Raw genomic sequence first — 57671 nt, 5'->3', positions numbered from 1 at the left:
ATCCCAGTCCAGCTCCTTGCCGCGATACAGGTTGGGTACCGGAGCGAGAACGGTGAAAAGGTCCTGCCCGTGCGGGGCGAGGGCAGGGTCGGTCGCGGTGGGCCGGGTGACCAGCAGCGACGGGTCCGTCATCAACTCTCCCCCATCGATCAGTTCGTCGAAGGTCTGTTTCCAGGCGGCACCGAAGACGAGGTTGTGATGCGCGGTCGGCACGCCGACGGGAAAGCCGACATGCATGACGACCGCGGACGGTGCCGGACGCCAGCTGATCGGACGCCGCGGAGAGCGATCGAGCAATTCGTACGCTGTGGCCAATTCGGTTGCCAAAACGACTGCGTCGCAGGGGATTCTGCGTCCCTTCTCGGTGAATACAGCAGTGATGCGTGAACCGTTCCGTTCCAGATCGTGCACGGTTTCGTCGTAGCAGAACCGCACGCCGGCATCCACGGCAGCGGCAGCCAGGGCATCCGGTAGCGCACGCATTCCGCCGCGCGGGAAGTACACACCGCCGACGGTGTCCATGTAGGAGATCACCGCGTACAGCGCCAGCGCCCGCTGTGGCGACACACCCGCGTAGAGGGACTGGAAGGTGAACACCCGCCGCAGCCGTTCGTCGGTCAGGAAGGACCCGACCGCCCGGTCGAGGCGACGAAAGCCGCCCAACGCGATCAACCGCGCGAACGCCGGTGTGAGCAGTGAGAACGGAGAATCAGCGTTAGTGGCGATGAACCGATCGAATTCGACGCGGTACAGCTCGCTCAACCACGCCCGCAGTCGACGATACCCTTCGACTTCCTCGGGCCCGGCGAAAGCCGCGACCGATTCCTCCATCGCCGCGGCGTCGCTGTGAATATCCAGCCCGCTGCCGTCGGCGAAGTGCGCGCGGTAGGCCGGGGTGACCGGCAGCAAGTCCAGCCGGGAGTCGAGACTCTCCCCCACCGCGGCGAGGGTGTCGGCGACGATGTCGGGCATGGTGAGTACCGACGGCCCGGTGTCGAGCATAAGACCGTCGATATCGCGCCGCCCGGCTCGACCGCCTGCGACCGAGTCGCGCTCCACCACCGTGACACCGCGGCCGCGTCCCGCCAAGTGCAGCGCGGCGGCCAGACCAGCCAGACCGGCCCCGACGACGACAACCTCATCGGTTCTTCCCGGTATCGTTCGCATCTCTACCTTCCAGTCGGACTTCTCGATGGCACGCGGTCGGGTCAGGACGTACGGTCGGTGCACAACAGCGCCATTCGGTGCAGCGCGTCGGCCACCGACGGTTCGAGATCGGCGCGATCGAGAAGCCCACGCGCGTGTTCGACTCGGTCGCGGATCATCCGCTCTGCACACTGCCGCGCGCCGCTGTCGACGATCACCGCCTGTGCGAAGGCGACGCCCTGCTCGTCGATCAACTCTTCCCGCCAGAGATCTCGCAGCCGCGCGCGGTCCGACGGCCCGGCGAGCTGATCGGCCAGTGCGATCAGCGTGGTCGCCTTGCGTTCTCGGACATCGTCACCGGAAGGCTTTCCGGTGGTCGGCGGGTCGCCGAAGACGCCGAGCAGGTCGTCGCGAAGCTGGAATGCTTCTCCGACCAGAACGCCGTAGGCACCGAGAACATCCATCACGGTGTCGTCGCAGTCGGCCATCGCCGCACCGAGTTCCAGGGTTCGGCGCACGGTGTAGTTGCCGGACTTACGGCGTGCGATGTCCATCACCGCGGTCAAGGACGGAAAGCGGTTCGCGTCGTTGGACAGGTCCGCGAGCTGACCTACTGCCAGTTCGCTGCGCATCGAGTCGTAGCGTGGCCATGCCCGGCCCAACGCGGCGGTGCCGACGCCACTTTCGCGCAACATGCGCTCGGCCCACACCAAGTACAGGTCGGCGAGGAGGATCGCTGCGGATTCGCCGAATCGGGCCGCCGATCCCGACAACCCCTGCTCGGTATGCCACGCGGCCAGCCGCAGATGGGTCGACTGTCGTCCCCGTCTGACACGGGACTCGTCCATCACGTCGTCTTGCACGAGCGCGAACGCGTGTAGCAGTTCCACACTTGCGGCCGCGCGCAGCGCTGGTTCGGACTCACCGCCGCCACCACACAGCCAACCGAGATAGACGAAAGCCGACCGCACGCACTTGCCACCCGACGCGAAGTCGACCATCAGCCGACCTGGCAGTGAGAACCCCACCGGGTCCAATTCCGCCGCGCAACGCGCCCGGACGAACTCATCGACGTGATCGCGGACCGATCTCTGTGTCTGCGCGAGCCACCGTTCGAACTGTGTCGAGCCGTCGTCGGTGGAGAGTCCGCGAGGTCCGGCTGCGGTCGCAGCTCGCTCTGCATTCACGCCACGATTGTGACACCGTTTTTCCAAAAACGCATCGTTTGTGCGTCGATTGATGCCGCGTCGGCTCTCCCTCGCCGCCACAAGTTGTTCCGCACCGCGCCCGGGTGTCAGAGGGATCCGGTTGGATGAGCGCGTGACTGTCTATGACGTAGCCCGCCGGCTTCCTGCCATCGCCGACCTGCGGGACCTGTGCCGCTCGCTCGCGATGCTCGACGCGATCCTGAGCCCGGACTGGGAAAGCCGTTACTACTCCTTCGACGGCGCTTGGGCCGAAGGCCAGGAGATGGCTTCGATGCGCAACGGGTCGGGAGACGAATACTCCATCGTGTTCTCGGTGGCCGGGGTATATATCCGGGGCTTTGGCCACGAGTCGCCGATGAGCCCGTATGGCCATGACCGCCGGCCCTGGCCGGGAGTGATCGACGATGTTCCCGATGTCTTCATGCCCTTGGTCGAGGAGCCGGCGTTCACCGACGAGGACGGCGTGCTTGCTGTGACGGCCTGCTTGTGGCGGGAGGCGACGGATGATCAGTGGCACCACGGCACGATCGACTTCCCCCCGGACCATGCCGACCCTGATGGGGCGAACTATCTGTTCCAACTACTGGTCGACCGCTCACCTGAAGCGTTCCAGCGCTTCGCCGAGGACTATTACGAGATCTCTGTGGACCTGGAAGCGGTGCGTGACGTGTATGCCTTGCGGCCGCTGGACCAGGAACTCGTGTCGTCGTTGAACTGAGAGGCCACGCTGGTGGACCTGGCCCGAGACATCTCCGAAATCGGATATCCGCATGCCTCGTGATCGAGTGAACGGAATTCGATCGTTCAGTCGGGGAAACCCGCGGGATCGACGAGCAGGCGCTTGAGTACTTTGCCGGTTTCCCCGCGGGGCAGCGAGTTGAGAAAAGTGACATCGCGTGGGACCGAAAAGCGGCTGAGCCGGTTGCGGATGTAGGTGCGCACCATGCCCGAATCCAGGCTGGAGCCTTCCTGTTTGACGAGGAATGCGGCCAATCGCTGACCGAATTCACGGTCGGGTACCCCGACCACCGCGACATCGCTGACCTGCGGCAGATACGACAGAGCCTCTTCGACCGGACGTGGGAAGACGTTCTCGCCACCGGAGATGATCATTTCGTCGTCGCGACCCGCCACGAACAGTCTGCCCTCCGCGTCGAGATAGCCCAGATCGCCGGTGTTCAGCATGCCGTCGGCCTCCTCGGGCGGAGTGTCGTTGACGTAGCCGTCGAACAGCATGTGGTTGCCGACGAAGATCCGGCCGGTCACCCCTATCGGCACCGGCTGGTTGTCGGCACCGAGGATCGCGATCCGGGTCCCCAGCGGCGGGCGGCCTGCCGTGGTCGGGGCGGCACGAAGGTCCTCGGGCGCTGCGACGCTCGCCCAGGAGACCTCGGTGGAACCGTAGAGGTTGTAGAGCACATCACCGTAGTCGTCGAGGAAGCGATCGACGGTCGCCGCGACGAGTGGAGCACCGCAACTGACGACATGACGCAGACTGCTCAGGTCGTGGCGAGCGCGCACCGTGGCGGGCAGGTCGACCATGCGCTGGATCATGGTCGGCACCGCGATGAGTGTGTTCACCCGGTGTTCGGCGACCTGACGAAGGCATTCCTCGGCATCGAATCCTTGCGCGAGCACCACGGTGGCCCGTACGGCGGTGCTCAATTGCAGTGCCGAGAGCCCCCACGTGTGGAACAGCGGCGCGGGGATCATCATCGTGCTGCCCACGTGGATCGGTATTCGCGACAGGAGCGCGACCAGGGTGTCGAATCCCTTCGGATGCGGTCGCCTTGCGCCCTTCGGCGTGCCGCTGGTTCCCGACGTGAGCACGATCTGGCGCCCGGGCATCGTGGGGACCGGAAAAGTCGTGTTACCCATGGCGATCAGATCCTCGATGGTGATCCGGCCCGGGTCCGCGGGTAGGTCGTCGGTGACGAAGCGCGGCACGCCGTTGTGCAGATATTGCACGAGGTGCTCGAGGTCGGTGTCGACGAACAATGCCGAGAGCCGGTGCCGCTGCACGATCTCCTCGATCCGCCTGCCCGACAGGCCGGCGTTCAGCAGTGCGACGTCCACGCCCAGCTTGCCCGCCGCGACCATCGTCTCGACCATGCCGCAGTGGTTGGCGGCGAGCAATCCGATCGCGTCGCCCGCGCGCAATCCGACCTCGTACATCGCCCCGGCCAGCGCGGTGGTGCGCTTGTCGGTTTCGGCGAATGTGGCCGTGCTGACGGTGTCGATCAGGGCGAGCTGGTCGGGGCTGTGCGCGGCGCCCGCCGCGTAACCGCCCGCCAGGTTGAAACCCCACCGGTACAAGGACCGCAGTTGCCGCGCCGAGGTCACCGGCGGCGCGACCAGCCCGGAATTCACCACCCAGCGCACCAGTTCGGACTTGCGGCGGATCGGCGCCCGGTCGCCGTTTCCCACCACCGATGTCTGCGCCCCACGCACCACATCGACCGCACGCCGCAACCCGGCCCTGATCCACCGGACGGTCTCGGCGTCGCGTGCGTCCGCCAGCGCCGGGTGCAACCGCGGCGCGGCGAAGGCGGTGACGCTCACGCTGGTTCGCTGCTGGTCACCGGCGAGCCGGATCAGCGCGAAACTGCCCGTCTCCGGGTTGTGCAGTTCGAAGCTCTCGTACCAGCGACCGATCCGCAAGGCCAGATCGATGGTTCGTACGCCGACATCCGCGTCGCCGATGCGGACCTGCCACCTCGTGTCCCCCTCGGTACCGGTCAACCGCTGGCATCCCCCGATGCCGGACCACAGCCGCGGATAGCTCTGCGGTTCCAGCAGCACTTCCCACAACGCCTGCCTCGCGACGGCGAAGTCCACGGTCACATCCACGACATCACTCGACATCTCTGCGCCTCTCTCGGCCCGGCCACGCTGCCGGGAAGTGCCCACGCATCCCGGCCACTGTGCCGCGACGGCGCCTTTCGTCAGGCACTGCACCAGAAGTCATGGTCGCGCACGGCGCCGTGGCCGAACGCGAATTCTCCGGATGCTTGACGGATGACCGAAGAACACGCGCACCAGCTGTGAACACTGCCAATCGTCGGCCGATCCGAATGCGGGTAGGGCCCGCGCGCTTCAGTCCACTCGCTGGGCAGGATCGACGGTCGGTGGTGACGGATCAGCGAACAGTCCGCCATGCAGGAGCTGGGCGACCGCATCGTCCCAGCGGTGCAGTTGTGCCGGTGAGGTGAGGGGCTCGGGTAGGTGCCGGTCGATCTGTTTCCGCAACACGGCCGTACCGATGACCAAGATCAATGGATGCAGCGCTGCCCACGTGCGGTCGACGTCGGGTCGTAGCAGGCCCTGTTCATCGAATTGGTTCCACTGGGTGGAGCTGATGGAGACCAGTCCATCGAAGACGGTCGTGCCGATGGTGTCGCCCTCTATGAACGCGTGGGCGATGTAGTCGACGACCTCGGGATGGTCGGTCATGATCGAGGTGACCCGGTGCCCCAACTCGCCGAGCGAATCCTCCGGTGGTGGCGGTAGGGGCCGAGACGCAACCGCTGTCGCGACGACTCGCAGGACGTACTCGTCGACAGCGACAACGAGTCCGGCCTTGGTGCCGAAGTGATGTTGCACCAGCCCGATCGACACCCCCGCCTTCTCCGCCACCGCACGAAGCGAGGTTGCCGAAACCCCGTCGGCGGCGAAGCACTTCAACGCGGCAGCGCGGATCCGGTCCGCGGCCGAGGGGCCGGGGTCTGCCGGTAGGGGAAATGGCGACGTGGGCTGCACGCATCAACCATAGACAATACGAGCATACTGTGTCACGATACGTTCATATTTCAAAACAGTATGGACATATTGCGCCAGGTATCGAGGTAGGTAATGGCCATTCAGGACAATCGACGTCGGACACGAAACCTGCGACTGGCCGCTGTGACGTTCGCGATCGGGTTCGGCGTCCACGGCTTGGATCATCTGCGCCGCGGCATGGACGCTTCGCCGATGTCGATCATGATCGGCGGCAACGTGCAGGCAGTGCTTGTCGCCGTCGCCGTTCTGATGACGATGACGCACCGGTACCGGGCGCCGGAAGCGGCGATCGGCATCGGTTTCGGCAGCGCGGCCGTGTTCACCTACGCCCACCTGCTACCGACATTCTGGGCCGACTATCAAGACAGCTATATCTCGTTGCCGCACACCAACGTCACCTGGTTCTCCTGGCTGAGCGCGATCACCGAGATCGGCGCCGGTCTCGTCTACGGGTGCGTCGGCGTCGGCGTACTACGAGCCAGGAAATCAACCGACCCCTCCGCGTGTCTCGACGCCTCCTCGCCCGGAACAAACCGATGAGGGTCCTGGTGCTCGGCGGCTACGGCGCCGTAGGCGGCCATCTCGTCACCGAGCTCCGCCGCCGAGGAGACGTGGTGGTCGTCGCCGGACGCGATCCGGCCCGCTCGGACACGGTCATCGATCTCCAAGACCCTCGGCTGTCGGCCTATCGTGCGGCGCTGCCCGGCACCGATGTGACAGTCAACGCCTCGGGAGCCGAAAATCCACGATTGGCTGCCCTCGCCGGTGACCACGGGTCCGCGTTCATAGAAATCTCGGCCACCTCCGAATATCTCGACGACCTCGCACGGACAAATGTGGGGTCCCCGGTCGTCGTCGAGGTCGGCCTCGCCCCTGGGCTGACCAACCTACTCGCAGCAGCAGTCCACCGAACATCGCCGGGCTCTATCGACGTCGCCGTGTTCCTCGGCGCGGGTGAACGTCACGGCGCTGCCGCCGTCGAATGGTCATATCGACTGCTGGGCAAGCATTTCTGCGACGGCGACGACTACATCCGCAACTACACACAGCCCGAGACCTTCCGGCTACCCGGGTACCGGAGACCACGGCGGCTCTACCGGCTCGATTTCGCCGACCAGCACACCCTCCAGCACGACTTCAATGTGCCTGTCCGCACGTTCTTCGGCCTCGATTCCCGCCTTGCCACGACCGCGCTAGCCGCGCTCACCTGGCTGCCCGGTGCCTCGAAAGCGCCACGCGGACTTCACCTCCCAGGAACCGACCGATGGATCGTGCTGGCCCGCAGCCAGGACGGGACCACGCGCTGGGCTCGGGGAACAAACCAATCCCGGGCGACCGCGATCATTGCTGCTGCGGCCGCTACTCGCGCGCCGCATCTCTCCCGCGGAATCCACTCCCTGCATCGCGTTCTCACACTGGCCGACCTGCCGCTGGATGAAATCGAACTCGACATCCCGGAGCCGAGCGCCTGACCGACTTCTGCAACAGCGGCGTTCCTCCCTTGATCACCGAAGAGGAATGCTCGATGTGCGACGGTGTCAGCTCGCGCGCGTGCCGGGGTCTTCGGGGACTTCGGCGGTTTTCGTGCTGCGGTGCGCCCGGATCAGCAGGGCCGCGCGGAGGTAGCACAGGCCGGTGATGTCGTTGAGGTCGAATCCGGTCATCTGGGTGATCCGCTTGAGCCGGTAATCGACGGTATTGGTGTGGATGAACATTTTTCGCGCGGTGCGCGCACGTTGCATATTCGTCGCCAAATACACCTCGAGGGTTTGCATCAATTCAGGATGCGGTTCGAGGGAATCGAGGACAGAACTCAGATAGTCGCGGGCGGGTCCCGGTCGGGTGAGCTGATATTCGAATGCCAATTCGTGCGGGCGGTACACCTTGCTCGGCCCGCCGAGGCGGTGCACTATTTCGATGAGTTCGTGGACCTCTTCGGCGGCGCGCGGGATCTCCGTCGGCGCGGCCGTCGTCACCACCGCGCGGAGCGGTACCTGGGCGGCCGCGGACAGGCGTGTCACCAGGTCGTCGAGGTCTGCTCCGGCGAACTCGGAGGCGGGCAGCAGCAGTGTGCCGCCGTCCACGCTGAGCAGCGAGAGTGCCTTGCCGTCGCATCGGTCGGCGAGTTCGGCTTGGACTCGCCGCAGCTTGCGTCGGGCGACTACTTTCGCGTTCAACCCCGGTTCGGATTCTTTTGCATGGGGAGGAAGTTCGAGCGCCATGACGTGATATTCGGTGTCGATCTCGATGCCGCATTCCCGAGCCATCGTCGCGGTGTTCTGGCCGCCGAGCAGCGCGGAGGTGAGCGTGTGCACGGCCGTATGGTGCTCGCTGACGACAGCACGCAGTTCCCGCACATACGCCGCCGACACCGCGGCGGTGATCATGTCCTGGGCGTCCATCAGCCGCCGCACCACGCCCACCATGGTGTCGTAATCATGGTTGGTGACATTGGTGATGATGAGGTCGAAGCCGAGTTTGAAGCCTTCGTACACGGCGTGATGGATGGTGTCGATCGGAATGCCCTCGCGCGCCCAGTCGGCGGCGGCGGCCTGCACGCGCTCCACCCGGCCGGGCAGATCTCGGCCGTCGAGCATGCTCCGGGTGAGTTCCAGGCAAATTCTGGTGACGGTGGTGATATCGCCGTCGAGCGCTTCACCGGGCAGTGTGCCGCAGGGGACGACGTTTTCGATGAAATGGACGACCATCTGCCGCGAGATCGCGCGCACATCGCTCAGGGGTGTCGATACCGGGCGGCCCGCGGCGGTCAAGAACGGTTCGATGGAGGTCGAAACAGCCATGGTGAATCCTTCCCACCCGAGTTCGTAGTTACCGGGCACGGGCAGGTGCGGGCGCCCCGACGCTCGCCCACACCCGCCGCACGGTCTGGCAGATCAGAGGCAGAAGCTCACTTCCAGCGGCCCCAGCGGCAGCGGCAGGCAGACCTCGACCGAACCCGAAACAGGTGCGGGCGCGGCGGCGGTGGCGGTGCCCACGCTCAGCGCGGCGGCCGACATGACGAGCGCGGCAACGGCGAGCGGGCGGCTGATTTTGGCGTTCATATGTACTTCCTCGATTGTGCTCGTGAACATCCCATCCTCGGGACATCTCGATCAGATCACGACGACTCCCGGATCTCATTCGTCCGGCCGAGGTTTTGACGTTCCCATTTCGCTCGCCGCACAATCCTCGGAGGAATCCACAACAAATGGTGACGGCCGTTTCCGCCCCGCATCGGGTATGTATGCGGGCGCCGCCACCACGGCGCTTCAGGCCCTCGGCAACCCCAGCTGCGCACAGGCCAGCAGCGCCACCTCGATGTCGAGCCGGTGCTCGGTGACCGGATGCCCGAGCACCTCCTCGGCTTTGCGCACCCGATAGTGCACGGTGTTCTTGTGGACGTGCAGGCGCGCGGCGGCATCGGTGTAACTGCCTCGCGCGTCGAGGAATACGCGCACCGTCTCCCGGAGCCTGGCCGCCGTCTCGTCGGTGCCCATCAGTCCGCCGAGCACGCGCCCCGCCCAGGCCTGCACCCGCGTCACGTCGTCGGCGAGCAGCCCGGTCAGCGCCACGTCCGCGTAGGCGAGTACACCGCGCGATCGGGCGGCCACCGCCACCGAGCGAGCCCGCTGCGCGTCGTGGAAGCTCTGCCGGAAACCCGCGAGCCCCGGCGCGGGATCCCCCACGGCCATCGACAGAATCGGTGTGGCGCGCAGCTCCCGGGCCAACCGCGCGGTGTCCAGCACGGGCCTGCCGGTCGAAGCCAGCCACACCCAGCGGGTGTGCTCGTCGATGTCGACGGTCATCGGCGAACGGGCCGACACCGCGGCCAGCACCTGGATGCCGGCTCGCAGCACAGGCCCCGGGTCGGCGGTTCCCGGCGGTGTCCACAGCAGCACGAACTGGTGCCAGCCGCGCAGCGACACCGACAGCATCTGCTCCGCGGAGGCCAGGTCCAGTTCCTCGGCGTCGAGCACCGCGCGGACCTGGGCAGCGCGGGCGGCGTCGGTGCGCGCGTCCCAGCGGCGTCGCTCCGTGCCGTAGATATCGATCAGGCCCTCGATCACCTGGTCGATGTAGCTGTTGACGAGCTCGGCGATGCGCGCCGCGGCGGCCAGCGCCACTTCGGTGGGCGGCGCCAACTCGGTCAGTAACCTGATCGTCCGCTGCACGAACATGTGCTCGCCGAGTCGGTAGGCCCGCAGCAGCGCCTCGAGCGACAGATCGTGCTGGGCGAAACGGCGGGCGTACTCGGCGGCGGCGGGCGGCACGGTGATGTCGCCGAGCCCGATGCCGAGGGTGAGCATGTCGATGATGGCGGTGAGGTTCGACTCGGTGCTCGCGACCATGAGTCCGCGGATCTCGTCATCGTGGCGGAACTCCGGGATGGTGTCGGCGAACATCGTGGTCATCGCGGGGGTGAGCCGGTCCAGATCCGCCTTGATCCGGCCCGCCACCTCGCGGACAAGAGCGTCGTAGTCGGGGGCCATGGGCGCCGACACTACCCCGCGCCCACCCGCCGACCAGGCTGTTTGTACCCGTGGCACAACGGGGGCTCGCAACGCTGGTCTCCCGGCCCGTAGCCGCCGCGGAGACCGGTCCTTACGGTGATTGTTGTAACTCAGATCACACTCAGCCTCGTGAGGAATCATGCGACAGATCGTCGAATTGCCCACCACCCGAGCGGTTTCCGCGCCGGACGCGCCGTGCCTGGCCGACGACACCACCGCGCTGACGAACGCGCAGTTCCGGGAGCGGGTGCACGGCGCCGCCTCGGTGCTGCGCCAGGCGGGTGTGCGTGCGGGTGACGTGGTCGCGGTGGTGCTGCCCAACCGCGTCGACCTCGTGGTCGTGCTGTTCGCCGCCTGGCAGCTCGGTGCGGCGGTGACACCGGTGAACCCGGGACTGACCGACGACGACATCAGCTTTCAGATCGCCGATTCGCGAGCACTGGTGGTCGTCGGTGACCCCGGCCGAGCCGGGACCACCCTCGACGTGGCCGAACTGGCGCATTCCGCCGGCCCGGTCGCGGCAGTGGCCCCTCGCGACGGTCTGGCGCTGATCATCTACACCAGCGGTACCACCGGCCGCCCCAAGGGCGTGCTGCTCGGCCACGACAACCTCGCCGCCATGTGTGCGATGGTCATCGGCGCGCTCGGCCTGGACGACACCGACCACAGTCTGCTGATCCTGCCTCTGTTCCACGTCAACGGGATCGTGGTCAGCGTGCTGTCGCCGCTGCTGGCCGGAGGACACACCACGATTGCCGGGAAGTTCTCCGCGACCGGCTTCTTCGACCTGGTCGAGCGGGTCCGCCCGACCTATTTCTCCGGCGTGCCCGCCATCTACGCCATGCTGGTGGCCCAGCCCGCCGAGCTGTGTCCCGACACCTCCTCGCTGCGGCTGGCGATCTGCGGCGCGGCACCCATGCCCGCAGAGCTCATCGCCCGGTTCGAGGACCGCTTCGGTGTCCCGGTCGTGGAGGGCTACGGGCTGTCCGAGGGCACGTGCGCCTCGACACTGAATCCGGCGTCGGGACAACGCAAACCGGGCACGGTCGGCCTGCCGCTGCCCGGTCAGACCGTGCAGGTCGTCGACCTCGACGGCGTCGCGCAGCCCGCCGGGGAACGCGGCGAAGTGGTGATCAGCGGACCGAATGTCATGCGCGGCTACCTCGGCAAGCCCGAGGAGACGGCGAAGACGGTGATCGATGGCCGGCTGCATACCGGTGATATCGGCTATTTCGACCCCGATGGTTATCTGGTCCTCGTAGACCGGATCAAGGACATGATCATCCGCGGTGGGGAGAACCTCTACCCGAAGGAAATCGAGAACGCGCTCTACACCCACCCGTCCGTGCACGAGGCGGCGGTGGTCGGAGCGCCCGATCCGGTGCTCGGGGAGGTGCCGGTCGCGCACGTGGTCACCACCGGCGCGGTGACCGCCGCCGAACTCACCGAGCACTGCCGCGCGCGGCTCGCCGCGTTCAAGGTGCCCGCGGCGATCGTGCTCACCACCGAACTGCCGCGCAATCCCGTCGGCAAGATCGACAAGAACCGGCTCCGCGCAATCGCGGCGACCGCCTGAACACACTCCACCGGAAGGTAATTCGGAATTCGAGGCAATTCCGGTCGCGGTCGCGCGCGCCCGGAACACGACAAGAAAGGCATGAGAACAATGGGGTTCAAAACAGGTGATTTCCCCCCGGTGGATACGGAGACTTTTCTCGATCTGCCACTGCGCGACCGTGTGCGCACCTTGGCCCTGCACTGGGTCGAATACGGCTTCGGCACACCGAAGATGATCCACACCGTCTATGTGCTGAAACTGCTGGTGCTCTACATGTTCGGCGGCGTCCTGGTGTCGACGCTGACCTCGGGAACCGGCCCGTTCTGGGACATCGGCGCCTGGTGGGATCAGCCGATCGTCTACCAGAAGCTGGTGGTGTGGACTGTACTGCTCGAGGCGATCGGCGTGGCCGGGTCCTGGGGTCCGCTGGCGGGCAAATTCAAGCCGATGACCGGTGGCGTGCTGTTCTTCGCCCGGCCGGGAACCATCCGGCTACGACCGTGGCGGCGGGTGCCGTTCACCGCGGGCAACACCCGCACACCCCTTGATGTCGCGCTGTACCTCGGCTTCCTCGCGGCGCTCGGGCTCGCGCTGCTGGCGCCGGGACGTGCATCCCAGTCGCTGCTGGAACGCCTACCCGACAACACTTCCGGGCTGATCAGTCCCGCGCTGCTCATCGTCGCGATCGCGTTGTACATCCTGTGCGGGCTGCGGGACAAGACGATCTTCCTGGCCGCGCGTGGTGAGCAATATCTGCCCGCGCTGGTGTTCTTCGCCCTGCTGCCGTTCACCGACATGATCATCGCCGCCAAGCTGCTGATCGTGATCGTGTGGGTCGGTGCCGGGGCGTCGAAGTTCGGCAAGCACTTCGCCAATGTCGTGCCGCCGATGGTGTCCAACAGCCCTTCCGTGCCGTTCCGGTCGGTCAAGCGAGCCCACTACCGCGACTTCCCGCACGATATCCGCCCCTCCAGGCTCGCGGCGTTCATGGCGCACGTCGGCGGCACAACCGTCGAGGTGGTCACCCCGATCGTGCTGCTGTTCTCCACCAACCACTGGCTCACCCTGGCCGGCGTGGCGATGATGGTCGTGTTCCACCTGTTCATCACCTCCACCTTTCCGCTGGCGGTACCGCTGGAATGGAACATCCTGTTCGCCTACCTGACGGTGTTCCTGTTCCTCGGCTACCCGAACAGCGAGGGGTACGCGGTGTTCGACATGTCCTCGCCGTGGTTGACCCTGGCGATCGTCGTGGGGCTGGCGTTCTTCCCGATCGTCGGGAACCTGCGCCCGGACCTGGTGTCGTTCCTGCCGTCGATGCGTCAGTACGCCGGCAACTGGGCCTCGGCGCTGTGGGCCTTCGCGCCCGGCGCGGAGCAGAAGCTGAACACCATCGAGCATCGGCCCACGCTCAACCAGCTCGAACAGCTCCGGGCCATGGGTTACGAGCCTGCCGTCGCCGAGATCACGATGCAGCAGACCATCGGCTGGCGCTCCATGCACAGTCAGGGCCGCGGCCTGTTCTCCCTGCTGTACAAGCACATTCCCGATATCGACCGCTGGACCGTGCGCGAAGCCGAGTTCGCCTGCAACTCGCTGATCGGCTTCAACTTCGGCGACGGGCACCTGCACAATCTCGACCTGATCGAGGCGGTCCAGCAGCGGGTCGGGTTCGCGCCCGGAGAATGGATCGTGGTCTGGGTCGAATCGCAGCCCATCCACAAACCCACCCAGGAGTACATGGTGATCGACGCCGCCGTCGGCGTGATCGAGCGGGGCACCTGGCGGGTCGCCGACGCGGTCGAGGCGCTGCCGTGGCTGCCCGGTGGTCCCATCCCCCATCAGGTGACCTGGCGGCGCGAAGACGTCGACGCCCCGATCGTGTCCCGCCGCGCGGATACCACGGTCCAGCCCGCCGAATAGCCCGGAAACCGCAGACAGACAGGACGAGTCGATGAAGACGGCGACAGTGGTCGGCAGCGGCCCCAACGGGCTGGCGGCGGCGATCACCCTGGCCCGGGCGGGCCTGGAAGTGACAGTGCTGGAAGCGGCCGACACCGCCGGCGGCGGCACCCGCTCCCACGAGGCGATCGTGCCCGGCCTGCTGCACGACCACTGCTCGGCCATCCATCCGATGGCCGTCGGCTCGTCCTTCCTGCGCGGCATCGACGTGGAACGGTACGGATTGCGTTGGGCGCATGCGGCATTGGATTGCGTGCACCCCCTCGACGACGGCAGCGCGGGGGTGCTGCACCGCTCGGTCTGCGACACCGCCGCCGGACTCGGCGTCGACGAGCGGCTGTGGCGCAAGCTGTTCGAGGGCCCGGTGGCCGGCTACGACCTCACCAGCGCGGACATCATGCGGCCGCTGCTGCACCTGCCCCGGCATCCGATCCGGCTGGCGCGCTTCGGGATTCCCGCGACGCTGCCCGCCACTTTCCTGGCGCGGGCCTTCCGCACCGAGCAGGGTCGGGCGCTGTTCGGCGGTGTCGCCGCGCACGCCTTCCATCCGCTGCACCGGCCGCTGAGTGCCAGTATCGGTCTCGGCATCCTCACCGCGGGCCACCGATACGGGTGGGCGGTGGCGGTCGGCGGCTCTCAGCGCATCGCCGACACTATGGCCGCGGTCCTCGGTGACCACGGCGGCAAGATCGAAACCGGTGTCCGGGTGCGCTCGACGTCGGACCTGCCGCCCTCGGATATCACGATCTGGGATCTCGCGCCGACCGCGGTCGCCGAGATCCTAGGCGACCGGCTACCCGCCCGTGTCGCCCGCGCTTACCGCCGATTCCGTTACGGGCCGGGCGCTTTCAAGGTGGACTTCGCTGTCGAGGGTGGTGTCCCGTGGACCGCGCCCGCCGCGCGACGGGCGGGCACCGTGCACCTGGGTGGCGACTTCGCCGAGATCGCCGCGGCCGAACGCGACATCCACGCGGGCCGGCTGCCACAGCGCCCCTTCGTCCTGGTCGGTCAGCAGTATCTGGCCGACCCCGGCCGCTCGGTCGGTGACATCCACCCCGTGTGGACCTACGCCCACGTGCCCAACGGCTACACCGGTGACGCCACCGAGGCGATCATCGCTCAACTCGAGCGCTTCGCCCCCGGCTTCCGCGAGCGGGTGATCGGCATGTCGGTCCACAGCACGGCCGAATTCGCCGCGAGCAACCCGAATTTCGTCGGCGGCAACATCATGACCGGCGCCAAGGACATCCCGCAGCTGGTCTTCGGCCCGCGAAAGACCCTCCAGCCCTACGACATCGGCCTCCCCGGCCACTATCTGTGCTCTGCGGCGACGCCGCCGGGCCCGGGTGCGCACGGTATGTGTGGCGCGAACGCCGCCGAGCGGGCGCTGCGGAAGACGCATTCCTGAGGCCTCGTCGACCAGCGGGTTACGTCGACCCGAACCACCGGATAGGCGTGACTCAATCCACCGCGCGTCGGGACGAGTCGAGTCGGTGCACGGTGAGGGCGGCCGCGAGCATGCGGGATTCCCGGGGGACGGTGGGGTCGAGGCCGGTGAGTTCCGCGATGCGGTGCAGTCGGTAGGTGAAGGTGTTGGGATGGACGTGGAGGCGACGGGATGCTGTTTTGCGGTCGGCGCCGTAGTGCAGGTGGGCTTCCAGCGCGTCGAGCAGATGGGGGCTGGCCAACAACGGAATCACGCGTTGGGCCAGTCTCGCTCGCGCGGGGCCCGGACGCGTGAGCTGATACTCCAGCAGCAGATCGTCGAGCCGGTAGCAGCCACCCGGTCTGCCGCGCAGGCGCGCCAATTCGGTCAGTTCGATCGCGTCTTCGGCGGCGGTCGGGATATCCGCACGGCTGATGCCGGGGAGTTCGGCCAGATACACGGTGACGCCGAATTGCTCCGACAGTCGCGCGGCGAGTCGGTCGAACTGTTGGGATTCGAGGGTGCCGGTCTCGGCGCTGTCGCTCACCAACGCGATTCCACTCTTCCCGTCGAACGTGGCGGGGGTGGTGGTGCCGGTGAGGTCGTCGAGTGCGTTCTGTAGCACCCGGATTCGGCGCCGGGCCACCAGATTCGCGGCGCTGCCCGTCAGCGGCGGTTCATTCAGGTGTATCGCCAAGACGGTGTAGTGATCGGCGAGAACCGTGTCCGCGCGGGCCGCGAGTTCCTCGGCGGGCAGGCCCCGCACCAGTGCCGAGCACAATTCGCGACGCGCCTCCCGCTCGGCGTGATAGATCGAGCGCTCGACCTCGGTGTATGCCTCCACGACCGTCAGATTGATATCGCGCAGCAGATCGAGAAGTCTGCCGAATGCCATCAGGAATTGGTCCATCTCGTCCGGTTCGACCAAGGCCGATGCCTCGGCCAGCAACGACTTCGCCGATGCGTGGATCGCGGCGATGAGCATGCGTAGCGGCAGCCGGTCCTCGGCGTGCCGTTCGGCGACGGGTCCGACGAAGACCGCCACCTCGGCCTGACTGAAGTCACGACCGGCGGCGATGGCCTCCAAGACCGCACGGCCGCAGGTCAGGATCGTCGGCAGCACCTCCGCGGTGAAGTGGTCGGCGGGTAGGTCGGCGGGCGTGGTCGCACCGAGACCTTCCGCGAGCATGCGTTCGGAGATCTGCGGCCATCGAGCGAGCATGCGGGCAGTCAGAGCGGGTCGCACGGAAACAGGCTTTTCGACGAGCATGCCCCGATTGTGTTCCGAAGACAGGCCTGCAGTGGTAGGTCCGGTCGAATACGGCCAAACCCTGGCGTCCGCACCAATTTCGTCACCGTCATCTCAGCGCACGGTGCAACGAACGTCTCCGACTACAACGTGTTGCTACTCGTAATCGTCGCTCAGTGGAGTGACGATGCGGTCCTGTGCACGCCAAACTGTCGTGACCCTACTTTCGGAGATGCGGCCGACACCAACGATGATCATGTTCGACACCAGTGCCTTACCGACCGCGCCGTCCGCGCAGATCTCGCGGGCGACGCAGCGGATCGTCGACGGAGTTCTGCACGCGATTCGCCCGCACAATGCGCCCAGCAATGTCCTGCACGACGAAATACATGCCGTTGTCAAAGAATGTCTGGAATTGGTGAGCGGCGCGCGCGAACACGATGTACGCGCGGCGCTCCGCCCCGCTGCCGCACGATGGGCGACCACCGGTGTTCCCATCGAAACCGTCCACCGGCTCGTGCAGACAGGGTTTCGTGTTCATCTCAACGACCACACCTCGAATCCGAGATACCAAAAGAACCTCGGCAATGTCGCCAAGATCATGGAGGCGATGCAAACGGTCAACACGACGATCTACCGGGTCTATCTCGAGGTCGATCGGTTCGTCGCCGATCACCATGGTCGGCAGGCAGTCGCCCGTGCCCTGCTCAGCGGGCGAAACGCGTCCGCGGTCGCCCGTGAACACGGAACACCACTCACCGAGCGGTACCTCGTCTTGTCCGTGGCCACCCACTCGTCGGGACAAGGGACTCTTTCACCCGGCAATTTCGTCGAGATGCTGGAAGACCTTTTCACACAACCTATTTCCGCGCTCCACAGCACGCTCGGTGGCACCGTCTTGATTCACGGCACGCCGGATACCGAGACCATTCGGCACATGCTCACGCGGACATCACTGATCGTGATCGCGATCGAGGCAGCGCGTGACGGTATTCCGGCGGCCACCGAAGTCGGCCACGAATTGCTCGACGTCGCGCGCAGACTCCGAAAACGGCCAGGGCTGTACCATTTCGACGATCTCGCAGTCGAATATCAGCTGACGCGTCCCGGCCCCGGCCGCGACCGCTTCGAAGCTGCGCTCGATGGGGTCGCGGTGGATCCCGAGCTGGTGACCACGTTGCGGGTCCATCTGAACAACGGACTGCATCGTCGGCTCACGGCACGTGAGATGCACATCCACGAAAACACCGTCGACTATCGGCTCCGCCGGATCTACCGACTCGCCGGACTCGACCCCCGCCACCCGGAGCTCATCACGAGACTGCGAGCGGCCATGACCGTGCGCGAGTACATGCAGGCCGCACGCTCCCACCGCGCGGACCGAGCTCACGGACCAGGCTTCTGATCTGCACCGAGGGGCGCCCCGGCGTGGCGGTTCCATCGCCGCCGAAGATCTGGTTCGGGAGGAGCTGTCTTGGGTTCAACGCGCCTCGAGAGGCGTGGTCGCACCTATGACGGACAGCAGCTGTAGTTTCTCGTAGCTCTCGCTTCCTGGTACCGCTGTGTAGACGAGCAATAGATTCGATTGGTCTGGGTCCAGAAGGATTTGACAGTTCAGTTCCAGTGGTCCGACGGTCGGGTGTAGGTATCGCTTGACCGCTCGTGGTTTGATGCCGACTTCGTGGTGTTTCCACAGGGTGCGGAACTGCTCGCTTTCGGAGGTGAGCAACTCCGCGAGGTGGGCAGCTTTGGATGTCGGCCCACGAAGGGCGAGCACGCCCCGAAGACCCGAGACATACATTCTCGACAAGAACTCGTGGTCCTCGGCAGGGTGGATGGCACGGGCCGCTGGATCGGTGAACCATCTGTATCCGATGCTGCGCGACGGTCCGGTGTATCGAGTCAGGTCGCCTACGAGCGCGACACCGAGCGGAGTCTGGCGCAACGTTTCACCGAGTTCGGTGACGATCTCGGCCGGAGTGTCGTCGGTCAGTCTGTCGAAAATCCGCATCATGCCCGGACTGATGAACTCGCTGTCGCCATCTCGGCTCGGCGGCTGGTGCCCGGCTAGGCGGAAGAGATGGTCGCGCTCGTCCCGCGACAAGTGCAGGCCCTGCGCGATGGATGCGATCATCTGCTCGGAAGGCTGCGGGCCGCTTGCTCTTTCGAGACGCGCGAAATAGTCCGGGGACATGTGACACAGCGTGGCGACCTCTTCGCGCCGCAACCCACGAGTTCGACGACGTTTGCCACGCGGGAGACCGACATCCTCGGGCTGCAATGCCTGCCGTCGGCCAAGGAGGAACTCCGCGAGTCCCGCTCGATCGATCATCTGTACATCTTCCCCCTTCTCCGTCGGGACGCGGTCTCTCAGCCACTGATCGTCGAGTCCTGGATAAGTTCCGTAGCGAGCGGAAGGCTCGTCCTGAGGTACCGAAACGGTGCAAGCGCAGGTCGACATCAGGAGTAGCCCATGGTGCGCGAAAACTACGACATCGCGATCCCCGACCTTTCCGGTAAACGAGCGGTCGTGACGGGAGGAAGCGATGGCATCGGACTCGGTATCGCGACGATGCTCGCCGGCGCGGGCGCCGAAGTCGTCCTGCCCGTCCGTAATCGCCGCAAAGGCGAAGCGGCCATTGCGAAGATTCGCGAGCAGCACCCTGACGCGATACTTTTTCTGCGCGATCTGGACCTGTCTTCGCTGGCGTCGATCGCGGCGCTCGGTGAGCAGTTGCGTGCCGACGGTTCACCGATCCATTTCCTGCTGAACAACGCGGGCGTCATGACCCCGCCCGAGCGGCAGGCCACCACCGATGGATTCGAGCTGCAGTTCGGCACCAACCACCTCGGTCATTTCGCGTTCACGGGCCACCTCCTACCACTCCTACGCGCCGGTCACGCGCGGGTGACCACGCAATCGAGCGTGGCGGCCCGCAACGCCGAGATCAACTGGGCAGACCTGAACTGGGAACGGAAATACGACGGAATGCGGTCCTACCGGCAATCCAAGCTCGCGTGTGGGCTGTTCGGGCTCGAACTCGGTCGCCTCAGCCGCGCGAAAAATTGGGGAATCACCAGCAATATCTCTCATCCCGGTGTCGCACCGACAAGCCTGCTCGCAGCACGCCCGGAAATCGGACGGAGCGGCGACACCATGCAGGTACGGATCATCCGTTGGCTTTCTGCGCACGGAATCATCGCGGGAACCGTGGACAGCGCGAAACTTCCCGCGCTCATGGCCGCGGTCACTCCTGAATCCAAAGACGGTGGTTTCTACGGTCCACAATGGCCGGGCCGAGTCGGCGGCCCGCCCGGAGAGCAGAAGCTGTGGAAACCACTGCGCGACACCGACAGCGCCTCGCGACTCTGGAAGATCTCGGAGGATCTGACCGGCGTTTCGTACGGGTAGGAGACCACCGGATCTCCATTGCGACGCGTTGGCGAGTCAGTGTATGCGTAGCGGCAAGGTCCGGTGACGGCGCACGAAAATGCTTGGTACCCAGAGTGGTTGGTCGTCCTCTATGAGAGTGAAGTTGTTGCTGCGTTCGAGCAGCGTGGTCATCGCGACCCGGGCCTCCGTTCGAGCCAGTGCCGATCCGAGGCAGAAGTGGGCGCCTTTGCCGAATGCGAGATGACCAGTCAGGCTTTTCCGATCGATGTCCACTTCGTCCGGGGCTGGGAAGCGCGCGGGGTCGCGATTCGCGGCGCCCCAGAGCAGCAGCAGATGGCTGCCCTCTGGCAACTCGATATCGCCGAGGGTCGTCGAGGTGGCGACGTGCCGGTGGTGGCCGCGGAACGGGGACTCGAGCCGCAGAACCTCCTCGAGGAACGGAGCGACGAGGTCGGGCTGCGCTCGTAAGTGCTCCTGGAGATGCGGGCGGGTGGCCAGGATTCTGGCCGCACTGGCGATCAGACCTGCGGTGGACTCTCCCCCGGCTCCGACCAGTTGCACCAAGACCAGGACGGCGACTTCCTCGGAGATCTCGCCGGTGGTGCAGGCGTGGGCCAAGACCCCGAGTAGGTCGTCGCCGGGATCTTGTCGGGCACGTTGCAGTTGGTAGTGCAGGTACTGAGCGAGTTCCGCCGCCGATGCGAACAGCCTGCCCAGCTGCCCTTCGCCGACCACACCGCCCAGCATCTCGGTGCTGTCGTAAGCCCAGACGAGCAGCTGCGGCACGTCCTGTTCGGGCAGTCCGATCAGGTGCGCGACCATTGCCAGCGGCAAACGATCAGCCATCTCGCCGGCCCAGTCGATCCGGTCGTCACGCATTCCGTCGGACCACAAACGATCGACCAGCTCGCCGACGGTGGGGCCGAGAGTTCGGATCCGCTTACCCAGGACCGGCAACACCAGCTTGCGGTGAGCCAGATGGGTCGGGTCGTCGGCGGTCGCCAGGACGTGCACCGCTTGTCCACCGCCGTCCAGGTCGAAAGTCGTCGGCGGGCCGCTGGATTGCTGGACAAGTACCCCGGTCAGATTGGACGAGAAGTCCTCGGTGCGACGCACGACTTCGGTTACCAGCTCCCACGTCGAAACGAGGAAGAAGTCGGTGCCGGGAACCCGATGAACCGGCGCGGTTTCACGCAACGATCGGTACAGGAGGTACGGATTCTCGAGGTGATCCGAATCGAAGATGTCGATCTCGTCCAGCGGCATGACGCCCATCAGCTACTCCAAACCCATCAGTAGAACGTGTTTCAGTAGCATCACCGTCCACGGCCGAAACAGGCGTGTCAAGATCACGTGGAGAATTGCGATTCACCGCTTTTACCTGCGGTTTCATTTGTCTCAATGCCTGCGAAGCTCAGGCCATCGAAGCTGGTCGGCGGACCCATTTGTGGAGGGCCCGATAGACACAATCGCAACTCTGTCTCACTATGAGATCTAACGCAGAGTCCGTTCCAACTGCTGGAGGCACCCCATCACAGGTCATGATCGGGCTGATTGGCTCGCCGGTGGGCGTCGTCGCGACATCGCCGCCGAACGAATCCACGCCGCGGCGACCGCCCTGATTCTCGAACGAGGCATCGAGGCAGTGAATGTCGACGAGGTCGCCGCGCGCGCGGGCTGCTCGAGAGCGACGCTGTACCGGCATGTCGGCGGGAAGTCGGCCATCGTCGAGGGCGTGATCACGCGCGCCGCTTCCGTGGTCGCAGAGGAGGTCGCCGTCGCCATCGAACCGTTCGACGGCTCACGCCGCGTCGTAGAAGCGATCCTCGCATCCGTCGACGCGGTCCGTACGAATCCGGTATCGGCCCAGTGGTACGCGCGGTCCCGCGCCACCCGCGCGGACAGCTATCTCGCGGCCTCACCGCAACTCGGCAGATTCGCGACCGCGCTCACCGGTGTGGTCCCCGACGAAGCGGCGGCGCGATGGATCGTTCGAGTCGTGATGTCTCTGCTCACCTGGCCACTGGACGATCCGGCCGAAGAGCGGTTGCTCGTCGAGCGCTACGTCGAACCCGGCTTCCGCTGAGACCGCGCCGGCGTGCTCCTCCGTGGCAACCACTCATGCCCCTTGTGAGAATTTCCCCGTCATCGTCATACACTGCTGGAACACCCCATTTCCGCAAGCGTGTCCCCCACTAGCTATGGAGGGTTTTCATGCGTGCTGTTTCCGTTCTCGCGACAATGCTCGGGTCCGCCGCCCTATCGCTCGCGCTCGTGGTCACACCGGCCGAAGCAGAATCCATCGTAGGCACCGGCGCTCTGGTGTTCTTCGAATTCGGTCCGGGAAATACTCGCACCGAATGCCATAGCGGTCGGTTTCCTTGTGAACCGACAGAATTCACATGCGACAACGACCGGTGCGTTCAGAAACAATGGTTGTGCGACGGTGACGACGACTGCGGCGACGGGAGCGACGAACGCAACTGCCAGTAGCGCCCGAGTTCGCGGACCGGTCCGGGACCCACTAGCTTCATCCCATGTCGGTTGGTGCGCGCGAGCTCGCGGAGTTCGAGAACTCACGGGCGCGTTTGGAGGCGATCGCGTATCGCCTGTTGGGCTCGGCGAGCGATGCCGAGGACGCGGTGCAGGACACCTTCGTGCGCTGGCACGCCGCCGACCACGATTTCGTCGAGACGCCCGCCGCCTGGCTCACGAAGGTGCTCACCAATATCTGCCTCAACCAGCTCACATCGGCGCGGGTGCGCCGGGAGGCGTATGTGGGCCAGTGGTTGCCCGAGCCGGTCTTCGCCACCGACCCGATCGCGGGCCCGGCCGACACCGTCGAGCAGCGCGAGTCGGTGTCGATGGCCGTACTCACCCTGATGGAACGACTCTCGCCGAGGGAACGCGCCGTGTACGTGTTGCGCGAGGCATTCGGCTACGCGCACAACGAGATCGCCGACATCCTCGATATCACCGAGGCCAACAGCTACCAGATCTACCGGCGCGCCAAACAGCATGTGACCGACGGCCGGACGCGCGTGCACGTCGACGAGGCGGCCGCGCGCAAGGTGGTCGAGGAATTCCTTGCCGCCACACTGAGCGGCAACACCGACTCGCTCATCCGGTTGCTGACCGACGACGTGATCAGCGCGGGCGACGGCGGTGGCGTGGTCCCGTCGCTGGACCGGCCGATCACCGGTTCGCTTCAGGTGGCACGGTTCCTGCGCCGCTTGTTCGTGCCGAACGAGCACAAGTGGGCGATGATCGGCGGCCGCGCCGATCTGCATGCCGCGATCGCCAATGGTGTTCCCGCACTGGTGATCGTGGCCGCCGACCGCATCGTCGCCCTCATCACCTTCGAGGTGACGACCGAAGGGATCGTGGCCGTGCACACCCAGGCCAACCCGGCCAAGCTCGAGCGGGCAACCCGGTACTGGGCGACGGACCAGCACGCCGACCCACTCCTCACGGGATGGTGATCTAGCTCACACTCCAGTCCTGTCAGGTTTCGCATCGCTGTCCGGTTCAGGAAGCGAACACCACCCAGACAGGAGTGAGACCATGAAGCATCGCATCGTCGTTCTCGGCGCCGGTTACGCCGGAGCCAATGCCGCCGGACGTCTGGCCAAGCGGCTGCACCCGGCCGACGTCGACATCACCGTCGTCAATGCCGACCCGGAGTTCGTCGAACGAGTCCGTATGCACCAGCTCGCGGCCGGACAGGACCTGAAGAGCCGCCCGCTGACCGAGGTCTTCGCGGGTACCGGGGTGAGCGTGCGGCTGGGGCGGGTCACCGCCATCGATGTCGACCACAAGACGGTCTCCGTCGATGACAGCGACGAGATCGCTTACGACACATTGGTTTACGCCCTGGGCAGCACCGCCGCTTCCGGTGCGCCGGGTGTGGCCGAGCACGCGTACGACATCGCGGGCAAGCAGTCCGCGCTCCGCACGCGCGCGCGGCTGGCGAGCCTGGGCGCCGGCGCGTCCGTGCTGGTCGTCGGCGGTGGTCTCACCGGCATCGAAGCGGCCACCGAGATCGCCGAAGCCCGACCGGATCTCGGGGTCGTGCTCGTCGCGCGCGGCGGCCTGGGCGACTGGCTGAGCGACAAAGCGCGCCGACACCTGCGCGCCGCGTTCGACCGGCTCGGCATCACGGTGCGCGAGCACACCGATATCGCCCGCGTGCAGGAGAGCGGTGCCGTCACCGGTGACGGTGATGTCATCCAGGCCGAGATGACGGTGTGGACAGCAGGTTTCGCGGTCCATCCGATCCCCACGACCACCACCTTGACCGTGTCGGACACCGGTCGGATCGTCGTCGACGAGACGATGCGCTCGATCTCGCATCCCGATGTCTATGCCGTCGGTGATGCCGCACTCGCCCCCGGCGCGGGCGGTGACCCGCTGCGTATGTCCTGCGCTTCCGGTGTCCCCACGGCGTACCAGGCGGCCGACGCCATCGCCGCCCGCCTGACCGGACGCGCGGTGCCGCGCAACGATATCGGCTACACCGGCCAGTGCGTGAGTCTCGGCCGCCGCGACGCCCTCGTGCAGTGGGTCACCCCCGACGACCGGCCCAAGTCCTCCGCGCTCACCGGGCGACCGGCCGCGCGCCTCAAGGAGTTCGTCTGCAAGAGCGCGGCCTGGAGCGTCTCGCACCCGACCTCGATGGTCCCGTCGCGCAGACGACGCATCACCGCGACCTCGCCGGACTCCGCGCACACGGCCTGATTCGCCGCGCGTCGGCCCATCGGCCGCGCATCCGTGGTCCTACTTCGCCGGTGCGATGTTCTGGTTGAGATGGAACAGGTTGGCCGGGTCGTAGGCCTTCTTGACCGCCGCCAAGCGGTCGTAGTTGGGCCCGTAGTTGGCGCGGATGCGGCCCTGGTCGTCGGAGGCCATGAAATTGATGTAGCCGCCGTCGGCGGTATGCGGTTCGAGCGCGGCGTGGTAGCCGCGCACCCACTCGATATTGGCTTCGTTGTCGGCCGCGTCCGGCCACATGCCCGCGATGACCGGGGCGAAGTTCGCGGTCCGGTAGGCGAACGCGGTGTCCTCCGCCGCGACGTCGTGGACGGCGCCGTCGATCGGGTACAGGTGCATGGTGGACTGCATGGCGGGCACCCGTGGACCGAACTCCAGGTGCGCGGCGAGGGCGCCGTCGGTCAGTTCGGGTTGGAACGCCGCCTTCCAGTAGTGCTGCAGTCCGGCGGGCAGCAGCGCGTCGAACGCGCCGTTGAGAGCCGGGTAGGGCATCCGGCCCACGTGCTCGGCGACCGGTGCCGCGACCGCGCGCAGCTCCGCGAGCAGTGCTTCGGCCTCCTCGTCACTGCCGTTGAAGCACGACACCAGGAGCACGAACGGCTCACCGACCCGGTCTTCGGGGATGAACGGCAGCGGCGGGGCGATCTGGAAGGCGGGGAAGGCGCCCATCGCACGCGGTGCCGCGGCGATCCAGTCGCGGTAGGTCCGCAGCAGTTGTTCGGCGGCTTCGAGCTCGAAGAACATGGGTCCGCCGTAGATGGTGTCCACCGGGTGCAGGTCGAACTCCATCTCGGTGACCACACCGAAATTGCCGCCGCCACCGCGCAACGCCCAGAACAGATCGGGGTGCTCGGTCGCGTTCGCGGTGACGAAGGTGCCGTCGGCCAGGACGACGTCGGCGGATCGCAGGTTGTCGATCGAGAGCCCGTAGGCGCGGGCGAGGTAGCCGATGCCGCCGCCGAGCGTCAGGCCGGCCACACCGGTGGTCGAGATGATGCCGCCGGTGGTGGCGAGACCGAATGTGTGTGCGGCGTGGTCGAAGTCGCCCCAGGTGCAGCCCGCCTGGACCCGGGCGATCCGCCGCTCGGGATCGATGCGGATACCCTTCATCGCGCTGAGGTCCAAGACGATGCCGTCGTCGACGGTGCCGAAACCGGGCACGCTGTGCGCGCCCGCACGCACTGCGAGGTCGAGGCCGCTCGCCCGGGCGGTGTCGACGACAACGCGGACGTCGGCGACGTCGACCGCGCCGACGATCGCGAGGGGTTTGCGGTCGATCATCCCGTTGTAGACCGAACGGGCCTGCTCGTAGCCGGGTGACTGCGCGGTGATCACCTCGCCGCGTACCGCTTCGAGCATGGTCAGTGCTGGTGTGCCGTTCATTTCTGCTCCCTGGGGGTCGGCCGGTGCGGCGGTCAGCCGAACAGGCGCAGGACGTGGTCGTGGAACTGACGCATCTGCGCCACCGGGCCGACTTCGAGGAAGACGGCTCCCCCGGCGGAGGTGGCGGTGTGCCCGGCAGGCCAGTGGTAGACCTCCCCCGCGGCGGCGGTCTCCACCGTGCCGTCGGCGTGCTCGAGCCGCAACGATCCTTCCAGCACGATTCCCCAGTGCGGGCTGGGGCAACGGTCGTCGGGAAGGCCATGCAGGACCGGGCCGAAGTCGGTCTCGGGCGGCACGCTGGCGTACCGGACCGCCATATCGCCCCATTCGATGTACCGGGTGGTCAACTCGCCCTGGGCGACCTCGATGGGCAGGTCTTCGATCCTCGTGGCCATGGCGTGCTCCTCGGTCGGCGTTACCTGTGACGCTACGGAGAACCGGTGCCACGCACCTGACCTGATCTGATCGGATCGGCGGGGGCGAGAGGGGGTCAGATCGGACTATCTCGGTGGTCGTCGAATCCGGCTAAGGTCGAGGAGTGACCGAATCGGCGTCGCCGAGCAGCGGTACGGCCTTCGTCGGTCGCGGCGCGGAAGTCGCGCGGCTCGAGGCCGTGTGGGCGGCGGTCGAGAGTGATCGGCGGCAGGTCGTCTTCGTCGGCGGTGAACCGGGCGTCGGCAAGACCCGGTTGGTGAGTGAGGCGGCCACCGCGTTGCGCGCGCACGGCGCCACTGTGCTGTGGGGCGCGTGCCGCGAGGACCTCGACATCCCGTACCGGCCCTTCGTCGCGATTCTCGAGCAGGCGATCGAGCAGGCCCCGCCCGAAGCTCTGCGCGCTGTCGCGCCCGCCGCGGCTGCCCCGCTACTGCGGCTCACCTCTAGCGTGTCGCGGTACTGGCCGTCGGCGCAACCGAATCCGGGTGACCGGGACTCGCGACCCGCCCTCTTCGACGCCCTCATGCGGGTCTTGCTGGCGGCCGCCGAGCGCTGCCCGCTGGTGCTCGTCCTCGAGGATCTGCACTGGGCCTCGGAACCGACATTGGCGATGCTGTCCCATCTGGTCGAGTCCACTGCCGGTGAGCGGTTACTCGTGCTGGCGACGCTTCGGACGACCGCACCGGACCGCACGGATGCGGTGAGCTTCGCCCTCGCCGATCTGCATCGGCTCGACGGTGTCGCCCGGATCGACCTCGCCGGACTCAGCACCGATGAGGTGGCCGAGTACCTCGTCCGGGCGGCCGGGGTGTCGCGGGGCTCGGCGCTGTCGGCGGCGCCGGTACTGCGCGACCACACCGGCGGGAATCCGTTCTTCCTCCAGGAGTACTGGCACGACCTGGCGACCCGCGGCGGCTTGACCGCGGTACGTTCCGCTGTCGCCGCACCGCGATCGGTCCAGGACGCGCTGGCCCGTCGGCTGGCGGCCTTCGATGTGGACCACGCGCGGGTGATCGAACTGGCGGCGGTCGCCGGTGATGTCGTCGACCCCGAGATCCTGACCGACGGACTCGACTCGAACCAGGTCCTCGCGGGAATCGACTTCGGTGTGCGCGCCGGACTTCTCGTCGCGCGGACCGCTGACGGCGAGTATCGCTTCGCGCACGCTCTCGCTCGCCAGGCCGTGCTCGACCGGATGTCGGCCGGCGATCTCGCGGCCGCGCACGCCAGGGTCGCGGTTGCCCTCGAGCAACGCGACCCGACCCGGGTGGCCGCGCTGGCTCATCACTATTTCCGGGCCCGTGCTCTCGGATACGCGGACAAAGCGGTGCACTATCTGGTGCTCGCGGCCCGCCAGGCCGAGCGCGGCATCGCTCATCGCGAGGCGGCGGCGCTGTACGAGCGGGCCGCGCAGGCGCATGCCGCGCGCGGACCGACCCGGGTCGAGCTCCTCTCGGCGGCGGCGCGCTGTCGCCTGCACGGCGGCGACTTCGACACCGCCCGTCGGCTCTACGAGGAGCTCGCGACGGACGGGGATCCGCGCGTTCGGCTGGCCGCCGCGATCGGGCACGAGAACGCGTCGTGGCGGCCCTCCGCGAGTGGTCAGCGCTCGCTAACGCTGCTGAGCGAGGCGCTGGGCGCCGCCGCGCTGGATCCCGACGACCCCCTGTCGGTACGCGCTCACGCGAGCATGGGTCGCGCCGCGTCGTTCACCGGCGATTCCCGGCGGGCCCGCCGGATCGGCGAGGATGCGCTGGCGCGGGCCAGGGTCATCGGTGATCCGGAACTCCTCGCGCACGCCCTGTGCACGACGCTCTGGCAGGGTATGCGCCCCGATCTGGCACCCGAACTGCTGGCACGGGCGATGGAGCTCAACGACATCGGGGCACGACTCGGTGACGACGACTACCGGGGACCCGCCGCCTTCCACCGCGCGGTGTTCGCCTACCTGCTCGGCGACGCGGTGGCGTGGAGCAGCGCCCAGCGCGACCTGACCGAGTTGGCGTTGGCTCGGGGTCAGCCGTTCTTCCGGTATGTCGCCGGATGCTCGCGCTGCGCGCACCGGTTCGCCGTCGGCGACTTCGCTGGCACCGAGCGGATCATCGACTGGCTCGACGACCAGTTCGCCCAGGAGTTCGGCGGCGCCACCGAGGGCTCGTGGGGTGTGCAGCAGTTCATGCTCCGGCGGGTCACCGGTGGGCTGGAGCAGGTTCGTCCGCTCGTGTCCGGCGATGAGAGCTTCGACGACCACTGGTTGCCGGGACTCTTGGCGTTGTACACGGAACTGGAGATGTGGCAGCCGGCCGCGCGACTGCTGACTCACCTCTGCGAACGACTCGCCGATCACCGTTTCGGCGCCCAATGGGCGGGCGTGCTGGCTTTCGCCACCGAGGCGGCGGTCCGGCTCGACGACACCGAGGTGGCGGCGACCCTGCGCCCGTTGATGGCCGAGTACGCCGGCGCCAATCTGATGGCCGGTGCGAGCGTGGCGGTATTCGGCAGTGCGGATCGCTATCTCGCCGAACTGGACTCGGTGCTCGATGCAGGCGGTGCAGACATGCACTTCGAGCGCGCTCTCGCGATGGACCGCCGGATGGGAGCGGTGACTCACCAGGCCGAGACATTGGCGGCTTGGTACCGGCACCGGCTCCGTCGTCCCGCCGCCGTGCCCGGACCCACCGCCGCCGACCTCGCCACCGAGGCACGCGCGCTGGCGCGGCGGATAGGACACCGTCGGATTCTGCGGGATCTGGACGCGGATCCCGCGCCGCACCGCGAGCACTTGACGCTCCCGAACGGGCTGACCGACCGCGAGGTGGATGTACTCCGCCTGGTCGCCGACGGACTGTCCAATCGCGAGATCGGCGAGCGGTTGTTCATCAGCGCCAACACCGCCGCCAACCATGTACGCAGCATCCTGATCAAGACGGCCGCGCCCAATCGGACCAGGGCCGCCATCTTCGCCACCGAGCACGGACTGCTCTAGCCGGAAGCAAGCCCGTCTGCGGTGGACAGCGGAGCGAAGGCTCCGTCCGGGGTGATGGTTCCGGACAGTTCCATGATGGCGTCGGCGGGGATTCCGGCCCGGACCGCGGCGGCGCGGATCGCCTCGACGTTGTCGGCCTCGTAGAGGCAGAACGTCTTACGTTTGTCCAGCGACAGAAACGAACTGAGCCAGCGCACCCCGAACTCGTCGTTGATCCGGTTGATCTCCGCGGCGGTCTCCGGGGCCACCTCGAGCTGTTCGGCGAATTGCCGCTCCACCATGAATATCGGCATCGGATGCCCCTTGGTTGTGCTCGAGCGCGGCCCACACGGTGCACCGGCCCGAACGGTGGTCCCCGGCTTTTCACGGTACTCGCTGCTCGACCCTCCGCACAGCCTGCGGAGCCCCGCCGTCGCGGCGGACTACGCTCGACGGATGGCCACGACGGCGCAGTGGAAAGCCCGGCAACCTGCGGTGAAACAGCGCTACCGAGCCGAACTCACCGAGCGGTACTGCCTGGTCGGCCGGAGCCTCGTGCACCCGCCCATGATCCGGGTGGTGGCATCCCGGTGACTTCGCCACAGCGGTCATGGGCCGATGCGACCCGGCTCTACGAGTTCGTCGAGAAGTACGCGAGCATGGGCGAGCATCGCGTGGGCACCGACGTGGACCACGACACCAACGCGCTGTTCGCCGATGAGTTGACCCGCCTGGGCGCGAGCATCGAATACCAACGATTCACGTTCGACCGTTACGTCGCGAATACCCAGGTGACCATCGACGGAGAGCCGGTCGAGTCGGACGCGCTGTACTACCAGAGCGTCGGCGTGCTCGAGACCGACTCCCCGTATACGGCCGCCGTGCACGCCACCGAGGGCGACCGCACTTCCGCCGACCTCGACGCCGCGATCACGGCTGCGGAGAATGCGGGTGCGGCTGCCGCGGTGATCGCGACTCTCAATCCCCTGGGTCAGCTGGTGATGCCCAACCGCTATCCCACCGTCGTCGGCCGGATGCCCGTGGTCCTGGTCCCCGGCCGAGTAGCCGACGACCTCGCCTCGAAACCGGTCCACCTGCGCTTCTCCGCCCAGACAGTCGCGGGCTCGAGCACGAACGTGATCGCCACCTTCGCCGCCGACAACGCCGACGCCGAGCCCCTCCTACTCGCGACACCGCTCAGTGGCTGGTTCGGATGCGCGGCCGAACGCGCGACCGGTATCGCGGTCGCGTTCGCGCTCGCGGAGCGCTTCGCCGGCCGGCACCCGGTGGTCGTCGTCGGAGCGCCGGGACACGAGATCCTGCACCACATCGGTTTGCAACACTACCTGCGCACCTTCGACATCGATCCCGCTCTGATAGTGCATCTGGGCGCGAATGTCGCACTGGGAGTGCGGAAAACACCCGACGCACCGCTCGAACTCGCCCCATCGGTGACCGACCCGCACCACATCCCGGCCGTCGGGCGTTCACTGTTCGTCAGGATGGACGAAAGCCGTTACGGCCCAGTGGAAAAGGCCCTCGCCACGGCCGGGCTGGCACCGATCCTCAACCCGCCGAAGTGGTTCGGCGAAGGCCAACTGTGGGCCGATGCCAGTCCCGCGCCGCTGATGTCGTTCGTCGGGATCACTCCGGCCTTCCACACCCCGGCCGATACACCGGACAACACCACCTCACCCGAAGCGCTTGCCACCGTCGCCCGAGCCGTCGGCACGGCCGTCGAAAACTACCTCGACCAGAGCTGATTCCGAAACAACCAGGCGCCACCGAACAGCCGGCGTCGGCGGACGCCTGCTGTCGGATCCTCGACCACGGCGTAGAATCACGGTACGACCAGCGAGGAATCATGGCCATCACCGAAGTCGCGGTCTACGCGCACCTGAGCAAGGCCGATGTCGAAGCCCTCGGCGAGGAACTCGACACGATCCGACGCGACATCGAGGAACGGCGCGGCACCACCGACGCCGACTACATCCGGCGCACGATCGCCTTCCAGCGCATCCTCGACGCGAGTGCGCGACTGCTCCTGGCGGGCGCCGGCTCACGACTGGGCTGGGTCGTCGGCACCTCGGCGCTGGCCGCGGCCAAGAGCATCGAGAACATGGAGATCGGCCACAATGTGTCGCACGGCCAGTGGGATTGGATGAACGATCCCGAAATCCATTCCCGCACCTGGGAATGGGACATGGCCGGAGTGTCGTCGCAATGGCGCTACTCGCACAACTACCGCCATCACATGTTCACCAATGTGGTCGGCATGGACGACGACGTCGGATTCGGCGTCATCCGGGTGACCAGGGACCAGCGATGGCGACCACGCCTGCTTTTGCAACCGCTGCAAAATCTGCTCCTGGCAGCGACATTCGAATGGGGCATCGCCCTGCACGGGCTGTATTCCGAACGCGACCGCGCCGCGACCGACGCCGAGAAGACCGCGCACACCCGGGCACTGGTCCGCAAGATCGGCAGGCAGACGGCCAAGGACTACCTGTTCTTCCCGATCCTCAGCAGACGACGCTGGCGCCGCACGCTCACCGCGGGAATCACCGCCAACGCGCTGCGCAACCTCTGGGCCTACGTCGTGATCTTCTGCGGCCACTTCCCCGACGGCGCCGAGAAGTTCACCCCGGAAGCGATCGAGCACGAAACCCACGGCGAGTGGTACCTGCGCCAGATGCTCGGCAGCGCCAACTTCGACGCGGGCCCGATCCTGGCCTTCCTCAGCGGCCACCTCTCCCACCAGATCGAGCACCACCTCTTCCCCGACCTCCCGAGCAACCGCTACGCCGAGATCGCGGTCCGGGTCCGCGCGATCTGCGACAAATACGACCTGCCCTACACCACCGGCCCGCTGCCCCGGCAGTACCTGCTCACCCTGCGCACGATCAACAAACTCGCACTCCCCGACTCCTTCCTGCTGGCAACCACCGACGACGCGCCCGAAACCGCCTCCGAACGCAAGTTCGCCACCGCGGTCCCCGCCGCGCCGGGAACGATCCGGCGCGGGCTACGCACCGCACTCCGCGCGAGAGTCCGGCACCAGTAGTCACCGGGGCAATTTCAGCACCCGGCGGGCGATGATATCGAGCTGGATCTCGATGGTGCCGCCACCGAAGAGGATGGCGGGCAGGCCGAGGAAGTCGAAGGTGTAGGGCTGTTCGGGGTGGCCGACGGCGGCGCGCGGCCCGAGAACCGAGACCAGGGCGCGGGTGGCATCGCGCTGAGCGATGGCGTGCCAGACCTTGCGAACGCTGTTGCCCGCGGTATCGCCGCCAGCGATACCGTTCGTCCCCGCTACGGCATTGCGCAGGTTGAGTGCGGCGACCGAGAGCTCGCGTGCGGCATTGCGGCCGAGGACACGAACCACGTCGTCGCGAGTGCCCGCGTGGTCACCGGAATCCAGAAGCCGGCGAACCAGCGCGCTCGAGCCGTGACCGAAGGTGGCCGAGCCCATGGCGAATCGTTCGTTGGACAGGGTGGTGACCGCGATCCGCCAACCGTCGCCCGGATTCGCGACCACCTGGCTGTCGGGAACGAAGACCTCGTCCAGGAAGACCTCGTTGAACTCCCAGATGCCCGTGGCCTGACGCAGCGGACGGACGACGACACCATCGGCGTCCATCGGAATCAGGAAGTAGGTCAGGCCCGCGTGTTTGGCTGCGGTCGCATCGGTGCGAGCCAGGCAGACCGCCCAATCCGCTTCCTGTGCTTGGGAATTCCACACTTTCTGCCCGGTGATCACCCACCCGCCCTCGACCTTGCGCGCGGCGGTGGACAGTCCCGCCAGGTCCGAACCCGCTCCCGGCTCGGAGAACAGCTGACACCAGATGATCCGGCCGAGGAGCGTGTCGGTGACGAACCGCGCGCGCTGTTCGTCGTCACCGTGTTCGATCAGGGTGGGCAGCACCCATCCGCCGATGCCGAGCTCCGGTTGGGCGAGACCTCGCCGCGCGAATTCGTCGGCGATCACAGCCTGTTCGGCCGGACCGGCGCCGAGTCCGTACGGGGGTGGGTAGTGCGGGGCGACGAGGCCGTCGGCGGCCAGCCGGGAACGACGGGATCCGCCACGCGCGGGAGCCCAACCCGCCGAGGGGATCTCGTCGTCGGGCAAGGCGATGACCTCGTCGAGCACGGCGCCCACGGTCGAACGCAGGGCCGGCGAGGTCGTGGCGGTGACGAACGTGAAGTCGCGCTCGGCACGCAGGCACTGCTGTCCCAGCTCGCGCGCCGCCGTGTCCTCGCCGCCGATCGCGGCGGCCAACGCGATCGCTCGCCGCCAGTACAGGTGGGCGTCGTGTTCCCAGGTGAAGCCGATGCCGCCGAGCAGGCTCACACAGTCCACCGCTTGATCGAGCGCGGCGGGTAGAGCGGTCAGCGCGGCGTTCGCGGCGGCGAGAAGGCGCTGCTCGGTGGATTGGGACTCTGCGCGACCGGCATCCCAGGTCGTCGCGGTCGTCACCTCGGCGCGCACCAGCATCAGTGCCGTCTTGTGTTGTACCGCTTGGAAACTGCCGATCGGGCGCCCGAATTGATGCCGGACGCGAATGTAGTCGACGGTGGTGTCCAGCAGCCGACGACAGATTCCGGTCGCCTCCGCCGCGGCGAGGGTGGTCGTCCACAGCTGGGCGAGGGCCGGGTCGATGCCGTCGAGCACGTTCGCGGGCTCCACCCGATAGGCGTCGAACGCGAGGCGCCCCAGGGAGCGGGTCAGGTCGACGGCCTCGGCGGTGGTTACGTGGGCCGACGAGCCCGATGCGACCGCGTCGAACCAGAACCACAGGCTCGCCGCACCGTCGATATCGGCCCGCACCACCACTCGTTGCGCGCCGGGCAGACCGAGTGCCGGATCGGAGGTCCCCGATACCACCCAGCTGTCTCCGTCGGGTTCGGCGCGAAGTCCTGCGCCGGTGACGACCGATCCGGTCATGCCCGCGCTGAACGCCGTCAACAGTGCCGGGGCGTCCGTCGCCGCAGTAGCGAGCGCGCTCGCGGTCACAGTCGGCAGGTACGGGCCGGGGAACAGCGCCGCACCCAGTTGCTCGACCGCCACCGCGAGTGTGGCCAGCCCGCACTCGTCGCCACCGTGGACAGCAGGCAGGTGCAGTGCGTGTAATCCCTGATCGCACAGAGCCGTCCAGGTGTCGGACGGTCCGGCGCCGGTCGAGTAGTCGGCGAGATGTTCGCGCGTCCGCGACAGCGGAGCGATCTTGCGGGCGAAGGCGGCGACCGATTCCGCCAGCGCCTGCTGGTCGGGGTCTACGGCTAGGGACATCTGCGGCTCCTGGATGGTGAAAGGGTCACGGCGACGGCCGGTCCCGGCACTCGTTCGACAACGCGGACCAGACCGGGGCGCGGTGGTCGAGCCGGGCGCGCATCCCTTCCACGGCATCGTGGCTGCCCATCACGCGCAGGTGCAGTTCGGTTTCGAGCTCTGCGACACGGGTGGGGCTGTAGCCGTGGATCGCGGTGTCCCACAGCAGTCGCTTGCTCGCTGCCATCGACGTCGGTGAGGCGTAGGTGGCCATGTCGGCGGCCATCGCGAGGGCGGCGGGCAGCACTTCGGGCGCGGGCAGGCACCGGCTGGCGAGGCCGAGCCGGACCGCTTCGACGCCGTCGAAAGTGCGTCCCGACAACAGGATGTCGGCGGCGACGGACATCCCGGCGACCTTGGCCACCGTCCAGTGCGCCATCGCGTCGGGCACGACGCCGAGGCGCACCTGGGGAATGGCGTAGCGGGCGTCGTCGGCGACCAGACGAATGTCGGCCTGCATGGCAAGGGTCAGCCCGATGCCGATGGCGTGTCCGTTCACCGCGGCGATCACCGGTTTTCGCAGGGCGAAGGCGGGCGGGTCGACCGGTGAGGCGGAGAAGGTCGCGCGGTCGGGCCCGTCGAAGGTCGCCGCTCCGCCGCCCAGGTCCGCTCCGGCGCAGAAGGCCGGGGCGGCACCGGTCAGCACGATCACCCGGACCGTGGCGTCGGCATCCAGGTCGCGATAGGCCCGGCCGAGCGCGTGACCCATCGCGGCGGTGAAGGCATTGCGGCGCTGCGGTCGATCGAGAGTCACCACGGCGACGCCGTCGCAGATCTCGATCCGGACGCCGCTCATACGACCTGCAAGGCGGTGACCAGGTCTCTGATCTGCGCGTCCGGAGCGGTGTAACCGGGGAAATAGCAGCAGATCCGGTCGGCGACCCGGCCGAAACGTGCCACGATCTGGTCGGCGCATTCCTCGGGCGTGCCGTAGACGGCGAGCGTCCGCAGCATGTGGTGGTCGATCAACTCCGTCATCGGGCCGACCTGGCCGCGCTTGGACAGCGCGTTCAGCTCGGGCTGGAGTTCACCCCATCCCTCCACCTCGAGGACCGGGCGATAAGCGGGGGTCGATCCGTAGAAGGCGAGCAACCGCCGTACCCCGACGGCGGCGGACTCGAGTTCGCGCGGCGTCCGGCCCATCGCGACGATCACCTGCGGGTAGATCGCCAGGTCGGCGGCCGCACGCCCGGCACGCTCGAGCCCTTCCTCGATGGCGGGCACGGTGCGTTCGGCGAAATGACGGGCGCTGTTGAACGGCATGACCAGCAGCCCGTCGGCCACCTCGGCCGCGGTTCTGGTCATGATCGGCCCGAGCGCACCGAGGCAGATCTGCGGCACCCCATACGGATTGGGACCGGGATCGAAGGTGGGCGGCATCAGCGTGTGCCGGGTGAATTCCCCTTCGAACCGCAGCGCGGTCCCGTTCTGCCAGGCGTCGAGGACGGCCTTGACCGCTTGGACGATCTCGCGCATCCGTGCCGCGGGCCGCGACCACTGGCCGCCGTACCGCTTGTTGATGTGCGCGCGAGTCTGCGAACCGAGTCCGAGCCGGAACCGGCCGCGACTGAGCAGGTGCAGATCGTAGGCCGCGTGCGCCAGGTGCAGCGGGCTGCGTGGCAGTGCGATGGCGACGTTGGTCATCAGGTCGACAGGTTCGGCACCGCCGGCCGCCAGGATCAGCGGCAGAAAGGCATCGTGGGGACCTTCGAAGGTGAACAGTCCGTCGGCGCCGCACGCGGTCAATTCGGCAGTGCGGGAGACGACTTCGTCGGGACGGGCGTCGAGCTGGAGATCGACCTTCATCGGTCCGCCGTGAACTGCGGAAGCACTGCGATCATAATTACATAGTAGCATGTAACGTTATGTGATGGCCAGAGAAGAATGCGCACTCACTCGACCGGTTCAACTCGCGTTCGCGAGCACGAACAGCGCGTCCGCCATGCGCGTCACGAAACCCTCGGCGTCTTCCCCACCTCGCGACAGAGCATGGAATGTGGTTGTGCCCGCGAGGATCTCGAAGACCAGCTCGGGATCGACCCCGGGCGCGAGCCGACCGTCGTCGACCGCGCCCGCGAGCAACTCGGCGAAGGCCTTGCGCACCGGCGCACCGATCGCCAGCAGCCGTCGCCGCGCCTCTTCGGTCTGCGAGTCGGCCAGCAGACCCGGCACTCCGGCGCGCGCGGCCGGGCTGTCCGCGCGGGCGAGGAAGATGCGCACCCAGGTCGCCAGGTCGGCACGCAGATCGCCGGTCGGCTCCGGGGGCGCGTAGGCGCCGGGACCGTGAATGGCCTCCTCCAACAAGGCCTGCCTACTCGGCCAGCGCCGGTAGATCGCCGGTGTGTTGACCCCGGCGCGCTTGGCGATCGCCACGACCGTGGTCTGCGGATACCCCACCTCGGCGAGCAGTTGCCGGGCGGCGACGAGCACGGCGAGGTCTTTATCGGCGTCACGCGGGCGGCCGGGTCGCGGCGAGGATTCCGAAGTCACCATTACATACTAGCCTGTAACGTTATTCGGTGCCGCCGCGACCCGTGAGTACACCTAGTCCTCGGCCAGCAACTGCTCGATCCGCTGGACGCAGAACGCCGTCACATCGACCTCCGGCGGCAGCTGCAACCGGTGGGCCATCCGCAACAGCGGGATACTGAGCAGGGCCGCGGCCAGAATCTCGTTGTAGCGCAGGTTGCGCACCTTCATCCCACTGCGTTCCTCGTAGCGGGCGATGGTCGCCTGCCTGGTCGGTGTGCCCGGAAGTCGTTCGGTGCCTTGGAATTCCGAACACGCCCAGTCGAGGAACAGCATCCAGGCGAGGTCGGCTTCGTGGTCGCCGATGTAGGAGATCTCCCAGTCGAGCACACCGACAACCCGGAATTCGTTGTCGTAGAGGATATTCGACATGCGCGCATCGCCCCAGCACAGCGTGACGTGGTCGGGTTCGTACGAATTCGCGCGTAGCCAGTCCACCGCCCGGCGCAGCGCGGGCGGCGCGGTGGTCGACGCCCAGTCGAGGGCGGCGCCGACGTAGCCGACTATCTGCTCGAGCGGTTTCGTGCCGAATTGCGGGAACGCCAGGAAGTCCAGATTCAGGGTGCGCCAGTCGAGCTGGTGGATCTCGGCGATGGTGTCGACGCAACCCCACCACATCTTTTCCCGCTCCGCGGGTTCGGCGTCGAAGTACAGTCCGGCCGAATGATAGGACGGCAGGTCACCGGGCGCGCTGCCCTCGATCCGGTCCATGACGAAGTACGGACTGCCGAGCGCCTCGGTGCCGCGATCCAGCCAGCGGACAGCGGGTACCGGCAGGCCGGTGCCCGCGAGCCTGCGCATGACCAGCACCTGCCGGAGCAGGTCGTAGTCGGGAAACAGCGCGACCTCGGGCGGGCGGCGCAGCACCAGCGACACCTTCTCGGCGTCGTCGCGTTCCAGGTCGAACAGGAACGTCTCGGTCGCCAGCCCGCGTGGGCTGGCCGTCCAGTTCGACACCCGGGCGGAGCGCGCGTCGGGGAATTCCTCGCGCAAGACGGGCACGACGGCGGTCGGCAGGTCCGCTGCCGCGGGGCGGGCGGTCATCAGTAGCCCTCGTACCCGTAGCGGGCGTTGCGGCCCATGAACACCATCTCCACCAAGCCGTAGCCGACCTTCCCGTCGCTGCTCTCGACCTTGCAGAAGGTCTCGGTGAGCATGCTGACCTGCCGCAGCTCCCCGGTGTCGGCCAGGTCGACGGTGAAACCGTCGCCGTAGGACTCGCCCTTCCAGATCCCGGAGGCGTAGCCGCGGTACATGTCGTAGCCGGCCAGGCCGGGCCAGAAATCGTGCAGCGCCGTCACGGAGAAGGTGCGCACGCTTCCGTCGGCGGCGGTCGTGGTGAACGCGCCCTCGGAGACGATGCGGAAGTCGTCGCGGAACTTCAGGTCATGGGTGACGCCGGTGATCGGCACGGTCGGCGCCTGCGCTTCGATGGGCTGCTGGATGGAGCCTTCGAAGTGCCAGCGTTGCCCGTCGGCGGTCTCGCGCTGGGCGAAATGCACCAGCTCGTCGTCGAACTGGAAGATGCCCATGAAGTACAGGACACCGTCGGGGATCTCCGAGGGCTGCAGACCGCTGCCCTCGCCGAGGCTGCCGCCGCCACCGCCGTGCCTGGTGCCCCACGAGTGATCGCGGCCGAACCACCAGGTGCTCGGGTCGATCTCGATCCGCTGACCGTCGACCTCGAGCCAGCCGGAGATCTCACCGTTCTGGTAGTAGCGTCGCGCGTCCTCGCGGACGCGGCCACGGGTGCGGAAGAACGCGGGTTCCTGCTCGTAGGCGGGGAACTGACCGCTGAAGTTCAGCTCGAGGCGCAGCCCGTGCTCGTTGTCGCCGAGGCTCGCGCGCACCCCGCGCAGCGGCTCGGTGATCTCGTAGCGGTAGGGGCCGACCTGCCAGGCGCCCAGGTCGTCGTACTTGCCGCCGATCTCACGCGACAGGCGCGCCACATGCGCCTTGCCGTCGATGGTGACCATCGCGTAGGCGTCCATGACATTGCGGTTGGGGTAGCGCGCCATGCCGGTCATGACGCTGACCCGGCCGGTGGTGTCGAAGCCGTAGAGCACGACGCGCTCGGTCCAGCGCAGGTCGCTCTGGACGACGTGGTCGAAGGTCGTCGGCAATTGGTGACACAGCAGTTCGTCCTGGGGAGTCAGCATGGGGGTCCTTCACGAGTGGGGGTGGAACAGGTTTCAAGTTAGCGAATTCAAATACACCATGTAGCGTTTTTAAAAAGATCCGATCTCGGCTACGCTCTGCCGACGTCGAAGGAGGAGTCATCGGTGACCGAACAGATCGAGAACCGCCAGGGCCGCGGTCGTCCACGGGACCCGCAACTGGACGAGCAAGTGCTGCGCGCCACGCAGGAACTGCTGGTAGAGCAGGGTTTTCAGGCCACCACCATTCAGGGCGTAGCGCGCCGCGCGGGCGTGGTCGCCACCTCGATCTACCGTCGGTGGCCGAACAAGATCCACCTCGTCGAGGACGCGATCTTCGCGCTCGACACCGGGGTGGTCCCGCAGCCCACCGGTGACATCCGCGCGGACCTGCTCGCCTGGACCCGGCTGTTCTTCGCCGCCGCCACCCATCCCGCGGCGCGCTCCGGCATCCCCGGCCTGCTGTCGGCCTACCACGACGACGAACAGAGCTACCGGCGACTGCGCGACCGCGGTGAGGGCATGGCGCGAGTCGCGTTGCGCGCCACCATCGATGCGGCCGTCGAAACCGGCCAGGTCTCCCCTGCCTGCGATCCGGATCTGCTCTTCGAATTCCTGCGTGGCGCCACCCTGCTGCGCGCGCTCACCCGAGGCGACGAGGACGGCGAACACTTCTGCCGCCAGACGGCCGCGGCCCTGGTCACCCTCGCCCTTCATCACGAAAGCTCGGAATGAGAACCCTCTGTCGACGTCTGCTCGTCGCCGCGGCCGCGGCCTTGCTGGCCCCTGCCGCGATCGGCACCGCACAACCGGACTCCTCCGGGAACGTGCTGGAGAGTCGCGACATCGCCGACACCGCTGTCGCCCGCGCTGCCTGCGCGGGCGACGCGCTCCCCGAAACCGGCTTGCAGGGCGACGTGCCCGCCGCCGACCGTGACAGCGGCCGTAGCACTCAGGGCTACCGCTGCAACATCAGCCGCATCGGCGGCTACGCGGGTCGCGGCGCGGGGATCACCTCGACGCAGTTCGACCACTGCGTCTACTTGGGTAGCTTCTTCCCCGGCAACCTGCTCGGCCCGGCGCAAGGCGTGCAGGTGATCGACGTCGCGGATCCGGCGAATCCGGTGCTCACCACCACGCTCACCGAACCCGCGATGCTGGCCGGAACCTGGGAGAGTCTCAAGGTCAACGCCGAGCGAAAGCTGCTGGTCGGCACCGGGGTTCCCGCGTTCACCGGGGCGGGACTGATTTCGGTCTACGACATCTCCGACTGCGCGCACCCGCGTCTGCTCAACCCCGGCCCGGGCACCGACCTGACCCTGCCGGTGCAGATCACGGCGCACGAGGGCGGCTTCTCCCCCGACGGCCGCACCTATTGGGCGTCCGGGGTCGTTCCCGGCATCGTCAGCGCTGTCGACCTGACCGACCCGGCTCTGCCCCGCGTGATCTGGCAGGGCATGCCCGGCAAGTCCATGCACGGTATGGGCCTACGCGCCGACGGCAACCGGATGTATCTGGCCGACAACATGGGTGGGCTCACGATCCTCGACACCTCCGCCGTACAACGGCGCGACCCCGACCCGCAGGTGCCGATCATCGCCCAGCTCACCTGGACCGACGGCTGGGCGACCCAGCAGAACGTGCCGGTCACCTACAACGGCGTGCCGTACCTGTTCAGTGCCGACGAGGCGGGATCCGGGGGCGTGAAACTCATCGACATCTCCGACGAGACCCGGCCTCGCGTGGTGAACACGATCAAGCTGGAGATCAATCTTTCGCAGCACCGCGACAGCGCGATGGCCTCCAGCATGGGTGGGTCGCTGTTCGCCTACGACGCCCACTACTGCTCCGCCGACCGGCCGGTGAATCCCACCGCGCTCGCCTGCGGCTGGATCTCCTCCGGCATCCGGGTGTTCGACGTGCGCGATCCGTTCCAGGTGCGCGAGATCGCCTACTTCAACCCACCGGCACGCACCGGCCAGAACAGCGAGTTGTGGAACTCCCCGCACGCTCTCGCCTCGATCATCGGTGTCCCGCTGCTCAGCGCGCCGTCGGTGATGCAGGCCGTCGAGTCGGGCGCCTTCGATCCTGAGCAGGCGACCAGCTCGCGTACCGGCGATGTGGCCTTCGGTGACCTGTCCACGGACTGGTGCTTCTCGGCCCCCGAATGGCGTGGCAACCAGCTGTGGGCCGCCTGCGCCGACAACGGTCTGCTCACCCTGGAATTGTCGCCCGAGGTGTACACCCCGCCCGCCGACCAGCATTCGACCGTCGGCTCATGAGCGAAATACCGACACGCGATGCGCCTACCGCGGTCGGGTACCGACGCGGCACACCGCGGGTAATGCTCGGTGCCGCCGCGTCGATCCTGCTCCTGCTGGTGATCGGCGCGGCCCTGCGGCCGCCCGTGGTGCCCGAGATCCCCACGGCCGCACCGGTATTGACATCGACCGAGATCGGTTTCGTGCAGGACATGACCGGTCACCATCAGCAGGCCCTGATCATGGTCGAGCGTCTCGCGCCCGACGTCGACCCCGCGGTGCGGCGGCTGGCCGATCAGATCGCCGACGCCCAGCGCCTCGAGATCGGCATGATGCTCGGCTGGCTCCGGCTGGCCGGTACGACCCCGACCAACGCGCACCCGATGTCATGGATGCCCACCGGTCACCGGCATGCCGGCGCCACGACGATGCCCGGCATGGCCACTCGCGCCGACCTCGACGCCCTCGCCGTGGCCCGGGGCGCCGACGCGGAAAAGATGTTCCTGCGCCTGATGTACCGCCATCACCAGGGCGGCGTCGCCATGGCCCAGGCCTTCGACGAGCTTTCCACCGGCGGCCCGGTCGAGCAGGCCGCGCGCGACATGATCAGCACACAGAGCCAGGAGTCCGGGATCATCGGTCTGCTGATCGCCGGGCACGGTGCGGGCGCGACGGGCTGAGTCAGCTGGATGCGCGGTCTACCGGTCGTCACCGGCTTCCGACGCTTGCCGCGTAGATCCGGCACGGACGCCGGGCACCACGCTCACGAGTGCGTGACCATGTCGCGGATCGCGGCGCGGACCTCGACGACAGCGGGGACGGCCGCGAATTCGGCCGACTCGTGCAGGAAATCCGAAAGCCGGGCGGCTGTGCGGCCGGTCGGGCCCGGGTTCAGCGACAATGCCGGACCGATCTCCTCGACCGCGCGTTCGGGCTCGCCGAGCATCAACTGCAGGCGAGCCGAGGAGATCGCGGCCATCGCCGGGGTTAGGACTTCCCGGGACAGCGGCGGGTGGACATCACCGAAGGCGATGCGAGCCAGATCGGGGCGGGTGGCGACGAGCTGGCGGTAGCTGTGCCCGAGCAGCCGCGACTGCTGCCCCGGCCCCGGCCAGTCCCGACGCGGTCCGAGGAGCATGCCGATGGCGGCCGCGGTGAGGCTGCGGTCGACGGCGTTGTCACCGGGGGCGGTCTCGGCGGCTTCACCACGGCATTCGGCCGCGACGACGATCGCGCGCTGGAACGCGGCCTGCTCGCCGAGAATGCCGTTCGCGTAGGCCTCGAGTTCGGCGAGGGCGAGCCGCAACAGGGGTGTCGCGGTGCGGCGCGCCAGATACTGAGCGAGCTGAGCCACCTCCAGTCCTTCCGCGGGCCTGCCGCTGTCGAGGAGCTGCCAGGTCGACTCGGTGAGGATCGCGGCGGTCAGCACCGGGTCGCCCGCGGCGTGAGCCAGCCGCGCGGCGTCGACGGAGTACCTGCGCGCGGCGGCGATGTCCTCCACATCCCAGCTCATGGCGGCGGCGATGTCGGCCAGTTCCGCACCGATCCGGAGTACGCGCCCGTACCGGTTCGAATCCGAAAGTTGCTGTAACCGAGGCAGATTCGCACCCAGCCACGCCGTGACGGCGCGGCGCGGCGCCTGCCCGTCGCCCCACTGCCTGCCTCGCGCCCATATCGCGAGCTGCTCGGCGGCGGCCAGCTCGGCGGCGGAGAAGGCGGGGTGTTCGGCGCGCGCGTACGTGGCGGGTGGTAGCAGCAGCGACCGCAGTTGGGTCGGCAGGTCGTCGAGCTCGCCGACCGATTCGACGGTCAGCCGGTCACGCAGGTGATCCAGTGACGTGTGCAATGCCGACGCGTAGGCGTCCACGTGCTCGGCGCGCACCGCGCGCGCCCCGGTCTCGAGCTGACCCAGGTACGGCTTGGAGTAGTTCGTGCGAGCGGCCATGCCCTGCAGGCTGATCCCGGCGGCTGTCCGAGCGACGCGCAGAGCCGACCCGACTTCGCTCATGCGCGTGCCGCACCGGCGCTCGGCCGCGCCATGCGGATGCGCGCCCGCACATCATTCGCTTGTGCGAGGTTCGCGACTGGGATCGGCTTTCTCATCACCTCGACAATACGTCCCCGGTCTCGCCCCGCGCGGGGTGTCTGCAAACCGTCTGCAAGACGGCGCGGCTCGGCCTTGCGCAGCGGTTGGTCTCCCTATCGTCCGAGATCGTGAGCAACAAAACTGTCCTGTCCGGTCGGCGCCCGCGCAATGGTGCGCGGGCCGCGCTGACCTCTCTCGCGCTGACCGTCGCGGCGGCGACCGGGGTGACGCCGGCGGCGGCGGCGCCGTACCGGCCCGCCGCCCCGCTCGAAGCCGCCTATCACGCGCCCGGCCCGTGGGTGGTGGCCCAACGAACCGGTGTCGACTGCTGCACGTCCACCGGCGACAGCTACGACATCTGGTACCCGGCCGACCTCGGCGCGGACGGTGTGGTGCATCCGGTGATCACCTGGGGCAACGGCACCATGGCCCACCCGCGCGAATACGCGTACCTGCTCTCGCACCTCGCGTCGTGGGGATTCGTGGTCATCGCCGCCGATCGCACCGACACCGGCACCGGTGCGCAGATGCTCGACGCGGTGCGCTACCTGAGTGACCAGAACAGCGACCCGGACAGCGTCTTCCACAACAAGATCGACACCGACACGGCCGGGGCCACGGGCCATTCGCAGGGTGGGCTCGGCGCGATCAACGCGCTCACCCGCGGCGGCGGCCTCGTCGACACCGCGGTGACCCTCGAGATGCCGTTGGCGGCGGCCTGCGCGTCGCTGCCGACCGTCGACGGACAGAGCGCCTGCATCGATCCGACCGCGGTGACCTCGGGTTCGGTCCTGCTGGTGAACGGCACGGCCGACGGCATCTCGCCGGCCACGCAGGCGCTCCCACCCGAGGTGATCGGCTTGCAGTCGATGCAGGCGTACTACGACGCGATGCCCGCAGGCGTACCCAAGGCCCGCGCCGCGGTGGTGGGCGCCCACCACAACGACGTCCAGGGTCAGCCCGACTGCACCAACTTCGGCTGCACCGAGGGCGTGCACCGTTATCTCGGCTACCTGACCGCCTGGTTCATGGACCGGCTGCGCGGCGATCAGGTCGCTCGAGGCGCGTTCCTCGCAGGCACCGGTGAACTCCTGCACAACCCACACTGGTCCGATCAAGCCAGCACCATCACCCGCTGACCGACGAAAGGCTGCATCTTCCATGGAAGACCACATCGAGAAACTGCTCACGGAGCTGGATCTGGACGGCAAGCTCCGGCTGATCTCCGGCGCGAGCCTGTTCCGGATGGCGGGCGACCCCGCCATCGGACTCGCCGAGATGCCGGTGTCCGACGGGCCCTCCGGGGTGCGTGGCGAGAACTGGGACGAACGCGACCCGTCGGTGAGCCTGCCCTCCGGTACCGCGATCGCCGCCACCTGGGATCCGGCGCTGCTCACCGAGATCGGCGCCTTGATCGCCGCCGAGGCCCGCCGCAAGGACGTCTACGCGGTGCTCGGCCCGACGATGAATCTGCACCGTTCCCCGCTCGGTGGCAGGCATTTCGAGTGCTTCTCCGAGGATCCGCTGCTCACCGCCGAAATGGCCGACGCGTACGTGCGCGCCGTGCAGGCGCACGGCGTCAGCGCGTGCCCGAAACACTACGTGGCCAACGATTCCGAGACCGACCGCTTCACCGTCGATGTCCGCGTCGACGACCGGGCACTGCGCGAGCTCTACCTCTACCCGTTCGAACGCACCGTCGAAGCGGGCGCCTGGATGATCATGGACGCCTACAACGCCGTCAACGGCACCACGATGACCGAGAACCCCCTGCTCGACGAACCCCTCAAGGGCACATGGGGATTCGACGGTGTGGTGGTGTCGGACTGGATGGCGGTGCGCAGCACCGAGAGCGCGGCGAACGGAACCGATCTGTGCATGCCGGGCCCGCCGCACCTGTGGGGTGAACCGCTGGCCGCCGCCGTGCGCGCCGGCGAGATCGCCGAATCCGCCGTCGACGACAAGGTGCGCCGCATCCTGCGCTTCGCCCAGCGCGTGGGCGCCCTGAACGGAACCCCGCAGCCCACCCCGGTTTTCAGCGACGAACAGGCTCAGGATCTGGTCCGCCGGGTCGCCGCGGAGGCGATGGTGCTGGTCCGCAACGACGGTGTCCTGCCGCTGGCACCGAACACGACCGTCGCCCTGTTGGGCCCGTCGGCGGGCGAGCCACGTTTCCTCGGCGGCGGCAGCGCCACCGTCATCCCCGGCCACACCAGTACCCCGGTGGAGGGCCTGACCGGGCGCCTGCCGATAACCCATACCGCGGGTGTCCATTTGTCCGAGGACCTGATCCCCGCCCCGGTGACGATCATGACCGATCCCGAGACCGGCGAACCGGGCCTGTCCGCCCGGTACCTGAAGGACGGCACCGTCCTCGGCGTCCAGCACCGCACCACCAGCCGGCTCGTGCTGCTCGGTGAACCGCTGGCCGCGCAGTCGAACGCGATCGAGATGCGCACTCGGCTGCGCGCGGATATAGCCGGCGACTGGCAGATCGGTTTCGGCGGCGTCGGCCACGTCCGGCTCGACATCGACGGCGAGACCGTGCTGGACGAGTACGTGACCCTGGAATCCGGCGACCCGGCCGCAGCGCTGCTCGATCCGCCCCAACGTCACGTGACCCGCACCCTCGCCGCAGGCGAGGAGGTCGAGGTGCGGCTCGTGACCAGCATTCAGGACGCGATGCCGGGCCTCGGCATCATTCTCGGCGCCACCCTCGGCATCCGACGTCCGCAGCGTGACGACAACGCAGAATTCGCGGCCGCGATCGAACTGGCGCGCGCCGCCGACGTGGCCGTGGTGGTGGTCGGCACCACCGAGCAGATCGAGAGCGAAGGCATCGACCGCACGTCGCTGCGGCTGCCCGGCCGCCAGGACGAACTCGTCGCCGCCGTCGCCGCGGTCAACCCGCGCACCGTCGTGGTGGTGAATTCCGGTGCGCCGGTGGAGATGCCGTGGCGTGACGACGTCGCCGCCGTGCTGCTGTCGTGGTTCCCCGGCCAGGAGTTCGGCGCGGCACTGGCCGACGTGCTCACCGGCACCGCCGAACCCGGCGGCCGACTGCCGACCACCTGGCCCGCGACCATGGCCGACGTCCCGGTCCTGAACACCACGCCCGTCGACGGCGTCCTCGACTACACCGAGGGCATCCACATCGGCTACCGCGCGTGGTTGCGCGCGGGCACCGAACCCGCCTACCCCTTCGGTCACGGCCTCGGCTACACCACATGGTCGACCGACGACCTCGTCGTCGACGGGCACACCGTCTCGATCACGGTGACCAACACCGGTGACCGCGACGGCAAACATGTCGTCCAGGCCTACCTCGCACGCCCCGACAGCACGGTGGACCGGCCGGTGCGCTGGCTGGCAGGCTTCGCCGCCGTCACCCTGGCCGCGGGCGAGTCGCGCACGGTGTCGCTCGACCTGCCCGACCGCGCCTTCCAGCACTGGGGGCCCGACGGCTGGGAAACAGAACCGGGCGAATTCACCGTGCACGTAGGCACTTCCGTCACCGACCTCCCGCACACCGCTTCCCTCATCTGACCCTCAGCTCGACCTGCTCGACCGAACAACGGAGCGTGGCCATGTCCACCAGTACCCCTCGACTCGACAAAGACGACCACAACGACACCGGACGACTCGACGGAGCCTCACGCACCAGGATCTTCACGGTGCTGGCGGTGATCGTCCTGTTCTCCGAGATCGCCCCGATGCAGTACACGATCGTCGCGGCGGCACTGCAGAAGATCGCGCCGAGCTTCCCCGGTGTCGGGGCCGACATCAACTGGGCCATCATCGTCTTCGGGTTGATCGGCGCGGCCGCGTCTCCGTTGATCGGCAAGATGAGCGACGTCTGGGGCAAGAAGCGGATGTTCCTCATCTGCGGTGCCCTGTTCGTCATCGGCTGCGTACTCGACGCGACCACGTCGAACTGGGCGGTCTTCCTGTTCGGTCGCTGTCTGCAGGCCACTGCCATCGCCACTGCGGTGATCGCCTACGGCCTCATCCGAGACCTGCTGCCGCGCACCATGATTCCGCTGGCGCTCGGGCTCACCGCGACCGGCTTCGGCGTCGCCTCCATCGCGGGTCCGGTCCTCGGCGGCTACCTGGTCGACAACCATAGCTGGCGTGCCATCTTCTGGGTACTGGCCGCGTTCACCCTGGCGATGCTGCCGCTGGTCTGGTTCATCGTGCCCGAGTCCGAGCTGCGGGTGCCCGAGCGGATCGATATCGTCGGCGCCGCACTGCTCTCCGGAGGTGCCGCACTCACCTTGATCTACGTCGACAAGGGCCACGACTGGGGCTGGGCGAAGCCCACCACGCTGCTCTGGCTGGTCGCGGGCATTACCCTGCTCGTCCTGTTCGTCGTCATCGAAAAGCGTGTCGCGACACCGATCATGGACATGGAGTTGCTGTTCCACCCGCGCGTCGCGCTGGTCCTGGCCGGGGCGCTGCTGGCCTCGCTACAGATCGGCATCGTCTCCTACGCCATCGCCTACATGGCCCAGACTCCACCGGATTCCGTCGTCACGGCGGGGATCGGGCAGTCGACGGTGACCGAGATCCAGCGCCTGACGGGTCAGGCGGTACCGCTGGACGCTGTGCGCGTCGCCCTCGATCCCGGCTACACCTACGGCAGCGGGTACTCGCTGCTCGAGTTCGCGATCCGGATCGCCCTGCTCGGTTCGGTGATCACGATGATCTTCGGGGCGGTCGCGGGTCTGCTTGCCAAGCGAATCGGTGCCCGGCTCCCCCTGATCGTCGCGCTGATCATCTTCGCGGGTGCGGGCATCGCGTTCGCGCTGCTACCACTGACCACCACCAACTTCCTGGTCGTCAACTCGATCTTCAGCGTCGGCTTCGGCATGTACTACGCCTGCATGCCGATCCTGCTGGTCGAAGCGGTACCGCAGGAACAGCAGGGCGTGAGTCTCGGCATGCTCGGGGTCATGCAGTCGATGGGTGTGGCGATCGGCCTGGCCGTCGTCACCGCGTTCCTGCACAACAACGGCATGAGCGCCCTGGTGAGCGTAGGCGGCCTACCCCAACCGGCGACCCCGCTGCCCGAGCTGTTCGGTGACCACGGTTACCGGCTCGGTTTCTGGGTCTGCGCGGCGGCATCGGTGCTCGCACTCTCGCTCGCGCTGGTGATGAAGCACGGCCGTACCCCGGCCACCGGAGGCACCGCACACTGACCCGGACACGCCCTCGGCGGTCAGTAGTCGAGGGCGTGTTCCGGCTGGCAGACGAGCAGAGGTGACGGCAGGTAGCGGACGACGGCGTCCAGGAGGGCGGCGATGTCGTCGCTCGCGCTGGGTGCGTCGCAGAGGATGGGGACGATGTCGCCGTTGCGGGTGCGGCGGCGGATGCGGTTGTGCAGGTCCCGCACCAGAATGGGGTCCGCAGGGTCTTCGGTCAGCGTCTCGACGAGCGCGCGGCACCAGCGACCGGTGGACTCCCCACCGCTACCGACATTGTCGAGCGCCGCGCCCGACACCAGATCGAGGACACCGTCGAAGCCGCCGCCGGTGCCGACCGGGACCTGTAGTGCCAGCGGCACTGCCCCGCGGGTGTCGGCGATCGTACGAACGCAGCGGTCGAAGTCGGCGGCGGGTCGGTCGAGCCCGGTGACCAGGCACAGGCGGGCGACCTGATGGTCGTCGGCGACTCGCAACATGGTTTCCAGCCGGGGTGTGCTGCGCACGGCGGCATTCACCACCACGACGACTCCGTCCGCTACACGAATGGCGCGTTCCAGGTCGGCGATGAGCGCCTCGTTCGACGGCGCGGTGATGCGAATCGTGTGCTCGACACCGTCCGTAGACCAGCGGACGGTGTCGTCCGTGTCGCCGAAGCACCGGCGCAGGCGGTGGGTCAGGCGGGTGGCCCCGGCGGGATCCCCGACGATCGTGACGTTGTGGATCGACTGCGGGTCAATAGCTTTGGTGCCCATCGCGCTGCAGTACTCCAGATCGACGTCATCGCATCCTCGACGCGCTCACCGTACCTCCGCCCGAGCGGCGCCGGATCGGAATTCCGCCCCAAAATAGAACGTGTTCCTATACCGTCGGCCACGTGCAGAAAGAACAACGCCCCGCCGTGGCTGACTGGTTCACTGCGGACGACGGTCAGGTACGCCTCAAAGGCACCCGCTGCAACGACTGCGGCACGCCGTACTTCCCGAAGAACACGCTCGCCTGCCGCAATCCGCAGTGCACAGGTGCCCACGACGGCTCCGAGCTCGTCGAGTACCTGTTCTCCACGCGCGGGCGGATCTGGTCGTACGCCGACGCTCGGTACAAACCGCCAGCGCCCTACGTCTCGGCCGATCCGTTCGTGCCCTACGTCGTCGCGGCGGTGGAGCTCGAGGTCGAGCAGATGGTGATTCTCGGGCAGGTCGTGCGCGGTATCACCGTGGACGACCTGGCCGTCGGTATGCCGGTCGAACTGACCGTCGGCACGCTGTACGAGGACGACGACGCCGAGCACACGGTGTGGATGTGGAGGCCGGTCAATGACTGACACCAACGATCGCGACATCGCCGTCCTCGGCGCGGGCATGCACCCGTGGGGCAAGTGGGGCCGCAATTTCGTCGAATACGGTCTGGTGGCGGCGCGTGCGGCGCTGGCCGATGCCGGGTTGGACCACCGCGACGTCGGCTACATCGCCGGCGCCGACACCATCCGCAACGGTTACCCGGGCTTCGTCTCGGGCGCGACGTTCGCGCAGGCGCTCGGTTGGTCGGGTGCGCAGATCTCGAGCAGCTATGCCGCGTGTGCCTCGGGTGCGCAGGCCATCGCGAACGCACGGGCCCAGATCCTGGCGGGACTGTGCGAGGTCGCGCTGGTAGTCGGCGCGGACACCACCCCGAAGGGGTTCTTCCAGCCGGTCGGTGGCGAGCGCCGTGACGACCCGGACTGGTTGCGCTTTCATCTGCTCGGTGCCACCAACCCCATCTATTTCGCGCTGTACGCCCGCCGCCGGATGGCGTTGCACGGTGCCACCCTCGACGACTTCGCCGCCGTCAAGGTGAAGAACTCCAGGCACGGCTTGAACAACCCGAACGCCCGCTACCGCAAGGAGGTCTCGGTCGAGGAGATCTCGGCCTCGGCGATCGTGTCGGACCCGCTGCGGTTGCTCGACATCTGCGCGACCAGCGACGGCGGCGCCGCGCTGGTACTCACATCGATGGACTACGCCCGCCGCCACGGCATCACCGATCCGGTGCGGATCTCGGCACTGTCGACGGTCACGCCGACGTTCCCCAAGACCGTGCTCGATCTGCCGGACTTCTCGACGGATTCGGCGGTGGCCGTCGAGCCGCCCTCGCGCACCTTCCGGTCGGCCATCGCGCACGCCGCCTACGAGGAGGCCGGGATCGGTCCCGAAGACCTGTCCCTCGCGGAGGTCTACGACTTGTCCACCGCGCTGGAACTGGACTGGTACGAGGACATCGGGCTCTGCGAGACCGGCGAAGCGGAGACCCTGCTGCGTAGCGGCGCAACGACATTGGGCGGTCGGGTGCCGGTGAATCCCAGCGGCGGCCTGGCCTGCTTCGGTGAGGCCATCCCCGCCCAGGCCATCGCCCAGATCTGTGAACTCACCTGGCAGTTGCGTGGCCGGGCCGAGGGCCGCCAGGTCGACGGTGCCCGCGCGGGCATCGCGGTGAACCAGGGCCTGTTCGGCCACGGATCGGCGATCATCGCCACACGCTGACCCACGGCATCGTTCCCCGCGGCGCGCAGGATCGGATCCGCGACCTGCGCGCGTGGGGTATCGGCACCGCGCGGATTTCGGGATACTGTTCGGTACCCCATCGACCGGGCGCTTCGACACATCGGAGGACTGCCGTGTCCACAGCGATATCCGCTCCGTCGACGATGCCGGTCGCGCAGGGCACCGAAGGCGGTGGCGCCGCCCTCGACCAGGTCGCGCTCATGACCGGTGCGGCCGCGGTGATCGGCGCGGTGCTGCTGTGGGTGGCGTACCTACACCGCACCCGGCGCATCACCTGGCTGCAACGGCTGGCCGACTTCAGCGGTCGCATCATGAACCGGCCCGGCTGGGTGGCGCTCCCGATCGCGATGTTCCTCGCGACCATCCTGACGGCGTTTCTCGGCTTCATCTGGGATGTGAGCCTGCACGTCGGCAAGGGCCGCGACGCCGGACCGCTGGCGAACCCGGCGCACTACTTCATCCTGGTCGGCCTGTTCTTCCTCTTCATGGCGGGCATGCTTGCCGTCATCCTGCCACTCGACGAGAAGCCGGGCCGGGCCGCGGTGAAGATCACCCGCGACTGGTACGCGCCGGTGGGCGGCATCCTGATCGCCGGTGCCGGTTTGTACGCGCTGATCGGTTTTCCGCTCGACGACATCTGGCATCGGCTGTTCGGCCAGGACGTCACGCTCTGGGGGCCGACCCACCTGATGCTCATCGGTGGTGCGGGTCTGTCGCTGATCGGCGTGCTGCTGCTCGAACTCGAAGGCCGATACAACCGGCCCGACCCCGCGCGCATCGACGGCCGGGTGTTGTGGGCGGTTCAGGCGTTCGCTTTCGGCGGCCTGGTGATCGGGCTGTCGGTGTTCGGCGTCGAATTCGACTTCGGTGTGCAGCAGTTCCGGCTGGTGCTGCAACCGATGCTCATCGTCTTCGCCGCGACGATCGCCCTGATCTCGGCGCGCCTCACCCTCGGCCCGCTCAGCACGCTGCTGCTCGTGGCCTTCGCCTTCGGTGTGCGCTGGGTCGTGGCGGTCCTGGTCGGCACCGGATTCGAGGCGCCGCGCAATGTGTTTCCGCTGTACCTCGGTGCCGCTGTCGTGGTCGAATTGCTCGCCCTCCTGCCGTTGATCCGGCGACCGCTCTGGTGGGGCGCGCTGACCGGGCTCGGGGTGGCGACCGTGGGCATCTGGCTGGAATCGCTGTGGATCGAGCGGATGTTCGTCAATCCGTGGGTCGCCGGGATGTGGCCCGAACTGCTGGCGATGGCGGTGCCGGTCGGTGTGGCGGGCGGTGTGATCGGCGCGATGCTCGGCACTGTGCTGCGCGGCGAGCCACTGCCCAGGCCCGCGGTACGGCGCGGACTGGTGGTCGCCGCGGTGGTGATCGCCGCCGCGGCCACCACGAACGGATTGATCATCCGGGTACCGGGGAACGCGTCGGCGACGGTCGTGCTCACCGACGCCGAGCCCGTGCGGGGCGGGCGGATGGTCACCGCTGACATCCGGCTCTCCCCCACCGATCTGATCGGCGCCGATCCGGAATGGGTGGAGATCCTGGCCTGGCAGGGCGGTACCGGCGACGACAGTCCCGGCCACGGCCTGGTCGTGGACAAACTGCGGCGCGTCGCCGACGACCACTTCGTCTCCACCCGCCCGGTGCCCGTGCACGGCACCTGGAAAACGGTGCTGCGCCTGCAGGACGGGCGCATGCAATCCGCGCTGCCCCTCTTCATGCCGCTCGATCCCGGCATCGGCGCCGCGGAGGTGGCCGCGCCCGCGAGCTTCACACGGCCGTTCGTCGAGGAGATCTCGGTGCTGCAGCGTGAGCGGTCCTTCGACCATCCGTCCTGGTTGATCGGCCTGGCCGGCCTGGTGGTGCTGGCGTGCAGCCTGGCCTTGATCGCGGCGATGGCGTGGGGCGCGGCTCGTGTCAACGACCGCTACCTGGCGGCGGGCAGCACACCGGATCAGAAGGCAACGGTCGAGGCGTGATTCGCGCGGAGAACGTCGACATTCTCGCCGACCACTCCCTTCTGCTGGCGATTCCGGCCTTCCTGCCCGCAGTCGCGTTGGTCGGGCTGGTGTTGTTCATCGCGATGCGCGATCGGCGCGCGGAGAAGCGCGAAAACGAGGGCGCCGAAACCGAATCCGCGCGGACCGACCGCAGTGAGGAGAATCCGTGAGCACTCGTCGACTCCGGCTGGGTCTTGTGACGGTCTGCGCGGGTGCACTGCTGATGAGCTGCTCGTCGGGCGAGCCGACCGTCGAGCCGGTGGAGACAGCGCGCACCATCGACATCCGGATAGCCGACGGTGGAGTGTCTCCGGTCAATACGCGCACCGAAGCCGAGGTTGGGCAACGCATCGTATTGCGGGTCGACAGTGACGCCACCGACGAACTGCATGTCCACTCTGCTCCCGCGCACACCTTTCCCGTCGCCGCGGCCGCCGGCCAAGAGTTCGTATTCACGGTGGCGGTTCCGGGCCAGGTGGACATCGAACTCCACCACCTCGGACGGACGGTGACGACGCTGCTGGTCCGGCGGTGAGCCCCCTCGCCCACGGCCTCACCGGCGCCGCGGATCTGCCGATTCCACTCACCTACGCCTTGGTCGGTGCGGCGTGGGCGCTGACCTTCTCCTTCGCGCTGCTGTTCGTGGCCTGGCGCCAGCCGCGACTCGACCCGGAGTCGCCGGGATTGCGGCTGCCCACGCCGGTGCGCCGGCTGATCGACGCGCCCGTGGCTCGCGGCGTAGCTTCCACGGTCAGCGTCGCGTTCACCGCGTGCGTGCTCGTCATCGCGGTGTTGGGTTCCTCCGATCCGGCCCTGAATCCGGTGCCCGGAGTGCTGTATATCGGCGTCTGGGTCGGGGTGATGGTGGCGTCGCTGCTGATCGGACCGGTCTGGAAGGTCATCTCTCCGGTCAGGGCGATCCACCGATTCGGGTGTCGACTGCTGCGGCGCACGCCGGAACACGGAATTCTCCGCTATCGCGAGGAATGGGGACACCTCCCCGCCGCTGTCGGCCTGTTCTCGGTCGTGTGGCTGGAATTGGCTTGGCGAACACCGGGTTCGGTGTCCTCAGTACTGACCTGGCTGATCGGCTATCTGGTCGTCACCTCGATCGGCCTCGTACTGTTCGGCACCGTGTGGGCTGAGCGAGCCGACCCGCTCGAGGTGTACAGCACGCTGCTGGCGCACCTGAGTCCGTTCGGCCGCGACCACGCGGGACAACCAGTACTGCGGATGCCGCTGAATAATCTCGCGGGGACCCCCGGGCTCGCCGGATCGGTAGCGGTCGCCGCGACATTGCTCGGATCCACCGCCTTCGACAGCTTCTCCACGTTCCCGTGGTGGCGCGAACTGGTCGACGACCTGGCTCCGGTCGTCGACGCGACGCTGGTGCGCACGGCCGGACTACTGGTCTTCATCGGGGTCGTGGGCGGACTGTTCTCCCTCGCCGCGCGCGCCACCGGCGGCGTCTCCCCCGCAGAACGCGCGCTGCTCCCCCGACGACTGGCGCTCAGCCTCACCCCGATCGTCGCGGGCTACCTCATCGCCCACTACCTCACGTTTCTCGTCGAGAAGGGGCAGGCGACGGTGCTGCTGTTCGCGGACCCGCTCGACCGTGGCTGGAATCTCGCGGGCCTGGCCGATCGAGACGTTGCCTACGTGCTGTCGAGCCATCCGAGTGTGCTCGCCACCTGCAAGGTGCTCGCTGTTCTGATCGGCCATATCCTCGGCGTCGCCGCCGCACACGACCGATGCCTGCTCCTACTCCCCCCTCGTCACCGGTTGACCGGCCAGTTGGCCTTGATGCTGACCATGGTCGCCTTCACCTTCACCGGGCTGTATCTGCTGTTCGGGGGTTGAGGTCCGATCCGCTCCCGGCCTCTCCCCGGGTGAGTCGCGGCGGTGGAGCGCCGTGCGGCAGAGGCGGTCCCACCGCGAGCAGAGCACCCGCTGTTCGTCCATTGCCCCAGCCCAGCTTCTCGCGGTACCTGCCGATGTGTTCGGTCGGCACGGACGCCGACGCGAGCGGCGTGGCATCGGGTGCCACATAGAGCGCGTCGGCCGGGCAGTAGGCCTCGCACATGAAGCACGTCTGGCAATCGGATTGCCTGGCGATGACCGGAATCCCCGACTCGGACCGGTCGAACACGTTCGTGGGGCAGGCGAGTACGCATTTGTCGCAGCCGATGCAGTCCTCGGCGCGCAGCAATTCGATCACAACGCCACCGCCTGACCGGTGTTGCGAGCGGCAGCGGTGCCGGTCCACGGGGTGTCGAGTCCCCCGGAGATCACGTGATGGTGCTGGGCGGGGTCGGTGCCCGGGTGATCGGCACGTTTGCTCATGCCTCGGGTTTCGGTTCGCGACAGGGCCGATCGGTACATGAGCCTGCCCACCGCGGTGATCGCCACGGCCTGGCGTGCCCGCACCCGATCGCTGCCGGTGACGCTCAATTCCGCCGCGGCCACGTCCCACAACTCGTCGAGACGGCCCAGGGCGGCGCGCAGCCGGTCGCCGTGGCGCAGGTAGTTCTTCTCGAACGGCATCAGCTCGCACTGCGCCGCGCTCACCAGTTCGGCCGCGGTCAACGAGCCGGACCCGGCCGTGCGCAGCCCGACCCGGCCCGCACCGACGACCTCGCCCGGTCCGGGTGCCGACCGCGCGTACCGTGCGGCGCCCGCACCCGCCCAACTGCCCGACGACATGGCCCACGCCGCGTTGTGGCTACCGCCGCCGGTGAACCCACCGCAGATACGTTCCCTGGTGGCGGCGTCGCCCGCGGCGTACAGGCCCGCGACGCTGGTGGCGCAGTCGTCGCCGACCACGTCGATTCCGCCGGTGCCGCGCACCGTTCCCTCGGCGAGCAGATCGATCTCGAAGCGCTGGGTGAACGGGTCGATCCCGCGTCGATCGAACTGCAGGAAGAAGTTCGGCTGACCCACCCGCATCTGCGCCTGCACGGTCGCGTCCGCCCGATCGAGCTGGGCGAACACCTTCTGGTGCAGCAGGTTTCGCGCGATCACCGATCGTCCACGGGTGGAGCCCGCGTCCTCGATCACCCGGCCGTCCTCGCCGAAGAAGGTGGCGTAACCGTAGTAGGCGGTCTTGGTGATGGTCGAGCCTTTGGGCACGATCGCGTAGGCGTTGGAGAATTCCATGCCGGAGAACCTGGCGCCCACTTCGGCCGCCATCAACGCGCCGTCACCGGTGTCGACATTGGTGCCGAGCGCACCGGACAGGAACGCGCAGCCGCCGGAGGCCAGCACCACCGCGCCCGCGGTGATGCGGTAGTCACGATCCAGCTGGCGTTGCCGACCCGCCGCACCGCACACCGCACCCGAGTCGTCGACAAGCAGCTCCAGAGCGGGTGAGTGATCGTGGATCTCCACTCCGACGCGCTTGAGCCAGGCGCGCATCCGGCGCATGTATTCGGGCCCCTGCACACCGGTGCGCAACTGCTGCCCGGTCACCGGGTCCACCGGGAACGGATAACGCCCCTCGACGGCGAGCCGGTTCATATTGGCATAGGTCTGGTCGAGGACCCGATCCATCCAGTAGTGGTCGGCGAGGTGACCGCCCAAGGCCTCGCGGGCCGCTTTCGCCGACGCCCGCGCCTGCGCTTCCGGCGCCACGTACCAGACTCCCGTCCCCGACGGTGCCGTCGCACCGCTGGTTCCGCAGTAACCCTTGTCGACCAGGATTACCCGCGCACCCGCCTCCCTGGCGTGGATCGCCGCCCAGGCGGCGGCCGGACCGCCGCCGATCACCAGAACATCCGTACTCGCGGACC

Annotated in this window: 51 protein-coding genes (2 of these 51 cut by a window edge); 27 read left to right on the top strand and 24 right to left on the bottom strand. The window is 67.7% G+C overall.

Annotation, left to right across the window (positions count from 1 at the left end; genetic code table 11):
- Positions 1 to 1167, bottom strand: partial view of a phytoene desaturase family protein gene (crtI, locus tag ACSVDM_RS08660; protein ID WP_439263915.1) — the 5' portion only. Its footprint begins 360 nt before the window's first position; the window shows 1167 of its 1527 coding nt (coding positions 1-1167); the start codon lies at positions 1165 to 1167; its stop codon lies off the left edge, out of view.
- Positions 1168 to 1208: 41 nt separating this feature from the next.
- On the bottom strand, positions 1209 to 2147 hold the full coding sequence (locus ACSVDM_RS08655) for a polyprenyl synthetase family protein (RefSeq protein ID WP_439263914.1): 939 nt from the start codon (positions 2145 to 2147) through the stop codon (positions 1209 to 1211).
- Positions 2148 to 2466: 319 nt separating this feature from the next.
- Here ACSVDM_RS08655 and ACSVDM_RS08650 point away from each other — a divergent pair, with 319 nt between their 5' ends.
- Positions 2467 to 3072 carry a hypothetical protein gene (locus tag ACSVDM_RS08650; RefSeq protein ID WP_439263913.1) on the top strand — a complete coding sequence of 202 codons (606 nt, stop codon included), beginning with the start codon at positions 2467 to 2469 and terminating at the stop codon, positions 3070 to 3072.
- 86 nt (positions 3073 to 3158) lie between these two features.
- On the opposite strand, the gene ACSVDM_RS08645 is transcribed toward ACSVDM_RS08650, so the two are convergent.
- Positions 3159 to 5219, bottom strand: coding sequence for an AMP-binding protein (locus ACSVDM_RS08645; RefSeq protein ID WP_439263912.1), 2061 nt, complete (start codon positions 5217 to 5219; stop codon positions 3159 to 3161).
- Between the two features lie 231 nt (positions 5220 to 5450).
- Positions 5451 to 6113, bottom strand: a complete 663-nt coding sequence (locus ACSVDM_RS08640) for a TetR/AcrR family transcriptional regulator (RefSeq protein ID WP_439263911.1) — start codon at positions 6111 to 6113, stop codon at positions 5451 to 5453.
- 144 nt (positions 6114 to 6257) lie between these two features.
- Here ACSVDM_RS08640 and ACSVDM_RS08635 point away from each other — a divergent pair, with 144 nt between their 5' ends.
- Both ACSVDM_RS08635 and ACSVDM_RS08630 read left to right on the top strand, forming a co-directional pair.
- A complete protein-coding gene (locus ACSVDM_RS08635; protein WP_439263910.1) occupies positions 6258 to 6674 on the top strand; it encodes a hypothetical protein in 417 nt (138 codons plus the stop codon).
- Positions 6671 to 7606: a hypothetical protein gene (locus ACSVDM_RS08630; RefSeq protein ID WP_439263909.1), complete on the top strand. Its 936-nt coding sequence runs from the start codon at positions 6671 to 6673 to the stop codon at positions 7604 to 7606. Before ACSVDM_RS08635 ends, ACSVDM_RS08630 begins: the two co-directional genes overlap by 4 nt.
- A 66-nt stretch (positions 7607 to 7672) precedes the next feature.
- On the opposite strand, the gene ACSVDM_RS08625 is transcribed toward ACSVDM_RS08630, so the two are convergent.
- From ACSVDM_RS08625 to ACSVDM_RS08615, 3 genes are all read right to left on the bottom strand, one after another.
- Positions 7673 to 8935 (bottom strand): PucR family transcriptional regulator, encoded by a 1263-nt coding sequence (locus tag ACSVDM_RS08625; RefSeq protein WP_439263908.1) that lies wholly within the window; start codon positions 8933 to 8935, stop codon positions 7673 to 7675.
- A gap of 93 nt (positions 8936 to 9028) precedes the next feature.
- A complete protein-coding gene (locus ACSVDM_RS08620; protein ID WP_356982354.1) occupies positions 9029 to 9196 on the bottom strand; it encodes a hypothetical protein in 168 nt (55 codons plus the stop codon).
- A gap of 207 nt (positions 9197 to 9403) precedes the next feature.
- On the bottom strand, positions 9404 to 10624 hold the full coding sequence (locus tag ACSVDM_RS08615) for a PucR family transcriptional regulator (protein ID WP_439263907.1): 1221 nt from the start codon (positions 10622 to 10624) through the stop codon (positions 9404 to 9406).
- 160 nt (positions 10625 to 10784) lie between these two features.
- On the opposite strand from ACSVDM_RS08615, the gene ACSVDM_RS08610 reads away from it, so the two are divergent.
- From ACSVDM_RS08610 to ACSVDM_RS08600, 3 genes are all read left to right on the top strand, one after another.
- Complete coding sequence (locus ACSVDM_RS08610) at positions 10785 to 12221, top strand: class I adenylate-forming enzyme family protein (RefSeq protein ID WP_439263906.1); 1437 nt, start codon at positions 10785 to 10787, stop codon at positions 12219 to 12221.
- A 90-nt stretch (positions 12222 to 12311) separates the two neighbouring features.
- Positions 12312 to 14126, top strand: coding sequence for a DUF3556 domain-containing protein (locus ACSVDM_RS08605; RefSeq protein ID WP_439263905.1), 1815 nt, complete (start codon positions 12312 to 12314; stop codon positions 14124 to 14126).
- Between the two features lie 31 nt (positions 14127 to 14157).
- Complete coding sequence (locus ACSVDM_RS08600; protein ID WP_439263904.1) at positions 14158 to 15573, top strand: phytoene desaturase family protein; 1416 nt, start codon at positions 14158 to 14160, stop codon at positions 15571 to 15573.
- A 52-nt stretch (positions 15574 to 15625) separates the two neighbouring features.
- Here ACSVDM_RS08600 and ACSVDM_RS08595 read toward each other — a convergent pair whose 3' ends face one another.
- Together ACSVDM_RS08595 and ACSVDM_RS08590 are read right to left on the bottom strand one after the other, a co-directional pair.
- A complete protein-coding gene (locus ACSVDM_RS08595; protein WP_439263903.1) occupies positions 15626 to 16813 on the bottom strand; it encodes a PucR family transcriptional regulator in 1188 nt (395 codons plus the stop codon).
- Positions 16814 to 17114: 301 nt separating this feature from the next.
- Positions 17115 to 17585, bottom strand: coding sequence for a hypothetical protein (locus tag ACSVDM_RS08590; RefSeq protein WP_439263902.1), 471 nt, complete (start codon positions 17583 to 17585; stop codon positions 17115 to 17117).
- A gap of 192 nt (positions 17586 to 17777) precedes the next feature.
- Between ACSVDM_RS08590 and ACSVDM_RS08585 the strand changes: the two genes are divergently transcribed.
- On the top strand, positions 17778 to 18245 hold the full coding sequence (locus ACSVDM_RS08585; protein ID WP_439263901.1) for a PucR family transcriptional regulator: 468 nt from the start codon (positions 17778 to 17780) through the stop codon (positions 18243 to 18245).
- A gap of 75 nt (positions 18246 to 18320) precedes the next feature.
- Here ACSVDM_RS08585 and ACSVDM_RS08580 read toward each other — a convergent pair whose 3' ends face one another.
- Positions 18321 to 19172, bottom strand: a complete 852-nt coding sequence (locus ACSVDM_RS08580; protein WP_439264021.1) for a helix-turn-helix transcriptional regulator — start codon at positions 19170 to 19172, stop codon at positions 18321 to 18323.
- 141 nt (positions 19173 to 19313) lie between these two features.
- Between ACSVDM_RS08580 and ACSVDM_RS08575 the strand changes: the two genes are divergently transcribed.
- The gene (locus tag ACSVDM_RS08575; protein ID WP_439263900.1) at positions 19314 to 20252 is read left to right on the top strand and encodes an SDR family oxidoreductase; all 939 of its coding nucleotides are present in this window, start codon (positions 19314 to 19316) and stop codon (positions 20250 to 20252) included.
- A 36-nt stretch (positions 20253 to 20288) separates the two neighbouring features.
- Here the strand turns inward: ACSVDM_RS08575 and ACSVDM_RS08570 are convergent, their stop codons facing one another.
- Positions 20289 to 21509, bottom strand: a complete 1221-nt coding sequence (locus ACSVDM_RS08570) for a cytochrome P450 (protein ID WP_439263899.1) — start codon at positions 21507 to 21509, stop codon at positions 20289 to 20291.
- 256 nt (positions 21510 to 21765) lie between these two features.
- Between ACSVDM_RS08570 and ACSVDM_RS08565 the strand changes: the two genes are divergently transcribed.
- The 3 genes from ACSVDM_RS08565 (at position 21766) to ACSVDM_RS08555 (ending at position 24971) form a co-directional block, all read left to right on the top strand.
- Entirely contained in the window at positions 21766 to 22320 is a 555-nt protein-coding gene (locus ACSVDM_RS08565; protein ID WP_439264020.1) for a TetR/AcrR family transcriptional regulator, read from the top strand.
- 451 nt (positions 22321 to 22771) lie between these two features.
- Entirely contained in the window at positions 22772 to 23716 is a 945-nt protein-coding gene (gene sigJ, locus ACSVDM_RS08560; RefSeq protein WP_439263898.1) for an RNA polymerase sigma factor SigJ, read from the top strand.
- Positions 23717 to 23798: 82 nt separating this feature from the next.
- Entirely contained in the window at positions 23799 to 24971 is a 1173-nt protein-coding gene (locus ACSVDM_RS08555; protein ID WP_439263897.1) for an NAD(P)/FAD-dependent oxidoreductase, read from the top strand.
- 39 nt (positions 24972 to 25010) lie between these two features.
- Here the strand turns inward: ACSVDM_RS08555 and ACSVDM_RS08550 are convergent, their stop codons facing one another.
- Positions 25011 to 26387, bottom strand: coding sequence for an FAD-binding oxidoreductase (locus tag ACSVDM_RS08550; protein ID WP_439263896.1), 1377 nt, complete (start codon positions 26385 to 26387; stop codon positions 25011 to 25013).
- A gap of 32 nt (positions 26388 to 26419) precedes the next feature.
- Positions 26420 to 26782 (bottom strand): hypothetical protein, encoded by a 363-nt coding sequence (locus tag ACSVDM_RS08545; protein WP_439263895.1) that lies wholly within the window; start codon positions 26780 to 26782, stop codon positions 26420 to 26422.
- A 143-nt stretch (positions 26783 to 26925) separates the two neighbouring features.
- Between ACSVDM_RS08545 and ACSVDM_RS08540 the strand changes: the two genes are divergently transcribed.
- Positions 26926 to 29808 carry an ATP-binding protein gene (locus tag ACSVDM_RS08540; protein ID WP_439263894.1) on the top strand — a complete coding sequence of 961 codons (2883 nt, stop codon included), beginning with the start codon at positions 26926 to 26928 and terminating at the stop codon, positions 29806 to 29808.
- Here the strand turns inward: ACSVDM_RS08540 and ACSVDM_RS08535 are convergent.
- Entirely contained in the window at positions 29805 to 30101 is a 297-nt protein-coding gene (locus tag ACSVDM_RS08535) for a DUF4242 domain-containing protein (RefSeq protein ID WP_439263893.1), read from the bottom strand. The genes ACSVDM_RS08540 and ACSVDM_RS08535 overlap by 4 nt on opposite strands.
- 142 nt (positions 30102 to 30243) lie before the next feature.
- On the opposite strand from ACSVDM_RS08535, the gene ACSVDM_RS08530 reads away from it, so the two are divergent.
- From ACSVDM_RS08530 to ACSVDM_RS08520, 3 genes are all read left to right on the top strand, one after another.
- The gene (locus ACSVDM_RS08530) at positions 30244 to 30381 is read left to right on the top strand and encodes a hypothetical protein (protein WP_439263892.1); all 138 of its coding nucleotides are present in this window, start codon (positions 30244 to 30246) and stop codon (positions 30379 to 30381) included.
- Complete coding sequence (locus ACSVDM_RS08525) at positions 30378 to 31550, top strand: hypothetical protein (RefSeq protein ID WP_439263891.1); 1173 nt, start codon at positions 30378 to 30380, stop codon at positions 31548 to 31550. The genes ACSVDM_RS08530 and ACSVDM_RS08525 overlap by 4 nt, the downstream gene beginning before the upstream one ends.
- Positions 31551 to 31651: 101 nt before the next feature.
- A complete protein-coding gene (locus tag ACSVDM_RS08520; protein ID WP_439263890.1) occupies positions 31652 to 32851 on the top strand; it encodes a fatty acid desaturase family protein in 1200 nt (399 codons plus the stop codon).
- Here the strand turns inward: ACSVDM_RS08520 and ACSVDM_RS08515 are convergent, their stop codons facing one another.
- From ACSVDM_RS08515 to ACSVDM_RS08490, 6 genes are all read right to left on the bottom strand, one after another.
- Complete coding sequence (locus ACSVDM_RS08515) at positions 32852 to 35077, bottom strand: acyl-CoA dehydrogenase (protein ID WP_439263889.1); 2226 nt, start codon at positions 35075 to 35077, stop codon at positions 32852 to 32854.
- 25 nt (positions 35078 to 35102) lie between these two features.
- A complete protein-coding gene (locus ACSVDM_RS08510) occupies positions 35103 to 35912 on the bottom strand; it encodes an enoyl-CoA hydratase/isomerase family protein (RefSeq protein ID WP_439263888.1) in 810 nt (269 codons plus the stop codon).
- A complete protein-coding gene (locus tag ACSVDM_RS08505; protein ID WP_439263887.1) occupies positions 35909 to 36922 on the bottom strand; it encodes a TIGR03617 family F420-dependent LLM class oxidoreductase in 1014 nt (337 codons plus the stop codon). The genes ACSVDM_RS08510 and ACSVDM_RS08505 overlap by 4 nt, the downstream gene beginning before the upstream one ends.
- A gap of 99 nt (positions 36923 to 37021) precedes the next feature.
- A complete protein-coding gene (locus tag ACSVDM_RS08500) occupies positions 37022 to 37606 on the bottom strand; it encodes a TetR/AcrR family transcriptional regulator (RefSeq protein ID WP_439263886.1) in 585 nt (194 codons plus the stop codon).
- A gap of 54 nt (positions 37607 to 37660) precedes the next feature.
- Positions 37661 to 38689 carry a phosphotransferase family protein gene (locus ACSVDM_RS08495; protein ID WP_439263885.1) on the bottom strand — a complete coding sequence of 343 codons (1029 nt, stop codon included), beginning with the start codon at positions 38687 to 38689 and terminating at the stop codon, positions 37661 to 37663.
- Positions 38689 to 39804, bottom strand: coding sequence for a hypothetical protein (locus ACSVDM_RS08490; protein ID WP_439263884.1), 1116 nt, complete (start codon positions 39802 to 39804; stop codon positions 38689 to 38691). Before ACSVDM_RS08490 ends, ACSVDM_RS08495 begins: the two co-directional genes overlap by 1 nt.
- Positions 39805 to 39927: 123 nt before the next feature.
- Here ACSVDM_RS08490 and ACSVDM_RS08485 point away from each other — a divergent pair, with 123 nt between their 5' ends.
- The 3 genes from ACSVDM_RS08485 to ACSVDM_RS08475 are packed head-to-tail and all read left to right on the top strand — an operon-like array spanning position 39928 to position 42742.
- Complete coding sequence (locus ACSVDM_RS08485) at positions 39928 to 40536, top strand: TetR/AcrR family transcriptional regulator (protein ID WP_439263883.1); 609 nt, start codon at positions 39928 to 39930, stop codon at positions 40534 to 40536.
- Positions 40533 to 42083, top strand: a complete 1551-nt coding sequence (locus ACSVDM_RS08480) for an LVIVD repeat-containing protein (protein ID WP_439263882.1) — start codon at positions 40533 to 40535, stop codon at positions 42081 to 42083. Before ACSVDM_RS08485 ends, ACSVDM_RS08480 begins: the two co-directional genes overlap by 4 nt.
- On the top strand, positions 42080 to 42742 hold the full coding sequence (locus ACSVDM_RS08475) for a DUF305 domain-containing protein (RefSeq protein ID WP_439263881.1): 663 nt from the start codon (positions 42080 to 42082) through the stop codon (positions 42740 to 42742). Before ACSVDM_RS08480 ends, ACSVDM_RS08475 begins: the two co-directional genes overlap by 4 nt.
- A gap of 83 nt (positions 42743 to 42825) precedes the next feature.
- Here the strand turns inward: ACSVDM_RS08475 and ACSVDM_RS08470 are convergent, their stop codons facing one another.
- Entirely contained in the window at positions 42826 to 44070 is a 1245-nt protein-coding gene (locus ACSVDM_RS08470; RefSeq protein WP_439263880.1) for a helix-turn-helix domain-containing protein, read from the bottom strand.
- Between the two features lie 206 nt (positions 44071 to 44276).
- On the opposite strand from ACSVDM_RS08470, the gene ACSVDM_RS08465 reads away from it, so the two are divergent.
- The 3 genes from ACSVDM_RS08465 to ACSVDM_RS08455 are packed head-to-tail and all read left to right on the top strand — an operon-like array spanning position 44277 to position 49346.
- The gene (locus tag ACSVDM_RS08465) at positions 44277 to 45287 is read left to right on the top strand and encodes a poly(ethylene terephthalate) hydrolase family protein (protein WP_439263879.1); all 1011 of its coding nucleotides are present in this window, start codon (positions 44277 to 44279) and stop codon (positions 45285 to 45287) included.
- A 22-nt stretch (positions 45288 to 45309) separates the two neighbouring features.
- The gene (locus ACSVDM_RS08460; RefSeq protein ID WP_439263878.1) at positions 45310 to 47694 is read left to right on the top strand and encodes a glycoside hydrolase family 3 protein; all 2385 of its coding nucleotides are present in this window, start codon (positions 45310 to 45312) and stop codon (positions 47692 to 47694) included.
- A 41-nt stretch (positions 47695 to 47735) separates the two neighbouring features.
- Positions 47736 to 49346 carry an MFS transporter gene (locus tag ACSVDM_RS08455; RefSeq protein ID WP_439263877.1) on the top strand — a complete coding sequence of 537 codons (1611 nt, stop codon included), beginning with the start codon at positions 47736 to 47738 and terminating at the stop codon, positions 49344 to 49346.
- A 20-nt stretch (positions 49347 to 49366) separates the two neighbouring features.
- On the opposite strand, the gene ACSVDM_RS08450 is transcribed toward ACSVDM_RS08455, so the two are convergent.
- Positions 49367 to 50104 (bottom strand): GTP-binding protein, encoded by a 738-nt coding sequence (locus ACSVDM_RS08450; protein WP_439263876.1) that lies wholly within the window; start codon positions 50102 to 50104, stop codon positions 49367 to 49369.
- Positions 50105 to 50226: 122 nt separating this feature from the next.
- On the opposite strand from ACSVDM_RS08450, the gene ACSVDM_RS08445 reads away from it, so the two are divergent.
- The 6 genes from ACSVDM_RS08445 (at position 50227) to ACSVDM_RS08420 (ending at position 55743) form a co-directional block, all read left to right on the top strand.
- The gene (locus ACSVDM_RS08445; RefSeq protein ID WP_439263875.1) at positions 50227 to 50673 is read left to right on the top strand and encodes a Zn-ribbon domain-containing OB-fold protein; all 447 of its coding nucleotides are present in this window, start codon (positions 50227 to 50229) and stop codon (positions 50671 to 50673) included.
- A complete protein-coding gene (locus ACSVDM_RS08440) occupies positions 50666 to 51868 on the top strand; it encodes a lipid-transfer protein (RefSeq protein ID WP_439263874.1) in 1203 nt (400 codons plus the stop codon). Before ACSVDM_RS08445 ends, ACSVDM_RS08440 begins: the two co-directional genes overlap by 8 nt.
- Positions 51869 to 52032: 164 nt before the next feature.
- Complete coding sequence (locus ACSVDM_RS08435; protein WP_439264019.1) at positions 52033 to 53862, top strand: hypothetical protein; 1830 nt, start codon at positions 52033 to 52035, stop codon at positions 53860 to 53862.
- Complete coding sequence (locus ACSVDM_RS08430) at positions 53859 to 54053, top strand: hypothetical protein (RefSeq protein ID WP_439263873.1); 195 nt, start codon at positions 53859 to 53861, stop codon at positions 54051 to 54053. Before ACSVDM_RS08435 ends, ACSVDM_RS08430 begins: the two co-directional genes overlap by 4 nt.
- Complete coding sequence (locus tag ACSVDM_RS08425) at positions 54050 to 54418, top strand: hypothetical protein (RefSeq protein ID WP_439263872.1); 369 nt, start codon at positions 54050 to 54052, stop codon at positions 54416 to 54418. The genes ACSVDM_RS08430 and ACSVDM_RS08425 overlap by 4 nt, the downstream gene beginning before the upstream one ends.
- Positions 54415 to 55743 (top strand): hypothetical protein, encoded by a 1329-nt coding sequence (locus ACSVDM_RS08420; protein ID WP_439263871.1) that lies wholly within the window; start codon positions 54415 to 54417, stop codon positions 55741 to 55743. Before ACSVDM_RS08425 ends, ACSVDM_RS08420 begins: the two co-directional genes overlap by 4 nt.
- Here ACSVDM_RS08420 and ACSVDM_RS08415 read toward each other — a convergent pair.
- Positions 55712 to 56101, bottom strand: a complete 390-nt coding sequence (locus ACSVDM_RS08415) for a 4Fe-4S dicluster domain-containing protein (RefSeq protein ID WP_439263870.1) — start codon at positions 56099 to 56101, stop codon at positions 55712 to 55714. The two genes, ACSVDM_RS08420 and ACSVDM_RS08415, sit on opposite strands and share 32 nt — an antisense overlap.
- On the bottom strand, positions 56098 to 57671 hold the 3' portion of the coding sequence (locus tag ACSVDM_RS08410) for an FAD-binding protein (RefSeq protein ID WP_439263869.1). The gene runs 13 nt beyond the window's last position; 1574 of the gene's 1587 nt are visible here — the last part of the coding sequence; its start codon lies off the right edge, out of view; its stop codon occupies positions 56098 to 56100. The genes ACSVDM_RS08415 and ACSVDM_RS08410 overlap by 4 nt, the downstream gene beginning before the upstream one ends.

The sequence above is a fragment of the Nocardia sp. JW2 genome (genome assembly GCF_051843015.1).
Classification (GTDB): Bacteria; Actinomycetota; Actinomycetes; order Mycobacteriales; family Mycobacteriaceae; genus Nocardia; species Nocardia coubleae.
This window is presented reverse-complemented; position numbering and strand designations above follow the sequence as displayed.

Bases quoted from the DNA above. Each gene is read 5' to 3' on its own strand.
- ACSVDM_RS08655 (WP_439263914.1), bottom strand. From the start codon at position 2,147: ATGGTCGACTTCGCGTCGGGTGGCAAGTGCGTGCGGTCGGCTTTCGTC.
- ACSVDM_RS08645 (WP_439263912.1), bottom strand. From the start codon at position 5,219: ATGTCGAGTGATGTCGTGGATGTGACCGTGGACTTCGCCGTCGCGAGG.
- ACSVDM_RS08630 (WP_439263909.1), top strand. From the start codon at position 6,671: ATGAGGGTCCTGGTGCTCGGCGGCTACGGCGCCGTAGGCGGCCATCTC.
- ACSVDM_RS08625 (WP_439263908.1), bottom strand. From the start codon at position 8,935: ATGGCTGTTTCGACCTCCATCGAACCGTTCTTGACCGCCGCGGGCCGC.
- ACSVDM_RS08620 (WP_356982354.1), bottom strand. From the start codon at position 9,196: ATGAACGCCAAAATCAGCCGCCCGCTCGCCGTTGCCGCGCTCGTCATG.
- ACSVDM_RS08615 (WP_439263907.1), bottom strand. From the start codon at position 10,624: ATGGCCCCCGACTACGACGCTCTTGTCCGCGAGGTGGCGGGCCGGATC.
- ACSVDM_RS08610 (WP_439263906.1), top strand. From the start codon at position 10,785: ATGCGACAGATCGTCGAATTGCCCACCACCCGAGCGGTTTCCGCGCCG.
- ACSVDM_RS08605 (WP_439263905.1), top strand. From the start codon at position 12,312: ATGGGGTTCAAAACAGGTGATTTCCCCCCGGTGGATACGGAGACTTTT.
- ACSVDM_RS08600 (WP_439263904.1), top strand. From the start codon at position 14,158: ATGAAGACGGCGACAGTGGTCGGCAGCGGCCCCAACGGGCTGGCGGCG.
- ACSVDM_RS08595 (WP_439263903.1), bottom strand. From the start codon at position 16,813: ATGCTCGCTCGATGGCCGCAGATCTCCGAACGCATGCTCGCGGAAGGT.
- ACSVDM_RS08585 (WP_439263901.1), top strand. From the start codon at position 17,778: ATGCTCACGCGGACATCACTGATCGTGATCGCGATCGAGGCAGCGCGT.
- ACSVDM_RS08580 (WP_439264021.1), bottom strand. From the start codon at position 19,172: ATGATCGATCGAGCGGGACTCGCGGAGTTCCTCCTTGGCCGACGGCAG.
- ACSVDM_RS08575 (WP_439263900.1), top strand. From the start codon at position 19,314: ATGGTGCGCGAAAACTACGACATCGCGATCCCCGACCTTTCCGGTAAA.
- ACSVDM_RS08570 (WP_439263899.1), bottom strand. From the start codon at position 21,509: ATGGGCGTCATGCCGCTGGACGAGATCGACATCTTCGATTCGGATCAC.
- sigJ (WP_439263898.1), top strand. From the start codon at position 22,772: ATGTCGGTTGGTGCGCGCGAGCTCGCGGAGTTCGAGAACTCACGGGCG.
- ACSVDM_RS08555 (WP_439263897.1), top strand. From the start codon at position 23,799: ATGAAGCATCGCATCGTCGTTCTCGGCGCCGGTTACGCCGGAGCCAAT.
- ACSVDM_RS08550 (WP_439263896.1), bottom strand. From the start codon at position 26,387: ATGAACGGCACACCAGCACTGACCATGCTCGAAGCGGTACGCGGCGAG.
- ACSVDM_RS08545 (WP_439263895.1), bottom strand. From the start codon at position 26,782: ATGGCCACGAGGATCGAAGACCTGCCCATCGAGGTCGCCCAGGGCGAG.
- ACSVDM_RS08535 (WP_439263893.1), bottom strand. From the start codon at position 30,101: ATGCCGATATTCATGGTGGAGCGGCAATTCGCCGAACAGCTCGAGGTG.
- ACSVDM_RS08530 (WP_439263892.1), top strand. From the start codon at position 30,244: ATGGCCACGACGGCGCAGTGGAAAGCCCGGCAACCTGCGGTGAAACAG.
- ACSVDM_RS08520 (WP_439263890.1), top strand. From the start codon at position 31,652: ATGGCCATCACCGAAGTCGCGGTCTACGCGCACCTGAGCAAGGCCGAT.
- ACSVDM_RS08515 (WP_439263889.1), bottom strand. From the start codon at position 35,077: ATGTCCCTAGCCGTAGACCCCGACCAGCAGGCGCTGGCGGAATCGGTC.
- ACSVDM_RS08510 (WP_439263888.1), bottom strand. From the start codon at position 35,912: ATGAGCGGCGTCCGGATCGAGATCTGCGACGGCGTCGCCGTGGTGACT.
- ACSVDM_RS08505 (WP_439263887.1), bottom strand. From the start codon at position 36,922: ATGAAGGTCGATCTCCAGCTCGACGCCCGTCCCGACGAAGTCGTCTCC.
- ACSVDM_RS08495 (WP_439263885.1), bottom strand. From the start codon at position 38,689: ATGACCGCCCGCCCCGCGGCAGCGGACCTGCCGACCGCCGTCGTGCCC.
- ACSVDM_RS08490 (WP_439263884.1), bottom strand. From the start codon at position 39,804: ATGCTGACTCCCCAGGACGAACTGCTGTGTCACCAATTGCCGACGACC.
- ACSVDM_RS08480 (WP_439263882.1), top strand. From the start codon at position 40,533: ATGAGAACCCTCTGTCGACGTCTGCTCGTCGCCGCGGCCGCGGCCTTG.
- ACSVDM_RS08475 (WP_439263881.1), top strand. From the start codon at position 42,080: ATGAGCGAAATACCGACACGCGATGCGCCTACCGCGGTCGGGTACCGA.
- ACSVDM_RS08470 (WP_439263880.1), bottom strand. From the start codon at position 44,070: ATGAGCGAAGTCGGGTCGGCTCTGCGCGTCGCTCGGACAGCCGCCGGG.
- ACSVDM_RS08460 (WP_439263878.1), top strand. From the start codon at position 45,310: ATGGAAGACCACATCGAGAAACTGCTCACGGAGCTGGATCTGGACGGC.
- ACSVDM_RS08455 (WP_439263877.1), top strand. From the start codon at position 47,736: ATGTCCACCAGTACCCCTCGACTCGACAAAGACGACCACAACGACACC.
- ACSVDM_RS08450 (WP_439263876.1), bottom strand. From the start codon at position 50,104: ATGGGCACCAAAGCTATTGACCCGCAGTCGATCCACAACGTCACGATC.
- ACSVDM_RS08440 (WP_439263874.1), top strand. From the start codon at position 50,666: ATGACTGACACCAACGATCGCGACATCGCCGTCCTCGGCGCGGGCATG.
- ACSVDM_RS08435 (WP_439264019.1), top strand. From the start codon at position 52,033: ATGCCGGTCGCGCAGGGCACCGAAGGCGGTGGCGCCGCCCTCGACCAG.